Origin of the sequence: Lacimicrobium alkaliphilum (assembly GCF_002591895.1) — a bacterium.
GTDB classification, from domain to species: domain Bacteria; phylum Pseudomonadota; class Gammaproteobacteria; order Enterobacterales; family Alteromonadaceae; genus Lacimicrobium; species Lacimicrobium alkaliphilum.
In genome coordinates this window covers 230,122-287,792 of sequence record NZ_NISX01000001.1, presented here as the reverse complement: position 1 = coordinate 287,792, position 57,671 = coordinate 230,122, and the positions used below count along the sequence as shown (strand labels likewise).

Here is a 57,671-nt window from a genome sequence, read left to right as displayed (position 1 = left end):
TTTTCAGAGGTGCTCAGTCATCAGATCTTTGCACCGGCTCCGCAAACCCGTTTCGATCAACTCTGGAATGAAGATGATATCGCGCCGCTGGCCCAGTTGATGGAGCAGCATCATCATCAGATCGCCGCGTTGATCCTTGAGCCTGTGGTACAGGGAGCGGGTGGCATGCGCATCTATCATCCGGAATATTTGCGTCGCTGCCGTCAGCTGTGTGATGAGTACGATATTCTGCTGATCTGCGATGAGATCGCCACCGGTTTTGGCCGCACCGGTAAGCTGTTCGCCTGTGAGCATGCGGATATCAGCCCGGATATATTATGTCTGGGCAAGGCGCTGACAGGCGGCTATATGACCCTGGCTGCAACCCTTTGTACTGAAGATGTCGCAGTAGGCGTTTGCCAGGGCAGCCCCGGAGTATTTATGCACGGCCCCACTTATATGGGCAATCCACTCGCCTGTGCGGTGGCTAATGCCAGCCTGGATATCATCCGGCAGGGTGACTGGCAGAAACAGGTCACGGCTATTGAAACTCAGCTTAAACAACAGTTGTTGCCTATCATCGAACTGGATGCGGTAGCCGATACCCGGGTGCTCGGTGCTATTGGTGTAGTGGAAACACACCACAGCGTTGATGTTGCCGCCATTCAACAGCATTTTGTCAGTCAGGGGGTATGGATCAGACCTTTTGGTAAACTGGTATATATTATGCCGCCCTATATCATTTCACCTGAACAACTGGAGCGGGTCATCATTGCCATTCAAACTGCGTTGCAGGAGCCTTAGCAGGTTTTAGCTCCTTAAAGCTTTGAGTTGTCAGTGAAGAGCGTTACGCCTTTGCATCACTCATGGTCAGTGGAGGATCAGATAAACTCCCAGATGAGCCAAAGCAGACTGGCCAGCGTGACGATAAAAAGAAAAAACAGGTTCAGCCACAGACCATCGTTGCGCCGTCGCGCCCGTTTAGCCCGTATCATCAGGGCGACAGCGCTGAGGACAAAACAACACCCAAGCAGAATCAGCAACAGCATCGTCATGGGGGCATCCCAGAAGTCCCGGCTGTCCACATTTCTATAATCAAAAAAGCCGGGGGCTATCTCAGGGCGGGCGTAATGAAATACCAGCATGGCAATAACAAATAAACACCAGCCGAGGATCACACCAATACTGAGAATCCTATATAATGTATCCTGTTTTGCTGGTAACTGACGGCGATCTGCGCCGTTCCAATGTTTATCGTCTTTATTCATCATCGATTTTTGCTTGAGTCTGCCAGCCAGCCAAGTAAGATTACAGCCCTTATCCGGCACAGGTACATATATCTATCTTATATACTACGTGTGTCCGTGGTAACTTTAAATATCACCATTTGATATAATTTTTCGAATTTTCAAATAATTATAGAACACAATAGCAGGATCCCTGCGCGGGATCTCACGGAGAGGTTAAATGGCGCATACCCCAGTAGTTGATATTCTCAAGGGCCAGCACGATGAGGGCGCAACCGTTACGGTAAAAGGTTGGGTGCGTACCCGCCGTGATTCCAAAGCCGGGCTGTCTTTTATCGCTCTGCATGACGGCAGTTGTTTCGACCCTATTCAGGTGATAGCCCTTAATAGTCTGGAGAATTATCAGCAGGTGCAGAAACTGACTACCGGATGCTCTATTGCAGTAACCGGAACCGTAAAAGCCTCCGAAGGTAAAGGTCAGGCGCTGGAGATTGACGCCGCTGAGATTGATATTACCGGCTGGGTGGAAAATCCAGACACCTACCCGATGGCCGCTAAGCGCCACAGCGTTGAGTTCCTGCGTGAACATGCGCACCTGCGTGCCCGTACGAATGTGATTGGAGCCGTGACACGTATTCGTAACTGTTTATCACAGGCTATTCATCGTTTTTTCCACGAGCGCGGTTACTTCTGGATCAGCACCCCTATTGTCACTGCCAGTGATTGTGAAGGCGCAGGAGAAATGTTCAGGGTTTCAACCCTGGATATGCTTAATCTGCCCAAAGATGATAAGGGGCAGGTGGATTTCTCACAGGACTTTTTCGGTAAAGAGGCTTTTCTGACGGTTTCCGGGCAGTTGAATGTAGAAACCTTTGCCTGTGCCATGTCTAAAGTCTATACCTTCGGGCCTACATTCAGGGCAGAGAATTCCAACACCAGTCGACATCTGGCAGAGTTCTGGATGATTGAGCCGGAAGTGGCCTTTGCTGATTTAAGTGATATTGCCCAATTGGCTGAAGAAATGCTCAAGTACGTGTTCAAAGCCGTGCTCGAAGAGCGCGCTGATGATATGGCGTTTTTTGCCCAGCGCATCAATAAAGAGGCTATCAGTCGCCTGGAAAAAGTGATTGGGCAGGATTTTGTACGTATGGATTACACCGACGCTATCGATATTCTGCAAAAATCCGGCAAAAAGTTTGAATTCCCGGTGGCCTGGGGCGTGGATCTGTCATCAGAACATGAACGTTATCTGGCAGAAGAGCATGTTGGCGCACCCATCATCATGCAGAACTACCCCAAAGACATTAAAGCCTTCTATATGCGCATCAACGATGACAATAAGACCGTGGCGGCCATGGATGTACTGGCGCCGGGCATTGGCGAAATCATCGGTGGTTCACAGCGTGAAGAACGACTGGATGTGTTTGACCGGCGTTTAGAAGAAATGGGCCTGGATAAGGAAGACTACAGCTGGTATCGCGATCTGCGCCGCTATGGCACCGTGCCACACTCCGGTTTCGGACTGGGCTTTGAGCGCCTGGTAGCCTATGTGACCGGTATGCAGAATGTGCGTGATGTGATCCCCTTCCCACGCGCACCCGGCAGCGCCAGTTACTGATCAGTCATTCAGCCGTTTATTTCTGCTTATCAAAGAGAAAACAAAAACGGGCCGTTAAGGCTCGTTTTTTATTCACCCCAAAGCTCAAAATACTGTCGACTGTCTTTAGGCTGTTTAGGCAAGGCTTTTGTGACCGGGGTACCCAGATATAAAAAACCAAGGATTTCGTCCTGTTCGGCTAACTGCAGAGATTTTTTCACTTCATCGTTTTGCGCATAGTTGCCGGTGCGCCAGATACCGCTGAAATCCTGTGCCACGGCGGCCATCTGCATCGCATGTACCGCACAGGCGGTGGAGGCCACCTGCTCTATCCATGGGACTTTGTTATGTTCCTGATAGCGGCAGATAGCGATGATTACCATTGGCGCTCTTAATGGCAACTGGGATGCTCGCTCCACATCTTTTTCAGACATATCGGTGTTTATGGCGGCCAGTTCGAACACCTCGCCTAGCTTACGCAGCCCTTTGCCCTGACAAACAATAAAACGCCAGGGGGTCAGGCCCATATGGTCAGGGGAGCGAAGAGCGGCCTGCATAATGTTCTCCAGCGCCTGGCCTTTAGGAGAAGGTGCCTGTAATCTGGGTTGGGAGGAACGCGTCAATAACAAATCCAGTGCTTGCATAAAGGGATATCCAGCTAGATGAAATGGTTTAAACTACACTAAAACATGCCATCTTAACCCGCAGGAGTAAACCGCAAAATATCCGTTATGCATTCAGATAAAGCGAAAAAAAGTGGCAACCTTCATCGGCTTTTTGCAAAGTCCGGGGGCAAAACCAATGAAGACACTGCCAGGTTGATCAAAACCTTTGCCGGAGACGATCACAAACGCATTGCCAAGCTGATTCAGGCCTGGCTTGTAGAAGACGAAAAAGATAAGCCTAACTAGCAGGCAGTGACTGGTTTATCTGTGCAAGCGCCAGAGCAGGATCTTCAGCCTGGGTAACGGGTCTGCCGATCACCATGTAATCGACCCCGACTTTAAGCGCTTGCTCTGGCGTCATCACCCGTTGCTGATCACCTAATGCCGCACCTTCAGGCCTTATTCCCGGAGTAACCAGTTTAAACCCTGAACCAAATTGTTGTTTGAGGCTTTGTGCTTCATGTGCGGAGCAGACAACGCCGTCAAGTCCTGCGCTATTTGCCAAACCAGCCAGATGGCTGACCTGCTGCGCCGGCGTCACCCTGATACCGGTTTCGGCCAGGTCCGCTTCTGACATGCTGGTCAGCACCGTGACACCAATCAATAGTGGACGCTGTTCGCCAAATTCATGCAGGGCGTTTCTGCTTGTTTGCATCATTTTCGTACCGCCACTGGCATGCACATTGACCATCCATACTCCCAGTTCAGCCGCGGCATAGCAGGCTTTTGCCACTGTGCTCGGGATGTCGTGGAATTTAAGATCCAAAAATACATCAAATCCTCGTGTTACCAATTGCTTAACCAGTGCCGGGCCAAAATAGGTAAACATTTCCTTGCCCACCTTTAACCGGCAGGAATCAGGATCTACACTGTCGACAAAGCTCAGTGCTTTATGTTCCGAATCAAAATCCAGTGCCACTACGACTTTTGGGTCTTTCATTTATTCTCCATCCAGCCCTTTTATCGGCTTTACCACACCCCACTTCTTACAGGAGGGACATAACCAGTGTATTTTCCGGCCTGAAAAACCACAGGAAACACAGCGGTATTTAGGCCGTTGTTCAATTTGTTCGTGAATCAGTTCCTGCAGCATACTCAGGCTGAGCCCAACCTGCTCACCACCATCCTGCTGTCGATACTGGGAAATCAGCGTCTCGAAGCCTTTCATTGTAGGTTTTTCACGCAGTTGCCTGAGTAAAAATTCGGAAGCCTGCTGCAAGTGCCCTTGCTTGGCCAGCAGCCGTGAACGTGCAAGGTAGGCGGAAGCGCACTGCTGATAGTATTCCTCCAGCAGGGCTTCAAGCTCTGAACTGTCCCCCAGTTTTTCGGCGCACTGTTCTAATAAGGGTACGGCTTCGCTTAGCCAGGTGACATCCCTTAGTGGTACTTCTTTAAGATAGATCTGAGCTTGTTTGTAACTGTGCTGTTCAATGGCCATCTTACCCAATGCCAGCCATGGCCGTACTGCATGCTCATCGGAAAGTATGGCTTTTTGCAGTGACTTTTCTGCTTTTTCAAACTGCTGTTTTTTGAGATATACTTCTGCCTGTTCGCAATAAAAATGTGATACCCGTTCACACAGTTCCAGGCTATCACCATGACAGTCCACCATTTTTTCTGCCAGCTCGATAGCCCGCTCCCACTCCTTCGTACTCTGATAAATATTGAACAGCTGTTGCTGAGCATCGAGAAAATATTTATCACTGTCCAGCAATTGCAGAAACACAGCCTCCGCTCTTTCGAGAAACCCCGCTAACAGGTAGTCGCGCCCCAACTCTTTCAGGGCCTGCTGTTTCTGTGTATCTGAGAGCTGCTCTTTATCGACCAGATTCTGGTGCACTCTGATGGCTCTGTCTAACTCGCCACGATGACGAAAGAAATTTCCCATGGCGATATGAGTTTCCACCGTATCGCTGTCAATATTGATCATCTTCATCAGGGTATCAACAGCTTTATCCGGTTGATCGGATAGCAGGAAATTCAGTCCCCGATAATAGTGACGGGAAAGAATGCTGGATTGTTTACGCTGTGCCTGACGTACGCTGTTGCGACCCATTACCCAGCCATAACCTGCAGCTACAGGCAAAAGCAGAAACAGAAGTTCAAGCATGGAGCTCAGGAGCCCGGACTGGTATTAGCTGTCCTGGTTCTGCGACGAACCTTGAGGCGGTACCCCATAAACCACAGCAGCCATATAGCCACGGTGACGGCGACACCACCGACAAAACAGATAGCCATCAGCGCAGAAAGCGGCAACTGACTTTGTGCTATCAGGTAATTGACCCGTATCAATTGGTCATTTTGTGCACCAAGGGCCAGCGCAAGAAGAAACACCAGCAAAGCAAGCAATAACGCCAATATCAGTTTCAATGGAATCTCCTACAGGCCGCGCAGTAATAGATTTCAGCGCGGCAGGGAATACAGATGGTTGATTATACCAATGAATTGCATAGAAAAAAAAACGGCATTCTTAAAAAGAATGCCGTTTGCTATTCGGTAATGATTAATGGGTCAGACCGACGTTAACTCTCTCCCTGAGCTCTTTACCGGGTTTAAAGTGCGGTACGTATTTGCCATCCAGCTTAACCGTTTCCCCCGTTTTAGGGTTACGACCCACTCTGGGTGCACGATAATGCAGTGAGAAACTGCCAAAGCCGCGGATCTCGATTCGCTCCCCCTTCTGAAGGGTTTGCGCCATCTGTTCCAGCATTTCCTTTATTGCCAGCTCAACGTCCTTAGCAGGAATATGTTGAGACTGTTCGGCCAGTCTTTCGATTAATTCCGATTTGGTCATGGCAACCTCATTGTCCTGGTAAAGCCCTTACCGTTACCGATGAAGTGAGGGAGGCCAGGACGGCCTCCCGTCCTTTTACTCTTCGCCTTTCGCAGCTTTAAAGGCTTCTGCCATTGCACTGCCAAAGCCACCTTCGTCCTGCTGGTTTACTTTCTCAATCGCTTCTTTCTCTTCCGCCTGGTCTTTTGCCTTCACAGACAAGCTGACTACGCGGTTCTTGCGATCAACACCAACGAACTTGGCCTCAATGTCTTCACCGACATTTACTACTTCAGAAGCATCGTCTACACGATCACGCATCAAATCTGCTGCACGAATGTAACCTTCAACTTCTTCAGCCAGTTCAACTGTTACGCCCTTAGCGTCTACAGCGGTAACCTTACCAACAACGATAGCACCTTTCTTGTTATCTGTCAGATACTTATTGAAAGGATCTTCTTCGATTTGCTTGACGCCAAGAGAGATCCGCTCACGCTCTGGATCAACCTGCAATACGATAGCGGAGATTTCATCTCCTTTCTTGAATTCACGTACAGCATCTTCACCTGTTTTATTCCAGGAAATGTCAGAAAGGTGAACCAGACCATCAATACCACCATCAAGGCCGATAAAGATACCGAAATCAGTAATGGATTTGATCTTACCAGATACTTTGTCGCCTTTATTATGCGACTTGGCAAACTCTTCCCATGGGTTAGGTTTGCACTGTTTCAGACCAAGAGAAATACGACGACGTTCTTCGTCGATTTCCAGAACCATAACTTCTACGGTATCACCCAGGTTAACAACCTTAGACGGATGGATATTCTTATTAGTCCAGTCCATTTCAGATACGTGTACCAGACCTTCTACACCGTCTTCGATCTCAACGAAGCAACCATAATCAGTCAGATTAGTGACCTGACCACTCAGACGGGTACCTTCCGGATAACGATCGGCAATTTCTGTCCATGGGTCACTGCCCATCTGCTTCATGCCAAGTGATACGCGGGACTTCTCGCGATCAAACTTAAGGACTTTAACCTGTATTTCATCGCCAACATTGACGATTTCGCTGGGGTGTTTAACACGTTTCCAGGCCATGTCGGTAATATGCAGCAGGCCATCTACGCCACCTAAGTCAACGAAGGCACCGTAGTCAGTCAGGTTCTTAACAATACCTTTAACTTCAAGCCCTTCTTCAAGGTTGGCCAGCAACTGCTCGCGTTCTGCACTGTTCTCAGCTTCGATAACAGCACGGCGGGAAACCACGACGTTGTTACGTTTGGCATCCAGCTTGATAACTTTAAATTCCAGCTCTTTACCTTCCAGGTGAGTAGTATCACGAACAGGGCGCACATCTACCAAAGAGCCTGGCAGGAAGGCGCGTACGGCATTCACTTCGACCGTAAATCCACCTTTCACCTTACCATTGATCACACCAATGATAGTGGCTTTCTCATCATAAGCTTTTTCTAACTCAACCCAGGCTTCATGACGCTTGGCTTTCTCGCGGGACAGGATGGTTTCACCAAAGCCGTCTTCCACCGCATCCAGTGCCACATCAACGGTATCGCCAACCGCGATTTCCAGTTCGCCTTCAGCATTTTTGAACTGTTCGGCAGGAATGGCACTTTCAGACTTGAGACCCGCGTCTACCAGTACGATATCTTTATCGATAGCAACAACAGTGCCTTTAACAATGGCACCGGGACGGGTTTCAAGTTGTTTTAAACTTTCTTCAAAAAGTTGAGCAAAATTTTCAGTCATAGTTTGATTAATTTACATATTGACATCCACTCAGCACTCCCGCTAATGTGGGGTTGTTCGTATTGGCTCGTACCTTCCTGGCCCCGAGCAGTTTTTACATCGTTTTTAACTGTTATGGAGTTTCTTTTCTACAAATTCCACAACAGTATCAAGCACTTGCTCCACTGTCATTGTTGTGGAGTCAAGCACCAGCGCATCTTCAGCCGCTTTCAAAGGAGCAACAGAACGGTTCATATCCCGCTCGTCCCGCGCCTTGATATCGGTCAAAAGGCGGTCAATGCTAACATCGCGCCCCTTATCTTTCAACTGCTTATAGCGCCTGCTGGCACGCTCTTCAGCGCTTGCTGTGAGGAATATTTTTGCCTCTGCTGACGGGAATACCACTGTGCCCATATCACGGCCATCAGCGACCAGGCCAGGCGCTTCTCTGAACGCTCGCTGACGACGTAACAATGCTTCTCTGACTCTGGGTAATGAGGCGACCTGTGAAGCCAGAGCACCGACTTCTTCAGTGCGTATGCTGTCGCTGACATCTTCTCCTTCAAGGATAATCCGGGTCTGCTCATCCTGTATATCAAAATTCACATCCAGTCCCGATGCCAGAGGCACAAGCCCAAGCTCATCCTGAGCATCTATCTGATGATGCACTGAGGCAACCGCCAACACCCGGTAGATGGCCCCGCTGTCGAGAAAATGCCAACCCAGTCTCGCTGCCAGCATGGTACTGACTGTCCCCTTACCCGCGCCACTCGGTCCGTCGATTGTTATGACAGCTGCTGATTGCATCTTTTCTCCCAATTCTGTCGAGGCTGAAATCGCGCGCAATTATACGCCTTAGCCAGTGATAAGCAATTTAAGTAACGGAACAACAGGGAAAATGGGGAAGTATACCTTCCCCGGGGGATCTCAGGCTTTCTGATTACAGCCTCAATTATGGCTGATTCTGGCCAACTGGTGAAAATAGTCGGGAAAGGTTTTCGCGGTGCAGCCAGGGTCATTTATTACCACGGCAGTATCACTCAGCGCCACCAGCGAAAAGCACATGGCGATGCGATGATCATTGTAGGTGTCTATCTGTGCTTCTTTTAACTGCGCCGGAGGCGTGATTTCAATAAAATCATGACCTTCGACCACATGAGCACCCACTTTACGCAGTTCGGTTGCCATCGCATGCAACCTGTCCGTTTCTTTGACCCGCCAGTTATAGATATTGCGGATAGCCGTCGTTCCCTGAGCAAACAATGCCGCAGTGGCAATCGTCATGGCAGCATCGGGGATGGCATTCATATCCATATCTACGGCGTGTAAGTTGCCCCGCTCCACTTCAATATAATCGGCTCCCCAATTAACCACTGCGCCCATGGCTTCGAGCACCGAAGCAAAGTGCTTGTCACCCTGAATACTGTCACGACCTATACCGGTGACTTTTACTCTGCCTCCTTTGATTGCTGCGGCAGCAAGGAAATAGGAAGCTGAAGACGCATCTCCCTCGACCAGAAACGTACCCGGAGAACGATATTGCTGTCCTTCACTGATTACAAATCGCTCATACTGATGGTTTTCAACCTGCACACCAAATCGGTTCATGGTATCCAGAGTGATATCAATATAGGGTTTGGAAACCAACTCACCAGCAATCTCTATTTCTATTTCGCTCTTTAGTAAGGGGGCTGCCATCAGGAGCGCAGTCAGAAACTGACTGGAAACACTGCCATCCACAGTTACTTTGCCACCGGCTAAGGTTTTGCCATGAATCTGTAATGGTGGAAAGCCGTTATTTTTCAGATAACGGATGTCTGCACCGAGCTGCTGAAGGGCTTCAACTAATGCGCCGATTGGTCGCTCTTCCATACGAGGTTCGCCGGTAAGCTCAAATTGCCCCTGCGATAGTGCCAGTGCTGCGGCCAATGGACGCATTGCCGTTCCTGCATTACCCAAAAATAAACACTCAGGCTCCATCGTCCTGAAGGCTCCGCCCAGGCCTTTAACCCTGCATTGAGTTTTGTCCTCATTGAGTTCGTAACTGACGCCCAATTGCGTCAACGCCTTTAGCATATGACGAATATCTTCGCTGTCGAGCAAATTGGTTAACAGGGTCTCTCCTGAAGCCAGCGCAGCCAGCAACAGGGCCCGGTTTGACAGGCTTTTGGAGCCCGGCAGGTTGATTTCCCCATCAATACGGCTAATAGGGTCAAGTCTGAGTTGTTCCATCAGCCCATTTTCCTTTCAAAATCTTGCATAAACTCCACCAGGGCCTGCACGCCGGCAACAGGCATCGCATTATAAATACTTGCGCGCATGCCTCCTACACTCCGATGTCCTGCCAGGGCTGTTAAACCGGCTTCTTCAGCCTGTTGCAGGAACGCTTTGTCTAATTCCGGATTGTGCAACTGAAACGGCACATTCATTTTTGAGCGGTAGTCGCGGTGGATAGCATTGAGGTAAAAATCTGAGCTATCTATGCACCCATACAATAACGACGATTTATCCGCATTTCGTCGCTGCATTTCTTCCACACCGCCTTGCGCTTTGAGCCATTTAAACACCAGCCCGGCTAAATACCACGCAAAGGTAGCAGGGGTATTAAACATTGAGCCCTGACTGGCTTGCAGCTGATAATCAAAGATGGATGGAGTCTGTTTTCTAGCCTGCCCCAACAGTTCATCTTTAACAATCACTACTGACAAGCCAGAAGGACCGATATTTTTTTGTGCACCGGCGTAAATCAAGCCAAATCGGGAGATATCCAGAGGAGAGGACAATATAGTAGAAGACATATCGGCCACCAGTGGCACATCACCAGTATCCGGGATCTGCTCAATGGCAATGCCATCAACGGTTTCATTCGGGCAATAATGGAAATAAGCGGCCTTAGGATCACACTGCCAGTCACCCCTGTCAGGCATCCGTTTAACACCATCCACTATCGTAGCTTCAGCCACCTGATTTACTTGCAGATATTTTCTGGCTTCAGTCAGTGCAGCTGAAGACCAGGAGCCCGAAACCAGATAATCGGCGCTGGCCGATTCCTTGCTCAGGTTCATGGGTACTGCCGAGAATTGACCACGGCCACCACCGTGAGTGAAAAGTACCCGGTATTGCTCTGGGATGCTTAGTAAGTCCCGCAGGTCGGCTTCCGCTTGTTCGGCCACTTCTATAAAGGCTTTACTGCGATGGCTAAGCTCCATGACTGAACAACCATGGCCCTGCCAATCGAGTAATTCTTCTTTGGCCTGCTCCATTACCGGCTCCGGCAACATGGCAGGGCCGGCACAAAAATTATATACCTTGCTCATTGATACTCTCAAAACAACAAACGAGCAGCCCGGATGATTAACCGGACTACCCGTTGTATACCTATTTAAGAGGATGTGACCTTCTTAGCGAGGTTTTATTCCTCCGGCTCAATCTTCTGTCGTTATTGTGCCGTCGTTGTTGTTAGCGTCGGTTTGCTCACTCTGCTGCCCCTCTGCCTCCAGGCCTTCTTCTTCTGCCAGGGCATCAGAGGCATCCACCTCTTCTATTCGTTGTAAGCCGACCACGTGCTCATTTTCACCGGTACGGATCAGGCGCACGCCCTGAGTATTACGGCCTACCGTTGACACTTCGCTGACCCGGGTACGCACCAGTGTGCCCTGATCACTAATCAGCATAATTTCGTCAGTTTCATCAACCTGTACCGCACCGACCACTGCACCGTTACGTTCTGATACTTTGATCGAGACAACGCCCTGAGTGGCACGGCTCTTAGCCGGGTAGTCCTCCAGCGGGGTGCGTTTACCGAAGCCATTCTCGGTCACGGTGAGTACTGCACCCTCACCTTGTGGCACAATCAGAGACACCACTTTCTGGTTATCCTGCAGACGAATACCACGCACACCGGTTGCGGTACGGCCCATTGGTCTTAAAGCTAATATTTCGTCACCGGTTTCCGGGTCGATTTTGACCTGGCCGGTCTCCGAATCCCGCACTTTCTCATTAAAACGCACCACTTTTCCGGCATCGGAAAAGAGCATGATATCACTCTGACCATCAGTCAGAGCCACGCCGATCAGCTCATCGCCATCATTCAGATTAACCGCAATAATGCCACTGGCACGCGGGCGGGAATACTGACTGAGTTCAGTCTTTTTGACCGTACCAAAGGCTGTGGCCATCAGTACATATCTGTCATCGACAAATTCGCTGATGGGCAGCATGGCGGTGATACGTTCGTTTTCTTCCAGCGGCAGAATATTCACTATCGGCCGCCCTCTGGCATTACGTCCGGCCAGCGGTAAGCGATAGGTTTTAATCCAGTACAAACGGCCACGGGTAGAGAAACACAGAATATAATCATGTGTGTTAGCTACCAGCAATTTATTGATGAAATCTTCATCTTTCATTTTGGTGGCAGACTTGCCTTTACCGCCACGCTTCTGGGCTTCATAGTCGGCCAGACGCTGATACTTCACATAACCTTCGTGAGATAAGGTCACTACCACTTCTTCACGCTCAATCAGATCTTCAATATCAATGTCATGACTGGCCGCAGTGATTTCGGTGCGTCGCTCATCACCGTATTCATCACGGATTTTTTCCAGCTCTTCACGAATCACTTCCATTAAGCGTTCCGGGCTGGCCAGAATATGCATCAGCTCCGCGATAAGTTCCAGCAGCTCTTTATACTCTGCCAGGATCTTGTCATGTTCAAGGCCTGTGAGCTTGTGCAGGCGTAGTTCCAGAATCGCCTGGGCCTGGGCTTCTGTCAGGTAATACTGACCATCGCGAATACCAAATTCCGGCTCAAGCCAATCGGGTCGCGCAGCATCAACACCGGCGCGCTCAAGCATGTCCGCTACATCACCCAGCGCCCATCCCTGTGCAACAAGAGATGCCTTAGCGTCAGCCGGACTCTGTGAAGCTTTGATCAAGGCAATAATCGGATCAATATTGGCCAGTGCAACCGCCAGGCCTTCAAGGATATGAGCCCGGTCTCTTGCCTTGCGTAATTCAAAAACTGTACGACGGGTAACCACTTCACGGCGGTGCAATACAAAGCATTCAAGAATTTCTTTAAGATTGAAAATCTTTGGCTGGGTATTATCCAGCGCCACCATGTTAATACCGAAAACTGTCTGCAATTGCGTCTGAGAATAAAGGTGATTCAGCAGTACTTCTGCCGACTCATTGCGCTTTACTTCAACAACAATGCGCATACCGTCTTTATCAGACTCATCACGCAGCGCAGAGATGCCTTCAATTTTCTTTTCTTTAACCAGTTCAGCAATCTTCTCAATCAAGCGAGCTTTGTTCACCTGATAGGGGATCTCATTGACAATAATGGTTTCTTTCCCATTATCTTCAGTTTCAATCTCTGCTTTGGCTCTGAGATAAATACGTCCACGACCGGTACGATAGGCTTCTTCTATGCCCTTGCGACCACTGATCATGGCTGCGGTAGGGAAATCCGGGCCTGGAATATGCTGCATCAGTTCTTCAATACTGATGTCAGGGTTATTGATCAACGCAATGCAACCCGTGATCACTTCTGTGAGGTTATGCGGCGGAATATTGGTGGCCATACCCACGGCGATCCCCGAGGAACCGTTGACCAGCAGATTAGGCACTCGCGTCGGTAATACTTCGGGAATCTGTTCCGTACCATCATAGTTTGGTACAAAGTTAACCGTTTCTTTTTCCAGATCAGCCAACAAATCATGGGAGATTTTGGCCATTCGAACTTCGGTATAACGCATTGCCGCAGCAGAATCACCGTCAACGGAACCGAAGTTGCCCTGACCGTCGACCAACATATAACGCAGCGAGAAAGGCTGCGCCATACGCACGATCGTATCGTAAACCGCCGAGTCACCATGAGGGTGATATTTACCTATCACGTCCCCCACCACACGGGCTGATTTTTTATACGGCTTGTTAAAGTCGTTTTTCAGCTCATTCATGGCAAACAGCACACGTCTGTGCACCGGCTTCAGACCATCACGAACGTCAGGCAGCGCTCTGCCTACTATGACGCTCATGGCATAATCCAGGTAAGAGCTTTTCAGCTCATCTTCTATATTAATGGGGAGAATTTCTTTGGCGCGATCAGTCATATACAGCCCTGTTCCCTTTTTATAATCTACATCTTCCGGTCTCGGCTTCAGCAAATGCCGTTAACAGGTTCCGGTAAATTTATTGGTTTCGTTTAGGGTTTTGGTAGCCCGCAATAGTACCACCTAAATTTGCAAATAAATAGCCATCATATAGTGCACACAATGGTTAAATAGTGAACACCAGAGCCTGTTTCAGAGTCACTCAGCCAGAGGCCGATGCCCGGGATACTTCAAAGGCATGCACACTGGCCTGACAATAAACGGGCCTAATCCGGATGATTGCTCTGAGCGGTAATGACACTTATCACTCTGCGCCAGAGTTTTTGGGGACTGGCGCAGCGCTGCAAACTGAAAAAGCGTGCCAACGGACCTGTTTGTCTCAGCCAGCACTAGGGCCTGTTGATCTTTGCTGTATGAATTTTGTTCTAATTAAACGCTTTTTAATCGAGGCACAGCGTTGAAGGCCTAATGGATTAAGTCGAAATGCTGCAACAAAGAGTAAAAAGCGTTTAAGATGAATCCGAAGGACAGCGTTTGTGCGGCATTTCTACTGCTTCAGCTCTCTTTCATGTAGAGCAACTACACTACAATCGTGCTTCATTGTATAAATACCGCACAACTCGCTGCAAAAACATACAGTAAAGATCAACAGGCCCTAAGGTTCAACAGACTATTCAGGTCTATCTCTGCTCACAGCAGATGTTTATACTAAACAACATATTTTTTAGCGGACAGAGCATGCAATGACGCAACAGAACGTTACTTCAGAGGGTCCACAACAGAATGTGGACCAGCAGGAAATTGATAAGTTTTCAGCCCTTGCGAGCCGCTGGTGGGATCTCGACGGAGAATTTAAACCGCTGCATCAGATTAACCCGCTACGACTCGATTTTATTAGCCTGCACAGTCAGGGACTGTTTGCTAAAAAGGCTCTGGATGTGGGCTGTGGCGGCGGTATTCTGGCAGAGAGTATGGCGGCACAAGGCGCGCAGGTAACGGGTATCGATATGGCCAAAGACGCGATTGACGTGGCCAGACTTCATGGTTTGGAAACGGGTGTAAAAGTCGATTATCAACTGTCCACAGTAGAAGATTTTGCCGACAAATTTGCCGGGCAGTTTGATCTGGTCAGTTGCATGGAAATGCTCGAGCATGTACCGGACCCCCAATCTGTAGTGAACGCCTGTGCCAGGTTGGTTAAGCCCGGGGGACAGATATTTTTTTCCACTTTGAACCGCAATATAAAGTCTTATCTGATGGCGATTGTGGGGGCAGAATACCTGCTTAACCTCGTTCCAAAAGGCACCCATCAGCACAGTAAATTTATCCGTCCCAGTGAATTGATGAGCTGGCTGGATAACACAGATCTGTTATGTCGGCATATTGAAGGCCTGCATCTGAACCCGTTAACCGGTGATTACTATCTGTCTGACAAAAATGTAGATGTAAATTACCTGCTTCATTGTCAAAGGGCTGAGGATGAGTAATTTACATCGGCCACACGCCTTTTTGTTCGATCTTGATGGCACATTGCTCGATACGGCAAGGGATATGGGGGAAGCACTGAATCTGCTGCTAAACCAATATGATTTGCCGCAGCGCGAATACAACGAATACCGTCCTATCGCTTCTCATGGAGCTAAGGGAATGCTTGGCCTGGGGTTTGGTGAGCAACTTCAGAACTTTGACTATGAAACTCTGCGCGCAGACTTTCTGGCCTGTTATGCCAACCAGTTAAACACTCATACCCGTTTGTTTGACGGGGTGGCGCAACTCATAGATGGAATACAGCAAGCCGGTTTACCCTGGGGGATCGTCACAAATAAGCCGGAACACCTGACTACCCCGCTACTACAACATTTTCCGCAGTTACATCATGCGGATATCGTTATTAGTGGCGATACACTGCCTCAGCGCAAACCCCATCCGGCACAATTATTTATGGCGCAAGAGCATCTGGCTATCGAACATGGCAACATTTGGTATATTGGCGACGCAGAGCGGGATATCCTCGCCGCCAGTGCCGCTTCAATGGTCCCGGTTCTGGCAGAATATGGGTACATATGTCCCAGCGAACTGCCTCACCAGTGGAAAGCTTCCCTGCGTATCAGTCAACCCGAACAGCTTCTGCGGTATATTGGTTAACACTACCCTGGTGTGTTTGCCAAACCAGATGGTTAAAAAAGCGCCTTTAGATCTTATTTGTATAGCAATTTAAGTTTTTGGAAGTAAATATTTTATTGGTTAAATATCCCCTTTTCGCCTATTGCATTCCTGAATATGGCTTGCTGTTCGCCACTACTCAGTGAGTCGCTACTAACCTGTTTAATGACTTGTGTCTGAATGATGAATAAAACACCAGATATTGGGTTGCATATCACCTAAAACCTCACTATCTTGTGTCTTGCTGTATGTGAGCTTAAGACTCACATGTAGCAGATTTTCCTCCGCGCAGCTCACTGATGCTGCGCCTAAAGTACGCTAAACAGACAACAATAAGACGGCTACCGGCATGAATAATACGCTTCTCGTTACCAAACGCTCTGGCGAACAAGAGCACCTCGATCTGGATAAAATTCATAAAGTCATTACCTGGGCTGCAGAGGGATTGCAGAATGTGTCCGTCTCTCAGGTTGAGATAAAAGCTCACATTCAGTTTTATGATGGCATTAAGACCTCAGATATTCATGAAACACTGATTAAATCAGCAGCCGACCTGATCTCAAAAGAAAGTCCGGATTACCAGTATCTTGCTGCCCGGCTGGCGATCTTCCATCTGCGTAAAAAGGCATATGGGCAGTTCGAGCCGCCGGGGCTTTATCAGCATGTGGCCAGAATGGTAGACAAAGGCAAATACGATCATCATTTGCTTGAAGATTACACGCAGGACGAATTCGAACAAATGGACGAGTACCTCGACCATTGGCGTGATATGAACTTCAGTTATGCCGCCGTCAAACAGTTAGAGGGAAAGTATCTGGTACAAAACCGGGTCACCGGCGAAATCTATGAAAGTGCGCAGTTCCTGTACATTCTGGTGGCGGCCTGTCTGTTCGCCAACTATCCCAAAGAATCCCGGATGAGCTACATCAGACGCTTCTATGATGCCGTGTCTAAATTTAAGATTTCATTACCAACGCCTATTATGTCGGGCGTACGCACACCTACCCGGCAGTTCAGTTCCTGTGTGTTAATTGAGTGTGGTGACAGTCTGGACTCAATCAATGCCACTGCCAGCGCCATTGTTAAGTATGTCAGCCAGCGTGCAGGAATAGGTATAAACGCCGGGCGCATTCGTGCATTGGGAAGCCCGATTCGCGGTGGTGAAGCCTTTCATACAGGGTGCCTGCCCTTTTACAAGTATTTTCAGACAGCGGTTAAAAGCTGTTCTCAGGGGGGCGTACGTGGTGGCGCAGCGACCCTGTTCTATCCATTGTGGCATCTGGAAGTAGAGTCTCTGCTGGTGCTGAAAAATAACCGTGGCGTAGAAGAAAACCGGGTGCGCCACCTGGATTACGGTGTGCAATTTAACAAGCTCATGTATCAGCGCCTGATCAAAGATGAACATATCACTCTGTTCAGCCCCTCTGATGTACCGGGCTTGTATGATGCTTTTTTTGCCGATCAGACTAAATTCGAGCAGTTATATGTTCAATATGAGCAGGATCCGGCTATTCGTAAAAAACAGATTAAAGCGGTTGAGCTGTTTAGCCTGTTTATGCAGGAACGTGCGAGTACCGGGCGAATCTATTTGCAGAATGTAGATCACTGTAACACCCATAGCCCTTTTGATCCTCAGGTTGCACCGGTACGTCAGAGTAACCTGTGTCTGGAAATAGCCTTACCCACCAAACCACTTGAGCACGTTAATGATGAAAAGGGTGAAATAGCACTCTGTACCCTCTCTGCATTCAATCTTGGTGCCATTGAGAGCCTCGATGAACTGGAGGAGATGGCTGAGCTGGCGGTCAGAGCCCTGGACAGCTTGTTGGACTATCAGGATTATCCCGTACCGGCTGCCTATAATGCGACCATGGGCCGGCGTACGCTGGGAGTGGGCGTTATCAATTTTGCGTATTACCTGGCTAAGAATGGCGTTCGTTATTCTGATGGCAGTGCGAATGGCCTGGTGCATCGTACGTTTGAGGCTATCCAGTATTATCTGTTAAAAGCATCAAACAACCTGGCCAGAGAAAAAGGCGCCTGCCCGAAGTTTAATGAAACGACCTACGCCAAAGGCATTATGCCCATTGACAGTTATAAAAAGGACCTTGATGGGATCTGTAACGAGCCTTTGCACTATGACTGGGATGGGCTGAGAGAGAATATCCGGCAGCATGGCCTGCGTAACAGTACTTTGTCAGCACTGATGCCATCGGAAACGTCTTCACAGATCTCTAACGCAACCAATGGTATTGAACCTCCACGAGGGCATATCAGTATTAAATCCAGTAAAGACGGTGTACTGAAGCAAGTCGTACCCGAGTACGACAAACTGAAGAACCAGTATGAACTGTTGTGGGATATTCCTTCTAATGACGGTTACCTGCAACTGGTGGCGATCATGCAGAAGTTTGTCGATCAGACCATATCAGCAAATACCAGTTACGATCCCGGTAAGTATGACGGTGGTAAAGTTCCTATGAAGCTGTTGCTTAAAGACCTTCTTACGGCCTATAAGCTGGGGGTGAAAACCATGTATTACCACAATACTCGTGACGGTGCGTCGGATACGCAGGGAGAAATGACTGCCAAAAAAGCCGAACGTCCGGCTGTAGAGGCGGTGATCGAAGAGGACGATGATTGTGCAGGTGGCGCCTGCAAGATTTAATGTGTATCAGGTATTGGTAGTGCTCGTTTAGGACACTACCAATGGATTTTCAGAACAACCAAATCGAATAATCAATGAAATACACCACCTTTAACCAGAAAGTTTCTAATCCGCTCACAGAGCCGATGTTCTTCGGCAACCCAGTCAATGTTGCCCGTTATGATCAGCAGAAGCACAATATTTTCGAGAAACTGATCGAGAAGCAAATTTCTTTTTTCTGGCGTCCTGAAGAAGTCGACGTGAGTAAAGACCGGGTTGATTTTCAAAAACTGACAGACTCGGAAAAGCATATTTTTATTTCTAACCTGAAATATCAGACCTTGCTCGACTCGGTACAGGGGCGCAGTCCTAACATTGCGTTTTTGCCGATTGTGTCATTGCCAGAGCTGGAAACCTGGATTGAAACATGGTCATTCTTCGAGACCATTCATTCACGTTCCTATACGCATATCCTGCGTAATCTGTTTTCCGACCCCAGTGACGTATTTGAAGATATTGTCCTCAATGATGAGATCAAGCTGCGGGCCAGTGATATATCACGTTATTATGATGATCTTATCTTTGCCACGCAGTTATGGCAGACCCAGGGGGAAGGCAGGCATCACGTAGATGGCCAGGATTATCTGATCAACCAGCGGGAACTGAAAAAGAAGCTTTACCTGTGCATGAATTCGGTAAACGCCCTGGAAGCCATACGTTTTTACGTTTCTTTTGCCTGTACCTTTGCCTTCGCGGAACGCGAAATGATGGAAGGTAATTCCAAAATTATCCGTCTGATTGCCAGAGATGAAAACCTCCATCTTACCTCAACCCAGCATATTCTTAACATCTGGGCCCGGGGCAAAGATGACCCGGAGATGAAAGAAATTGCCGAAGAATGTCACGATCAGGCCAGAGATATCTTTATCAAAGCTGTAGAGCAGGAAAAACAGTGGGCCAGTTATTTATTCCAGCATGGCTCTATGATTGGTCTGAATAAGGATATTCTGTGTCAGTATGTGGAATTTATCGCTACTCACCGAATGTCAGCCATTGGCATGGAGTCACCTTTTGAGGTCACCACTAATCCCCTGCCCTGGATGAACAATTACCTTAATTCCGATAATGTTCAGGTGGCCCCGCAAGAATCTGAAATCAGTTCTTATCTGGTAGGACAAATCGACAGCGAAGTGAATGCCGATGACTTCGGAGACTTCGATCTCTGAGGACATGGACAAAACCCGGATTATTTATCAGGTCAGACTGGTCAACACCCCAGGCCCCCTCCCCTGTACCAGCAAATGCTCGTTACTGGACAGCCTCGAGTCTCACCAACTCGAAGTCCACTCTCATTGTCGGGAGGGGTTTTGTGGAGCCTGTCGCACCAAGCTGATCCATGGTGAAGTCGAATATATTACCGACCCCCTGGCATATATAGACGATGACGAGATTCTTCCCTGTTGCTGTGTCCCCAAATCTGATTTAGTGATTAAGCTGGGATAAACATCCGGCTTCCACAATCTCTCTACTCGTAAAGGCGGGCCCGTTTAACTTCTATGGTATCTATATACCCATGCCAGGTGGCATATCCAATGAGCGGCATCAGAATAATGAAACCTGCAAACCCGGTCACAAAACCAATTCCAACACTGGTGGCAATAATGGCTGCCCAGATCAACATTGGTATTTTATTACTCCACACTGCATGCATACTGGTCAGCACTGCGGTGGCCAGGTCCACCCTACGCTCCATCAGAACCGGTTGAGTAAATGCACTGATAAAGAACACCAGCAACGTGAAGCCAGCCCCAATAACTGTCCCAAGGGCCAGAAATGGCAACAGGTTTTGCAGATTGTCGTCCAGGTAGGGAGGGTACAGTGCATGGATCAGCGACGCCACTCTCAACCAAAAAATCATCAGAATCGTTAACAGAATACCAAATCCCCATTCATTAACTGCATTACGCTTCACTGCTTTGATGCTATGCCATAAATTGGGTTTATGCTGTTTCGCCAGTTCCCAACTGACATCATAAAGGCCGGCCGCTAAAAAGGGACCAATAAGCATAAAACAAACAATGGATGGCAAAATTACCAGATGCCAACCGGTCAGCGTTACAAGGTAGGTAATCAGCCAGGGAATGGCCGCAAAAATAACCCCATAAATTGCTGTCAGCATCGGAGCCCTGGCTAAGTCTCGCCAGCCCAGAACCAGCCATTTAAGCGGATCACCGGGTTCAAGCTTTTTACAGGGAATCACCCGCCCGATAGCGCTTTCGGATGCAGGGCTGTGAGGTACTTGTTTGAAGGATTCCGACATAGTAACTCCAACATTTTTTATCATTATCTGTGTACTAGCGTACGAAAAGATAAGAAAAACAGGCCAATATATTAGAAATTATTCTTAAAAAAGAAAACGAAACAGTAATCAGCTATATCAAAATGCCATCCCTATAGACAAAGATCTTCTTGCCACACAGTAGAACCCGGTAATACCCTGTATGCCACGTTTTTGCCACCTGATTGTTTCATGAGACAGATTGTAAAGTCCGCTAAACTCAACGATGTTTGTTATGACATCCGGGGCCCGGTACTGACCGAGGCTAAACGCCTTGAAGATGAGGGCCACCGGGTTCTCAAACTCAACATCGGTAACCCTGCCCCCTTTGGCTTTGAAGCCCCAGACGATATTCTTAAGGATGTAATCCGTAACCTGCCTACGGCACAGGGTTACGGCGACGCTCAGGGCATCTATTCCGCCCGTGTGGCTGTAATGCAATACTATCAACAGCAAGGGATTACCAATATCGATATTGATGATGTCTATATCGGCAATGGGGTAAGCGAATTGATTGTTATGGCGATGCAGGCACTGCTGAATAATGGCGATGAAGTTCTGATTCCCAGCCCGGATTACCCATTGTGGACAGCAGCCGTCAGTTTATCTTCCGGTACCCCGGTACATTATCAATGTGATGAAGGCGCAGACTGGTTCCCCGACATTGATGATATCAAAGCAAAAATCACCTCTAGTACTCGTGCCATTGTGTTGATCAACCCCAATAATCCAACGGGAGCGGTGTACAGCCGTGAGTTGTTATTACAGATCATCGAACTTGCACGGAAACATGATCTGGTAATTTTCAGCGACGAGATCTACGACAAAATCCTTTATGACGAGGCCAGACATCAGTGTATAGCTGCACTGGCCGATGACGTCTTCTTCGTGACCTTAAGTGGATTGTCCAAAAACTACCGGGTTGCAGGGTTTCGTGTCGGCTGGATGATGATTAGTGGTAACAAGAAGCTTGGCCGCAGTTATATGCAGGGGCTGACGTTATTAAGCTCAATGCGCATGTGCGCCAATGTTCCCTGTCAGCATGCGTTGCAAACGGCGCTGGGGGGATATCAGAGTATTCATGATCTGGTCGTCTCAGATGGACGTCTGCGCCTGCAGCGGGATGTTGCCTGGCGGATGCTGAACCAGATCCCCGGCATTTCCTGTGTAAAACCCAAAGGCGCTATGTATTGTTTTGCGCGGGTGGATGCTAAAAAATTCAGTATTGAAGACGATGAGTTAATGGTGCTGGATTTATTGCGACAGGAAAAGGTCCTGTTGGTCCATGGTAGTGCATTTAACCTTAAGCAAGGATGCTATTTTCGCGTGGTATTTCTGCCTCATACTGATCAGCTACAAAGCGCGATGGGTAAACTCGAACGCTTTTTTGCCAATTATCAACAGAGGTCTGTATCGTGAAGCCTCAGCAGAGTCATTTTTTCGCCCATTTATCCCGGATGAAGCTGATTAATCGCTGGCCGTTGATGCGTAATGTCAGTACTGAGAATGTACAGGAGCACAGCCTGCAAGTCGCCATGGTTGCTCATGCATTGGCACTGATCCGCAATAAATATTTTCAGGGCGATTTAGACCCTTACCGTATTGCTACGTTGGCCATGTTTCACGATGTCTCTGAGGTCATCACCGGAGACTTGCCGACGCCGGTTAAATATTTTAACCCCGCCATCAGCAAGGAATATAAGAAAATAGAGAGCATTGCCGAGCAAAAGCTGCTGGATATGACTCCTGATGTGTTTCGTGAAGACTACGCCGAGTTGATCGATCATCATCTGCACACTGAGCAGGAGCGTTTTATTATCAAAGCCGCAGATGTCATTTGTGCCTACCTGAAAACGCTGGAGGAACTGGCTGCGGGGAATCATGAATTTGAGCTGGCCAAAAAGAGACTGGATAAAATCCTTAATGCATATCAGGCCGATGAAGTGAATTATTTTATTCAGGCCTATGTTCCCAGTTTTTCGCTCAGTCTTGATGAAATCACTCAGGAGTGAGTATGTCGCAATCACCCTGGCTATCCCGCTTGCACAGTCAACCCGAACGTCACGGCGATCAGCGTTCAGGGTTTCAACGCGATAAAGCCCGCATTCTGCACTCGGCGGCCTTCAGGCGTTTACAGGCAAAGACTCAGGTGCTGGGTGTAGGGATGAATGATTTTCATCGCACCCGATTAACACACTCACTGGAAGCGGCACAAATCGGCACCGGTATCGCCTCACTATTACAACAGAAATTCCCACAACTGGCTGACGAACTGGATCTGAACGACAGCCTGATCGAGGCGCTTTGCCTTGCTCATGATATCGGCCATCCTCCTTTTGGCCATGGCGGCGAAGTCGCATTAAATTACATGATGAGAGAGTATGGCGGCTTTGAAGGCAATGGCCAGACCTTCAGAATACTCACTAAACTGGAACTGTATACCGCTGACGCGGGCATGAATCTGTGCCGCCGGACACTGCTTGGCCTGGTGAAATATCCAGGCTTACTCAGCGAGTTACAGGCACCGTCTCAGCCCGGAAAAGAGCCGACGCCCCCTAAGCTCAAAGATTGGATACCTGCCAAAGGCCTGTTTGACGATGATAAAGAGGTATTTGACTGGCTTTTACAGCCTTTAAGCGAGAACGACAGAACCCTGTTTACCACTGCGGTTCACCAGCCCGATGTACATGCGAAAACCCGTTATAAATCCTTTGATTGCTCGATTATGGAACTGGCCGATGATATAGCCTATAGCATCCATGATCTTGAAGATGCCATTGTTACCGGCATCGTTACCAAAGAGAAATTTATCCGGTTGGTCTATGAACCCATTAAGGCGCTAAATCTGGACGGTCTCAGTCCGGCTATGTACCAACTCACTGAACAGCTATTCAGTGATCGCCATTATCATCGTAAAGACGCTATTGGAGCACTGGTCAACAGGTTTATAACCGCCACTGAAATCGACCGCTCAGACGAGCACTTTGAGGAACCACTGCTGCAGTATAACGCGGTACTCCCACAACCCTTTGCAGACGCTCTGGGACTGTTCAAACAGTTTGTATACGAGCAGGTCATTCAATCATACGAAGTTCAGGTAATGGAGTTTAAAGGCCAACAGCTGGTAATGGCTCTGTTTGCTGCATTTTCTGCTGATCCCATGCGGTTATTGCCGGAAAACACCCAGGCACGATGGATCGATGCAGAAAAGCACCGCCAAGGCATGCGAATAATAGCGGATTATATCGCCGGGATGACCGATGAGTTTGCCTCACGACTGTATAACCAGTTATTTCTTCCAAAAAGTTCCTCAGGCCAGTCACTTAACGGCTTTACATACTAATTGTGACTCACCTGGATAACGTACAATAAAAAAACACTTGCATGTTTATTTATACAGTACTACTGTTTGCACAACCACTGTATAAATAAACAAGGTAATGCTATGGAAGTCATCAAGGCTCTCTCTACAAACCACATGCAAGCGGGATTAGTCGATCTCTCTGTCTATCAGGGTGCGCAATTGTGCAGCATACTCAAACATCGCCAGCAGAGTGAGAAATGGGTCTATTTACTAGCTAATCAGTTACGCTTTAAACGCCAGGGCGGACATAAGATTGCGCTGCCACGCCCTGATGCAGAGACAACTTTTATCTGGCTGGAGAAACTCATTGTGGGTGGACAAGCCGGTACCATATTTGTCGAGAATCTGGTTCTCGATGAGGTTCGCAGAAAACGACTGCTACAGCTGTGTAAGCAGATGGATGTAATACTGGTTAATCTGAACCGCCAAAATGCAGAGAACAACACTCTGGTTTACGGGCCATGGTAGAATGTCGGTAATGAACATTGTAGACGTCTATCAGAAATGAAAGATCTTTGTGATTGTGGCGAACAACGGGATTATCAGGATTGTTGTGGCGCCCTGCATCGTGGTGAGAGCCAGGCTGATACTGCAGAGCAACTTATGCGCTCTCGCTACACGGCGTTTGCCCGGGGCCATGTAGATTACCTGGTTATGACGCAAACCCTGTTGCCGGCAAAAGCCAGTCGCGAGGAGCTGGAACAAGATTTAGCGGCTACCAAATGGCTCAGACTGGATGTGATAAAAAGCCAGAACATTTCATCCAACAGCGCTACAGTAGAGTTTTGTGCCTACGCTGTCGACCTGGCTGGCCGTCAGAAAAAATTGATAAAACACCATGAGTACTCTGAGTTTTGTCAGACAGATGGCCGTTGGTTGTACGAACAGGGCGAGATCATGGCAGATTCCGGACCAGTGAAATGGAAGCGAAATCAACCCTGTTTATGTGGTAGCGGTCGCAAAGCCAAACATTGTTGCGGCGCATGACAGGCCTTGGCAATCAGGCTGCCTGATAGTCCCGGGCTTTTTCAATCACCTCCAGTAGTCCGGTTTCATCTGTCTCGATAAGCTGACTATTAGTCCCTTTTAATTTCTCACGACAATACCAGCTGGTGTTTTCTACAACATCATCATCCAGCCTTTTACTATCGTTAAACACCGATAAAGGACCGGGATGCAGGCAATGCCATAATCTGGCGGAAGTGAGTTGCTTTTGGTGTACATAACCGGCGTGCTGCGCTTCAAATTGCCAATGCTGTGATTCCGCTTTAAGGGGGATCTCAGGCGCTTTATCGGGCAGTACAGGTGTGTGTTGTACTTCCTTCGATGACTCTGACAATCGGGGCCTGTCCAGCAGATCCTGCTGCAACATAGCCAGTACTAAGGCAAACGTCGCCCCTGCGCCCCCGCTTGCCGCTTTATTCAGGCTGCCATTAAGTTCACGATCAAGATAAATGGGCTGCATATACGATTATCACTATCAATGCCAGATACACTGTTGTTATCGTAACAATCGCCAAATTCTTAACCTGAGCGTGGCCAGTACCACTCTGGTTTTTATAACCTTGCTTTCACCGTCATATTCAAAGAAGATGGTGCAAGTGATTGATCTTAAAAAGACGTAGCTGCATTTTTCATGGCGACCCTGTCCTACCACAATAAACGTGTTCTTGTTGTCGACGACCAGCGACCTTTTCTGATCCTGTTACGGGGGATCATGAATAACCTCGGCGCACAGTCTGTGGTGGTAGTGCAAAACGGAGAATCTGCCATTGCAGCCTGTCGGCATGAAAAGTTTGACATCATTATCTCTGATTTGCATTTAGGCAGTGATAAGAAAAATGGATATCAGCTTCTTGAGGAGCTGCGGATCCGCAAGCTAATACGTCCGACGACGGTCTACATCATGGTCAGTGCTGACAGTGACCGTCCTATGGTATTGGGCAGTATAGAAAAGCAGCCCGATGATTATATTATCAAGCCATTCTCACAGGCTCAGTTACACAATCGCATTGCCAAGGCGTATCACAAGCGTATTTCCTTGCGTCATGTTTTCGATAAGGCTATGAATGGTGACAATGACGGTGCGATTTCAGCTTGTCGCTCTCTTATAGGCAGTCATAAAAAGTACAGTCGCGCCTGTGCTGCAGTGCTCACCGACCTGCTCTGGCGTGAGCACCGTTATGAAGAAGCCCTCAACTTACTTGAATCACTGTCACAGTCCAAAGCTCTTCCCTGGGTAACAATAGCGCTGGCCAGAACCCATCTGTTGATGAATAACACCAAAAAGGCCATGTTTTTTGCCCGGAAAATCTGCATGCAGCGCTTGTTTATGGTGGATGGTCTGGATCTGCTCGCTCAGGCTCATATGCAGACTGAGTCACTTGAAGAAGCACTGGATTCGATCAAAAAAGCCCTTGCTATGGCACCCTACTCTTTAACCCGACAGTTTCTGGGCTGTGAGATCGCCAGGTTGGCAGGTGATTATGAAATGGCCAAAAATTGTTGCCAGGCCATACTGGAGCAGAGTAAGAAGTCCGCTCATCGCAGCGTATTGCATCTGTGTAACTATGTACGAAGCATTCTGGACGCTGCAGAAAAAGCCGAAGATAAACGCCAGAAAAATAAGTTCCAGCAAGAAGCCATGTTAGTTTTGCAACGCAACCGAAGTGACGAGTTATTAACCCGTACAAAGGAAACCTTTGACTACGCAGTATATGAAGATCTTGTGGGAGCACGAATCAATTATATTGACGGTAAACTGATCGAAGCCAAACGCCTGCTCAACGAAACCCAGTATCAGTTACGCAGTAAGTTCGAACACTACCCAATGACAATGGCCCCTGATTCTATCGATTTGATGTGTGATCTGGGCGAATTTGAAGAATTAGCGGATTTACTGGCTGAACTCAAACAGAGTGATGTCCGGATTGACGCCAACCTGAAGTATCTGATCAATAAAACAGAAGATCGAACCAATAAGGTAAAACAACAATATAACAAGCATAACCGGGAAGGGCTTAAGAAATATTCTCAGGGCCAGTACCAGGGAGCCTATGATGCTTTTTCCTCTGCTCAGGAATTGGCCCCCATGAATACGGGTGTTGCAATCAACTTATTGCAATGCCTGCTAAAATTGCAGGAAAAGGTGGGCAGGACCGATGCGGAATTAATGGTAAAATGCCGACAGACATTCAGAATGCTTGATGCTATGAGATTATCTGATACTCATCAAGCGAAATTCAATAACATCAGGGATGATGTCATAAACCTCCTGGAGCGCACATGAAACCTCTTCTCGCTGTGACTTTTTTACTGCCATTGCTACATGCATGCAGCAGCACAGACAACCCTTGCGAAAAGATTCTTGAAGTCAAACAGCAGGAACAGCAATGCGCCGAGTGGCGAAAAATTATGATGAATAAAAACCACCCGCAACAAGCACTCACCGCCAGAAAACGTTACGAAGAAGCCTGTCTGGATCTGAGATACTATCGGGATCAGTACGACACGATCTGTAAGGGTAATGAAACCCCTATTGGTGAGAGTAAGGCTACCAAAAAAGAATAGCCGCCCATCAAAAGCGGCCAGACTTCATAACATTAACTGTTACTTCCTTACCAAAGTGCCCTGCTGATAGTCTTGCAGGGCCTGATTAATTTGCTCCTGACTATTCATAACAAAAGGGCCGTACTGAACCACTGGTTCACCGATGGGAAGGGCAGCAACCAGGATCAGACGGGAGTCTGCCTGCAATGACATCGACAGGGTGTTCCCCTCCCCCAATACACCCAGTTCCCCCTGACTCAATGATTGACCGCCTGATTGAACATTTCCCTGGTAGCAATACACAAATGCATTGTGTCCACGTTCAACCGGTATGCAAACATTACCCGGTGTAACGGCCTGAAGGTCCAGAAACAATGGCGAGACAGCCTGCGTTGTCACTGGCCCCTGATGTTGGTTCAGATTTCCTGCCAGTAAACGCACTTTAATGCCATCCTGGAGGCTGAACTCCGGTACCTTACTGGCCGGAATATCCTGATAGGCCGGCGCCGACATTTTCTCACTGGCAGGAAGATTTACCCATAGCTGAAAGCCTCTGAGCAAGCCCTCTGTTTGTTGTGGCATCTCTTCATGAATTATACCGCTGCCGGCATTCATCCATTGCAGTCCGCCAGATTCAATGACGCCCTCGTTACCCACTGAGTCTTTGTGTCCCATCTTACCCTGCAGCATGTAAGTCACCGTCTGAAAACCACGGTGCGGATGTGGCGGAAAACCAGCCAGATAGTCATCAGGGCGTTCTGAACCAAACTCATCCAGCATCAGGAAGGGATCGAGTCGGGGCAACCCCGGCTGTCCGATAATTCGGGTAAGCGCCACTCCGGCACCATCGCTGGTTTGAACCCCACGTACTTTTCGGATAATTTGTCGATCCATGCTACGCTCCTCTGCCATGGGCCCTTTCCAGATTCAGTCTCGGCCCGCTGGGGATGACCTGAGTCGGGTTAATATTCTTATGACTGAAATAGTAGTGTCGTTTGATATGGTTGAGATTGATCGTCTCTTTCACCCCGGGATATTGATAAAGCTCACGAAGGTAACCACTGAGATTGGCATAATCTTCAATGCGCTGATGATTACATTTAAAATGGCCTACATAGACGGCATCAAAGCGAATCAGAGTGGTAAACAGCCGCCAGTCCGCTTCAGTTATCTGCTTTCCGATCAGATAACGGTGATCGGCAAGATGCTGATCCAGTCGATCCAACTCCGCAAACAGTTCAGTTACCGCTTCCTCATAGGCCTGTTGAGTCGTAGCAAAACCCGCCTTATAGACACCATTGTTAATCTTGTCATAGACCCCTTTATTCATCCCATCTATTTGTTTGCTTAGCGCAGCAGGATAGAAATCCAGTGTATTGCCGGTCAGATCATTAAACGCAGTGTTAAATATACGAATAATCTCTGCGGATTCATTATTGACAATACTCTGGCTGTTTTTGTCCCAAAGAACCGGCACCGTCACCCTGCCGCTGTATTCAGGATCGGCTTTGGTGTACAACTGATGCATATAGTCCAGTCCATACAAATGGTCTTCCGTGGCATCTTCATATCCGCCAAATTCCCAGCCATTTTCCAGCATGTCGGGGCTGACTACAGAAACGCTAATATGAGACTCAAGGCCTTTAAGCTTCCTGAATATCAGAGTCCGGTGCGCCCATGGACAGGCCAGAGAAACGTATAAGTGATAACGGCCCGATTCGGGTTGATACTCACTCCCTTTCTGGTTTGAAATAGTATTTCTGAAGCCCGATGACTCCCGCTCAAAACGGCCACCAGATTTTTCAGTGTCATACCATTTATCTTTCCACTCACCTTCTACTAATAACCCCATCTGTTTGCTCCTGCTATCTCAATTTGATGACATCCATTTAATCAGCAATTTATTCGGATAAAAATCATAATAAAATCACAAAACCTTTCTACTTTTAAGAAAGCTTATCCACAATAGCCCGCGCAATCGGCATGGCAGAAGTGGCTGCGGGAGACGGTGCATTGCCAAGGTGTAAGGTAAAATCTGTCTGCACAAATTTAAAGTCATGTACCAGCTCTCCTTTGAGATTTACTGCCTGAGCCCGAACACCACTGCGATAAGGCAGCAAATCTGCTCTGCGAATCTCAGGGCAATACGCCTGAACACGACGTAAATATGCCTGTTTATTTATTGAGCTGTATAGCTCCAGGAGTCCACTTCGCCAGTATCGTTTTAGTAGTAGCCAACACCCCCTGAAAGTTAAAATTTGTTTCAGCTCCTGAATATCTACCTTGCTCCGGCTGTATCCTTCTTTCGCCATTGCCAACACCGCATTTGGCCCAAGCGTGATGCCCCCATCAATCATCCGGGTCAGGTGTACGCCCAAAAATGGTAAAGCAGGATCAGGGACTGGGTAAATAAGATGCCTGATGAGTTGATTATGTTTGTCTGCAAGCCGGAAATATTCACCTCTGAACGGAATAATCTGAAAATCGGTTTTGATACCTTGCAACCGAATCAGTTGATCGGCATACAGTCCGCTACAATTTATGAACTTTTCTGCTTGATACTGCTGATTACCAGCCAATACACTCACACCTGAACCGGTCTCTGTAATAGCCGACACTTCACTATTGAACACTATTTCGGCCCCGGACTCAGCGGCCTGAAACAACATTGTTCTGGTCAACAGCGCATAATCTGTTATTCCCGTTTGTGCCACATGCATGGCTGCCTGACCTGTTATGGCAGGTTCCTTTTTTCGTAGCTCTTTTGCACTGAGCATCTGTGGGTTGAGATCGTTATCCAGACATTGCCTATATAGGGTTTCCAGACGTTGTTTTTGTTCGGCACTGGTCGCCACAATCAATTTTCCACATTGCAAATATGGCAACTGATGACGACGGCAGAAACTCAGTGTCTGCTCTAATCCCTCCCGGCAATATTTTGCTTTGAGACTAGCTGGCTGATAGTAAACGCCGGCATGGATAACACCGGAGTTACGTCCGCTTTGGTGTTTGGCGGGTTGCGACTCTTTTTCAACCACCAGAACGCGGTGAGACGGATATCGCAGAAGATATTCCCTGGCAGTGGCAGCCCCAATGATTCCCGCCCCTGCAATGATCAGGTGAAAGTGTTTTGAGCCATTCATGTATCATCCACCAGGTCATTCAGATCTTCGATCAGCTCTCCGATTTCATTGTGTAAATGGGACTTCTGCTGTGCACTCAGACTGGCATGCAATTCCGCCAGCATCGTGGCATAAATATGGCGATTATGGTCGGATTTCTGTCGGTATTGTGGGTGTCTGAACTGATCCGGGTTCAGTAAAATACTGCTCATGGCCTGTCGCCACTGGTCCGTATTCTTCCTGTTCATAAGCACATTCTTCGCCTCAGATTGCCATTTTCGCCGGTATTGCATCCAGTCCTCAAAATTCTCTTTCAATTGTCCTGAGTATACTTTGAGCATCTGTTCCTGTGGTTCAGACAATGGACCTGTCCACCGCACAACATCCTCTTTAAGGTTATCCAGTCGCCAGTTCTTATCCCGGTTCTGGCGACGTTTTTCTCTTTTCTGATTTTGTTGTTCCAGTTCGTCAAAAATTGATACAAGCTGATCGTCAGTGAGTTTCAGCGAGAGGTCACTGATGTCCTCATCGAGTTCATCTAATAAACGAAACCAATGAACACGCGCCCTTTCAAACTCATTCAGCCATTGTTGTTGTGTTAACGGCGTTTTATCTATCCTCTGTCTGAGCTCAGACAAATGGTCCCGATAGATAACTAATTCCTGACTGCGATGCCAGGTCAGCCAGTTTTTCATGTAGCGATCAAATGCACTTTTTTGTTCTGAATTCAGTTCCACATAGTCATCAATATACCAGTGCACCAACCAGTCGAGGTTGTTATACATAAAACCTGCTGAGCACCCACTTAAACACGCAGCAAAAACGATGCTTACCAGAATCTTTTTCATCATCACTACCCGATATTGGACCTTGCCTGTTATCTTATACCTTCAGAGATAAAGATTTGATCGCTATCTACCCAGCTCCCGTTTGGGCTCAGGTTAAAAATACACATTAAGACCCGCGATTTTGTCTATAAGGAGAGCAGATGAAGCGTCTAGCATTATTAACCTCTGGTGGTGATGCCCCGGGGATGAATGCTGCGATCAGGGCTATCGTCCTCGCAAGCCATTATTTTGATGTTCAGCCACTGGGATACCGCCACGGCTTCAATGGGTTACTGGAGCAGGAGTATCGCCATCTGGATACAGAAGATGTATACAATATCATTCAACGCGGTGGAACCATTCTTAAAAGTGCACGTTGTCAGCCTTTTACGACCCAGGAAGGAGCACAACTTGCAGCACGCAACCTTAACGAAGCAAAAGTGGATGGTCTGATCATTATTGGCGGCGATGGGTCTTTTCGTGGTGCTGAACACTTATCCAGGTATTGGCAAGGCAATATTATTGGTCTGCCGGGCACTATAGATAATGATATTAATGGCACTGACGCCACTATCGGATATTACACTGCAATAGATACTGCACTGGAGAGTATCGACAAAGTTCGTGACACTGCGGATGCTTTTGAACGCATTTTTTTAATTGAAGTGATGGGCAGGCATGCCGGCTTTATCGGGCTCAGTGCGGGAGTCTGCTCAGGCGCAGAACAAGTTTTGTTACCGGAACTTTACCCTGATGGGCTCCCTGACCCTCAGGAGCTCGCTGACCATATCAGGCGTGCACAAAAAATTCGCGGAAAATGTAGCTATATCATGGTGATGTCGGAGAATATCTGGCCAGGTGGTGCGACAGATCTGGCTAACGAACTACAAACACGCACAGGTATCGAATGCCGCCCGGTGATCCTCGGACATGTACAAAGAGGGGGCTCCCCAGTCAGTCTTGATCGTATGCTGGCATCCAAACTTGGCGCCTATGCCGTCGAAGCCATGATAGCGGGAAAGAGCGGTATCATGATTGGCGAGCGCAACCAGCAACTCGTAGAAGTGCCATTACAGCAGAGCTGGAACAAATCAAAGTTGTTGGATCCGTACCTGGTTAAAATTCAGCGACAGGTCTTTGATTTAGTTAAAAACGGGAATAATTATTAGCATTCCCTGCATGCCCGATATGCTTTTTTTGGTCAATCTGTTTTTATCACCAGCCGGAGATCTGAGCTGACGGTCAATGTCTCTCGCCCCAGTCTATCTGTTATCCCTATTGGTATTAGGGGTTAAAATTTGCCTGAGTTCAGTGCTGCCGTTACTCATTATCTATTGATTGTCACCCGACATTATCAGCGACAAAAAAGTTGCAAAACTCAAAACTGCACTATACTTAATCTGAAAATCTCTTAGGAAACAACACTATGCACTGTAAATCATTTGCTTTGCTTGCCACCTTGTCATGTTCTTTCAATGCCATGGCTGAATGGTCTTCTACCGTCACTCTGGCAAGCGATTACCTTTTCAACGGCGTAAGCCAGACGGATGAAAAACCTGCATTGCAAGCCAGCCTGGATTGGTCCGGTGAAAATGGTTGGTATGCCGGTACCTGGGCGTCTAATGTTGACTTTGGCGATGATACTAATCTGGAAGTGGATCTGTATGCGGGATTTTATCAGGACATTAACGACAATATTGGCCTGGATTTAGGGGTTGCTCAATACACTTATCATGGTGCCAGTTACAGTGATGAAGGTAACTATGCGGAAGCTTACATGAAATGGGCCATTGGCAATACAGAACTTAACTTCTGGTATGCCTGGGATTACTTTGGCACAGGAGCAGGGCATTACATTGTCATGTTGAATCACAGCATACCAATCAACGACGACCTGTCCTTGTTACTTGGTGTAGATCGTTCCGCCAGCACAGATAGCGACAAATTCCAGTGGGAGGACGGTGATGATGACTATATTCACTGGCAAGCCATGGCCAATTATAGCCTTTCCGGATTCGATCTTGCTTTAGGCGTACAGGGCACAGATCTGGATACCTATGGCGATACAAGAGTGTTGTTAACGGTTGGCAGAACATTCAGTTTCTGATTAAGAAGAAGCAATTATGAAAAAAATACTAATCATCAGTTTGTTAATAAGTCTGTCGTGCTTTTCCCGTGCTGACACCCTGTATCTGACATCCCTGGAGTGGCCACCCTATTCCGGCAAGAAACTAATCAATCAGGGTGCATCTGTCGCTGTGGCTAAGGCAGCCTTTGCCAGTATGGGGCACGAACTGATCGTCGAGTTTTACCCATGGAGCCGGGCTGTAAAACTTGCCAGTGATGACAAAAAGTATGCAGGTTACTTCCCTGAGTACTCCTATGAGTCGGATGATTTTGTGTTCTCAGAACCTATGGGGAAAGGTCCTCTGGGTTTAGTTCAGCAGACAGGCAATCCCATAAAATGGAATACAATAAGTGACCTCACTCAGTACAAACTGGGTGTGGTACAGGATTATATTAACACAGCCGAATTAGATGGATTAATAGCCAGTGGCAGAATCAGTGCACAGGCAGTGGTGTCGGATGATAAGAATGTACAGAAGGTTGCAGCCGGACGCATTGATGCAGCGGTGATTGACCAGAATGTACTGAAATACCTGCTCAGCAATGAGGCAAATCTCAGAAAGCTTGCCGATAAAGTAGAGATGAATGACAGGCTGTTGGTCAATAAGGATCTGCATATTGCCTTTGAAAATACTCAAGAAGGCAAAAAATGGCGCGATATCTTCAATGAAGGACTAAAAAAAATCGATGTTAAGGCCATTATGGCCAAACATCTTTAATGTTTTTAAAGAAGTGTTCCTCTGGTTTCTCTGCTACAGGTGAGAATACCGGGTAACGAAAGAATAAACCTCCGACATTGAGATGCTCATGAAGTTTACCAAGTCCATATCCTTTAAGCTGGTTATTGCTGCGCTAACACTGGTTCTCGTGGTTGTGCTGGTGCTGGGTATTTATGATTACAACGTACAAAGCAAAAGACTAAAACAGAGACAGCAGACACAGATCAGTCTGATGGAATCGAGGCTGCAACTAAATCTACCAGCTGCCATGTGGAACTTTGAAGAAGGCCAGATGGAGCGCATTCTTAATGCCGAGCAACAATCAGAAGATGTGTCTTTACTGGAGATCTTCAACGACTCTGGTGAAAAAGTTATGCAATCTAGGGGCAGCTCTACCGACGAGACGCGCAGTATTTCTCTTCGTTATGAGGAAGACAACAGCGTCACTGAGCTTGGCAACGTTCGCGTTCACATTGACAATACAGCGATTCAGCAAACACTCAGTAGCCTGGCTGTCAGTGCATTAGTCAAGGGATTGATTTTGGCAGGTTTATTGGTTGCAGCTATTTATCTACTTTTCAATAAACTGGTGATCACCCCCTTGTCTGAGGTGGCCGATGCCCTTGAGAATATCGCGCGGGGTGAAGGCGATCTCACTCAACGGCTCATAGTTAAACGAGACGATGAGATTGGTAAAGTTGCTGAGTCTTTTAATGTATTTGTGGAAAAAATTCAGACGCTGGTGTTATCCATTCAGGAAGTGGTAGAGCAAACTCTGAAAAATGCACAAAGTGTTCATGACGGCACGGAAGCCGGTCGCGGACATCTGCAAAAACAACAATCGGAGACCGATCAGGTTGCCACGGCCATTACCGAAATGTCTTCTTCTGCTAAAGAGATAGCACATAATGTGCAACTCACCGCTGATGCAGCCGACCATGTCAGTGATGATGCCAAAAAAGTATCGGATATTATCCGTACCTCTGTGAGTTCAATTAATAATCTGTCAGAGCAACTCGAGAATGCAGCCACCGTCGTAGGCTCACTGGAAAGTGATGTGGAAGGCATAGTAACGGTGCTGGAAGTAATCCGAAGTATCGCCGAGCAAACAAATTTACTGGCGCTGAATGCAGCGATTGAGGCTGCCCGTGCCGGAGATCAGGGGCGCGGGTTCGCAGTAGTAGCCGATGAAGTCAGGGCCCTTGCATCCAGGACACAAGACAGCACCTCACAGATCCAACAGACCATAGAAAAACTGCAGGGCAGCGCTAAATCAGCAGTCACTGTGATGGAGCAAAGCCAGACTCAGAGCAAAGAATCGGTAGAGAACGCCCGCAGCTCTGGCGAATCCATCAGTGGTATTCTCGACTCCACCAGTGAAATTACCTCAATGGCCACCCAGATTGCGACAGCTGTAGAACAACAAAGCACGGTGGCCGAAGAGCTGAGCCACAATGTAAACCGTATCGTCAGTGCTGGTCATGACAGTCTGCATCAACTTGAAGAGATGACTGAAAGTTCACAAAGTATGCACGAGACGGCTGAACGCCTGAGTCAGCTTGCCCGGCAGTTTAAAGCCTGACTTTCAGGGAAGATCCCCACCGCACGGATGCTCAACAAAGGGAGCTATGAAAAATTGCTCCCGTCTTTTTGAGGAGCATATCGATGCGACTTATTGCCCTGAGCGTTTTGCTGGCGATGCTGGCATCTTATTCGGCCTGGTCCAAAACACAGCTAAATGTGCTGGAGTGGGAAGGATATATTAGCCCTTTTGCAGAGGACTTTGAAGAATATGCAAGGGATAAAGGCATGGATGTCAAACTCAATATTCTGTCACCCTATATCACCAACCCGGAACAAATTTTTAAAGCGTTAAGGGCGAAAACGGCTGACGTCGTTACCCCTACTCACAATTACTATAAGATGAATCAGGACAAGCTGTTTCAGGTTTTGCAGCCCGTTGATTTCAGTCGATTACCACATTATCCCAAAGTTTTATCCTCATTGCGCAGCGCAGCCTACGATAACTTCCATGGTGAAAAGTATTCGGTGCCGTTGCTCGGAGGCTCATACGGCTTAGCCTACAACCAGGATATCGTCAGTGCTCCTGATTCCTGGGCTGTGCTGTGGGATCCGGCTAATAAGGGTAAGTACAGCGTCACCGATGAACAATTCGAAGCCAATCTTTATATCACTATGCTGGTGCTGGGTTACCCCCCACAAACGTTTTATGATGTGGACAGTGGCAGTTTCAACGAACAGCAAGTCCAGACAAAACTGAATCAACTTGTCGCGAATGCACATTCATTCTGGGGCGGAATGCCGCAGGCCGACAACATGAAACAACTCAGTTATGTAACCGACTACTGGTTTGGCGTGGCGGCCGCCAATGATGCAGGTCAGAAATGGGCGTTGGCGAACCCTATAGAAGGGCAAACGGTTTGGCTGGATACGCTGGCTATTGGTAAACACGTTGAGAAGGACAAATTAAAGGCCAGTTATTTACTCCTGGATTTCCTAATCAGTGAGCCTATTCAAAAACGAATTCTGGAAATGTATGGCTCCATTATCGTCAATGGTGCAACTTCTCAACTGCTGGAACCAGAAGCAGCAGAAAAAGGTCGGGTGGGTGATGAAACGTTTTTTGTCGAAGAAATGTTCTGGAAACCAATGAGTTCCAGAACCCGTAATATTTATAAAGATATGTGGAAAAAGGCCCGGCAACAGTAAGTTTAAAAGGCAATATTGTCAACCATCAGGCAGCGTATGAACATTAAAACCCGTATTTTGGTATTTGTTATTCTGTTTGAGGTGTTGGCTTATTCTACACTGCAGCTCTTCAATACGCTGATATACAAACAAGCTCTGGATGAGTTTAAACAGGGTGAGATCCGTGCGGTATTTAACACCACCATCAGTAAAATAGATAGCCTCACGCAGTCGATGGAAAACAGCGTCATCAATCTGGCCATTATGGGTGAATCTCTTCATCATTTACGTCATATCAATGATGTTGCTCCAGCTGAAATTAGTGTACTGGCTAAAAGTATGCTGATAAAGAAGTTTACCAGCTTCAGACAGGCGATGGGCGGTGGTCTTTGGTATCAACCTTATGCTATTGACAATCAGGCCCGTTATTTTGGACCTTATGTGTTCAGGAATGAACAGAATGAAATCATTTTCACCTGGGATCTTAATACTTCAGAATACGATTATCTCAACCAGGACTGGTATCGATTGGCAGCTAACAATGATTGGGGCAGAAAACAGTCGGGGTTCAGAGCAACATTTTGGACCAAGCCATACCGCGATGGTGCCGGTTCATTTTCGCTAATGATGACCGTAGATGCCGTAATGATTGATGCACGTCAAGAGCCCATAGGACTCGCCACCGCTGACTTATCACTGGCGCAAGTAACCCGCTTTCTTGACAGTATCAGAGTAACAAAAAATGCGGCACCTTTTTTGTTTCATCAGACTTCCGGGCTTATCTTAAGCTATCCGGCTGATACCAGCCTGGTGATGCAGCCCATTACCAGACTCCCCTGGGCCGCCCCCCTGTTAAAACCCACCCACCAGGCAGGAATCAACCAAATTTCTGCATTACAACAAACAGACAGTCTGGTGTTTTACCAAACTACAGAGCAAGGCTTTGTTTTTGGTTCGGTGGTTCCCAAAGCAGATCTTCGCCAGGCAGTGGATAAGGTCTCCCGTCTTACATTGCTGACCGGAAGTGCTATTGGTCTGGGGTTTATTTTACTAATGATCTTTATTCTACGGGCTTTGTTCAGTCCTTTTGATCAGGTACTGAGTACCATCAGGAATTCCATCAGTTATGGAAGCAATAAACAAGTGGTTCTCAACCAGGTGGAATATGGCAAAAAAAATGAATTTACGCCCATCATTACTGCGCTAAACGATGTCTATCACCAGGTTAAAACCTATGTCAGTGAGATTGAGCAGGCCAATGCGCAATTGATGGCATCACAACAGGAGGTGCGACAACTCAATGCCATGCTTGAAAAGAAAGTTGCACTGCGCACTGCTGAACTTGAAACAAAAACCAAACAGGTTACAGAGTCACTAGAGCGATTAAGGCGCACACAGAGGCAATTAGTGGAAAACGAAAAACACGCATCGCTGGGCAGATTGGTGGCGGGCGTCGCCCATCAAATCAATACTCCTTTGGGTATCTGTGTTACCGCATCGTCTATGCTGGAAAACATCGCCAAATCCGTACATGACAAGGCCGTGGCTGGAAAAATGACCAAAGGTGAGTTCAACCAGGCCTACGATAAAATTATGCAAAGCGCAGAACTGCTCAGTGAGAATCTGCAACGTGCCACCAACCTGATTTCCAGCTTCAAGCAGGTCGCCGTGGACAACGACAAGCAGCAGGACCGCTGGTTCAACCTGTGTGAGTACATTGACAGTATCCTGCTCTCATTTCGTTCGCGTATAGAGCAAACACCGCACCGCATTCAATGGCAATATGAACAGGAAATCAGAATGTTCTCCTCACCGGGAGCCCTGACCCAGATTCTCGGACAGCTGGTAGAAAACGCTTTAACCTATGCCTTTGAAGATACCAAGCCCGGTACCATAACAATCCGTGTCAACCAGCACCATGACACATTACAGATTATAGTCAGCGACAATGGCCGCGGCATGTCCGAAGAGGTTTGCAAGCAAGTTTTCGACCCTTTCTTTTCTACCAGTAAGGAACAACTCGGTAACGGACTAGGCTTACATATTGTCTACAATCTGGTGATTCAGAGACTGGGAGGTGATATCCATTGTGACAGTGAGGTAGGCTCAGGCACCACCTTTACCATTAATATACCACTGAACAACGAGGAAAATCCCGGGACCGAATCTGAACATCAATGATTAATCATTGATTTGACCCTGTCCCGGTGACTTCGGCTCACTTTGAGTTCGGTGCCGTTTTCCAGTACTAAATGGTATTCGCCGCTGACGTGACTGACCAATTTACTGACAAACTGGATATTGGCGATAGCAGAGCGGTGCACTCTGACAAACCGCCTGGGATCAAGCTCCTGTTCCAGTTCTTTCATGGTGCGGCGCATAATGTGCGTCCCCGTCCTGGAGTGAACACACATATAGTCGCCAGCGGCATCAATCCACTGGATCTCATTAACCGGTACCCGGGTAACTTCATTGCCATCTTTAATTGCCAGAATGTCGGGATACTGGCTGATCGGCTCTCCCTCTGACAGTCGTCGCAGAATCTCTTCACAATCATCACCGGTAAACTCGGCTACCAATCTTGCCAGCCGGTCTTTCTGCTCGCCCTGCTGTCTCAGCGCCATATTCTGATGAACCTTCTCAAGGGTCCCTGTGAGACGTTTTTCATCTACTGGCTTGAGTACGTAATCCAGAGCATGAACTTCAAAGGCCTTGATGGCGTAAGTGTCATACGCTGTCACGAAAATAATTAACGGCAGACTATCCATTCGTTGTTCCAGCTCACGAATCACCTGAAACCCATTCAGGCCGGGCATCTGAATATCCAGAAACACCAGATCCGGCTGCATTCGCTGAATAACATCCACAGCTTCGTTTCCATTTTTGCATTCCTGCAACAGTTCCACTTCTTCGAAGGCAGTCAAGCGCACTGCTAATCCTTTCCTGGCGAGTGGTTCGTCATCAACAATGACAGTTCTGATTTTAGTTTGCATCCTGAGCTACCTCGTAGGGAATTCTGATACTGACCTTAACCCCGCTGGGTTGGTTATTGGAGATTACAAAAGAAAAGTTATTCTGATACAAAGACTGTAACCGCTGACGTATATTCGGCAACCCCACTCCCCCATTACGGCGCAACTGCCCTTTGACGATATCCGCCCCTGGACCGTTGTCTGTCAGTTCAATGAGCAGGTCCTGCCCAAAAGACTTAGCATGGATACTGATGCACCCTCCCGATTCCGTTCTGGCGATCGCATACTTTATCGCATTTTCTATCAGTGGCTGAAGTATCAGGCTTGGTACCAGTGCCTTACGCGATTCAGGCGCCACATCCCAGGTTACCGTCAGCCGGTCTTCGAAACGAACTTTTTCGATCTCCAGATACAGATCAATGGCCTGAATTTCCTGTTCAAAAGGAACCTTTTTAATCGGGTCTTTATCCAGTGAATAACGTAAAAAATCACTTAACCTCGAAACCATCGCATTGGCGGTCTGATTATCTTTGATCAATATCAGGGTAGAAATAGCGTTTAAGGTATTGAAGAGAAAGTGTGGATTTAACTGATAGCGCAACATTTTGAGGTGCGCCTGGTGCGCCATGGTAGAGGCGGTCAACGCATTTTGTTTTTCCTGCTGCATTAACTGGTAGTACTTAATGCCAAAATACAAGCCACTCCAGCAAACGATGATTGAGAATGAATTTACACTGTTACTAAAGTAGTAAATCCACTCATCCGGCCGATAGCCATGCTTGTAGATTTCCCAATAATTGATATTTTTGATTACTGCCCACACAACGCCCACAACGTAGGATAATCCTAAGGCAAATAAGACCATTTTCCAGGGTTTGAGAAACCACAGACGACGGAAGGTGTAGCGCAAAGGAATGGTAATCAGCCAGCCTGCATAAGCGTTGAGCAGAATCACAAACAACCAGATGCTGCGCATGTCGTGGAGAAATGAGCCTAGATAATAAACCAGTGCAAAACCAGTCCATCCTCCGGTATGCAGTAACCAGAACTGGCGCTCTTTATCTTCAAATAGCTTTTGCCAATGAAACAATGGAGACTCTCTGCGGAAAACAACACTTTAGATTATACGGCATGGGCGCAATCCTCTGAAGCAGCTTATCGTGCTGCGGGTCTTATCTGCCGCAATTGCGCCGATGGCACCAAAAAGTTGCTATCAGATGCTATTGTTTATTCAATGGACCTAGTAAGGAATATTAAGACGCTTTAACCAGTGCACCCACCACCAGGCCGGGCCGACTAACAAAAACTGTACATCTTTAAAAAAAGATGGTTTCTTACCTTCGATATGGTGGCCTACAAACTGCAGGATCCACATCACCACAAACAGGCCGAGACAAAACTGCCACACTGAAATCTGCATGGCATCAAGCATATAGATCAGCTGAAACGACAATAAAGACAGTAAGGTCATCGCCGCACCAATAGGGCCTGATAAACGAAAATAGTAGTACAATACGGGAACCATAATCAGGTGTGCCCAGGTAACGCCAAAATGTGCGATAAACTCAGGCACGGGTATAGACCATACCAGTCCGATAGTGACAAAATAAATGGCCGGAACCGCTACCCCATGGATGATAACATTTGTTTTGTTCTGATGACTTTGGCCATATTCATCGAGCAGCCTTTCAATTTTTCTCATAATTGCTACCTGTCAAAATTCAATAGATATTTCTGCTAACAACTGATTCAGTTGCTCCGGGTCGTTATCCCCTTCAATAAACTGAATACCATAAAAATTACTGACGTCATCTGTCTTATGGTTGACGACTTTACCCATAATACTGTGCTCTGCTTCCGCATTACCGGCCACCTTGAGGATCAGTTGTTTACCCACCAACTTAAGATTGCCTGTATGCCCTTTTTTTACACCAATCCGGCATCCCTTAGAAGAAATATCCAGAATAACGGCTTTGAGAAACACTCTGCCTGAATCGCTGGCGGCAAGCTGCACCGGGGTGCGTGTCGTGGTGCGTTTTTCTGACCTTAAGCCCTGATTCTGTATAACTGTTGGAAAGCTGATAAACACCAGATGTGTCGGTCGTGTTGCTACCAGTATTATTTTACTTTTGAAGGCGATGACTTCACCGGTTTCATCTTCGAGAATAAAGCGCACGATAATACTATTATCCGCATAAAGCGCGTCTTTCAGTGATCCCCACTTTGATTCGTCCGGATAACGTAAAATCAGGCAGCGTGTCCCGTCCATACCCACAAACTCAGTGCGTACCCGTTTAGCCGCAGTGGGTGACTTCACCTGAACATCAAGAGACGTCCCCGGCCTTAACGAACGTAATTTACGCAAGTCTTCTTTTGAAAGGCCGGTTTTCTCTGAGAGTATTGCCATCTTTTAACTCTGAGCGCTGCATTAAATTATTATGTTGTTATTATTGTGCTTTTTCGAGCCCGATACCAGCAAAGTCGCACCGGGAATCTCGCCACAGACATATTTAGTAAATTTTTCATTAGAAGGTACCCAATGAGCATGATTCACTATCAACTCAGCATTGATCAGCGTCATCAGCATCTGTTTGATGTCAGACTCGCCATTCCCGCTCATAGCAGTAACACACTTCATTTTAGTTTACCCGCCTGGATCCCTGGCTCTTACATGATCAGAGATTTTGCGAAAAACATCGTCAGCATCACAGCCGTTGATGAGCAAGGGCATTCTTTGCCCTTACAAAAAAACGACAAACAAAGCTGGGAACTGCATACTAATGGCAACCCTGTCATCCTCAACTATCAGGTTTATGCTTTTGATACATCGATTCGAAGTGCCTATGTTGACGATCATCGGGTGTTTTTTAATGGTACTTCTGTGTTTCTCAAAATTGAAGAATTAGACAATACCCCACATCAGCTTTGCCTCATTGCTCCAGCCGACAAGCCGCAGTGGAAAGTCGCCACAGGGCTTACGCGAAGTGATAAAACCGAAAAGTATCATTTTGGTGACTACCATGCTGAATGCTACGCGCAACTCATTGACTGTCCGGTGGAAATAGGTTCGTTCGATGTAGCAGAATTCGATGTATACGGCGTGCGGCACCATTTGGTTCTCAGTGGCAAGCACTATGCTGATATGCCAAGAATTTGCGCGGATGTTGAGAAGATTTGTCAACACCATATCGAACTCTTCGAGCCACAATCACAACAAGCCCCTTTCACTGAATACTGGTTTCTCACAAATGTTCTACCCAACGGTTTTGGCGGACTTGAGCACAAGAACTCTACCGCCCTGCTCTGTTCTACCTTCGATTTGGCTACAAAGAGTGAGAAAGGTAACAAGACCGAAGCTTACATGACGTTTCTGAGCCTGATCTCCCATGAGTATTTTCATGCATGGAATGTCTGTCGAATTAAGCCTGAAGAGTTTATCAAACCAGATCTGGGCCAGGAAACCTATACCCGTCAGCTATGGGCTTACGAGGGCATCACATCTTATTATGATGACTTCAGTCTGTTCCGGTGTGGCCTGATAAACTTTGAACAGTATCTTAAACTCCTGCAAAAGACCCTGACACGAGTCCATCGGGGCAAAGGGCAGACCAAACAGTCAATATCAGATTCCAGCTTCGATGCCTGGACGCGTTTCTACCAACAAGGCGAAGATGCGATTAATAACATTGTTAGTTATTACACTAAAGGGTCACTGATTGCTCTGTGGCTGGATTTAACGCTGCGCCTGCACAGCCAGGGGAAAAAGAGTCTGGACGATGTAATGCGCCGACTTTGGCAGGATCATGGCAAAACCGGCTTGGGCACACGCGATAAGGATCTCAGCAATGTGGTGGCAGAGTTGTCTGATCATCAGGTTGCCAAAGACCTCGATACACTGTTAAACCAATCAGAGCGGTTAAATCTGAGCAGCCTGCTGGAAAAATTTGGTATCCAGCAGACACAACAACCAGCGGCCCAGGACTTACTGAGTATTGCAGGTGAACAGCAAGGGGCCTATTTCGGCGTACTTTATCGATCCCATGCTATGGGGCTAGAGGTCACCGCTGTACTGGAGGATTCCCCTGCGGAATCGGCAGGCATTTATGCAAAAGACATCTTGCTGGCGCTGGACGAGCTGAAGCTTGACAGCACCAGTCTGGAATCGCTGTGCAACACCTTGCCACCCCATCAGCCGGTTTCCATGCACCTGTTTCGCAATCAGCGCCTGGTAACCACAGAGATCATATTGTTGCCGGCGCCAAAGCTGATCATTTCACTGAGCGAATCTGATCCATCACAATCTTCCTTGTGGAAGCGTAAAACAAACGCGACACAATGACGGGGTTTCTATGCAAGTTCAGCTAACCTACAATTTTACTTCGTCACAACAGGCCAATCGCTTTGTCAATGCTCTGCGAAACTGGCCAACGGCAGATGTCGATGCACGACTACACCGCACCAGCCAGAGTGTGAGAGTGAGTTATTCTTATGTTTCCGGAGGTTTTGATCCTACCTGTGCCGCCCTTGACGATTTGGCCGCCGAATATGGGGGCGCAGAGTCGAACAGTTTTAACTAACAGCGCGTTTTCCGGGAAAGTGGCTATCACCCATGCTCAGAGTTGAATAAAGGGGTCTGAACCTGCTCCCGTTTCAGAACACAAATCGACATCTTTTGGCATTGCTACACCCGACAGGATACAAAAAACCGGCTATTACAGCCGGTTTTTTGAGTTTCATTTACCTGTTACCAGATCCGCACCCGCTCTTCCGGTGGCAGATACAATTCATCGCCCGGTTGAACATCGAACGCGTCGTACCAGGCATCATGGTTACGCGGAGCTAATGCACGGTAGCGCCCGGGTGAATGCGTGCCTGCCCGCAGCTGATTAAGCATACTTTGCTCCGTGCGCTTTTCGCGCCAGACCTGGGCCCAGGCCAGGAAGAATCGCTGATCACCGGTAAGGCCGTCAATCACCGGAGCTTCTTCCCCTTCGAGACTTAGCTGATAGGCATGATACGCCATAGCCAAACCACCTACATCACCGATATTTTCGCCAAGACTATTACGGCCATTCACAAAGTTATCTTTGATCGGTTCATATTGACTGTACTGTTCAGCCAGCTTATCGGTTTTTGCCTCAAATGCAGCGCGGTCAGCGTCAGTCCACCAATTGCTCTGGATCCCTTTGGCATCTGACTTGGAGCCCTGATCATCAAAACCATGGCCCATTTCATGGCCGATAACGGCGCCAATCGCGCCATAGTTAACCGCTGGGTCTGCATTTGGATCAAAGAAGGGTGCCTGCAGGATAGCAGCCGGAAAGACAATCTCATTAAATGAGCTGTTATAATAGGCATTCACCTGCTGTGGAGGCATTCCCCAACGCTCTCTGTCAGTAGGTTTCAGCTCTCTCTCCACATCCTGCTCCTGAAAGAATTTACGCAGATTGTGAACATTACTCATCAGACTTTGAGCTGAAATCTCCAGCCCATCAAAAGACTGCCATTGGTCCGGATAACCGATTTTAGGACGAAATGCCTGCAATTTTTCCAATGCATTTTTCTTGGTATCCTCACCCATCCAGTCAAGATTGCGAATCCGCTCACCCAACGCGGTGCGAAGGTTTTCAACCAATTCCGCCATCTGTTTCTTGGACGTTTCCGGGAAATAGCGATCTACATAGACTTTGCCGATGGCGAAACCCAGAGACTCAACTCCGGACATTTGACTAATGGCTCTTTTCCAGCGGGCTCTTGGCTCCTGCTGTCCGCTCAGGGTTCTGCCATAAAAATCAAAATTAGCCAGATAGATATCCTCAGAAAGCAGTGATGCATTACCACTGATGCTGTGGTACGTCAGATAATCCTTCCAGGTCTCTACCGGGGTATCATTGATAATTGCAATAACCTCTCTGACGGGTTCCGGTTGGCTCACATTGAGTTGTAGCACTTTCAAACCACCGGGCTCAAAGTACTGATCCCAATCGAAGCCGGGATAGCCTTCTGACATGTCAGCGCGGGCAATCTGATTAAGGGTTAAATCCCGGTCCCGACGTTTTTCTCTTGGCCACTGTGCCTGCGCAATGCGGGTTTCCAGTTCTAGTATTCCTTTGGCTTTTTCTGCCGGATTGTCTACACCCGCAAATTGAAGCATCTGGCTAATGTGGTCAACATATTGACTGCGAATGGTGGTAAACCTTTCCGACTCTTCCAGATAGTAATCCCGATCCGGTAAGCCTAACCCCCCAACCCCTAAGGTGACCTGATATTCATCAGGATTGAGGCGGTTGTACCACATTCCGCTCCAGATTGGCGTGTTGGTACCTGTAAGCCAGGCATTACCAAAAATCGCCGGTAACTGTTCAACCGAGTCAATTGAGTCAATTTCATCCAGGAACGGCTCTATGGGGCTGATTCCTTTCTCATTAATGGTTTCCAGATCCATGTAAGCATTGTAGAAATCGGCAATCAGCTTTTCCTCTCCGGAGAGGTTTTGTGCAACTGACAGTTCTTCAACAATGGCTTTGACTTGCTCTTCACTACGATCAGCTAAGGCTGTAAAGGCACCATAGCGGGTTTTATCCGCCGGCATCTGAAAATTTTCATACCAGGTACCACTGGCATACATGAAGAAGTCATCACCCGGTTTTACAGACTCATCACGGGCTGACAATTCAACACCAAAGGTCCCCATTTCGGGTGCAGCAGACTGAGTGCTGGCTTTTGTTACCGTCGCCTCAGCTTTGTCGGTTTGTTGTTCTGCAGTATTTTCTTTGCAGGCCCCCAGCGTTAATGCTGATGCTACCATGGTAGCGACTAGGGTTTTTCGCATCATTATTCCTCGCACTGTCGTTTTATGATTTTTATATTTTTACCGGCGCCTTTATATCAGATTTATTCACCGGATTGGGGGCTTTAAGCAGCAAACTGACTGTATTTTGAGACACAAACGCAGACTTTTTTGTAAAAAGATATTGCCATCATGCGCGTTTAAAAAAACTACGCGTCCATAAACTCCCTGTTATGCACTGGCAATCGCACCTTTACCAACACCTTCATAGGCCTGAACCATAAAGGATTTCTCTGGTTGTACAGATTTAAGCTCATCGGCCATAAACTGTGCAAGACATTCAACGGTAGAATCAGTATCTACCAGGTCTGATTCTGTCTCGGCGATGATGAGTTCAAACACCCCCTGGGAGGATTCGTAACGAAACAGACAATGTGAACTCAGATCCTTTTCTTTCGCCATTTCAGACAGGTGTAATGCCGATTCACTGGCAAGATCTTCACGGGTACCAATATAAATGTCTCGCCACCGTCTGGACCAATATTGCTGTGCATCTGCGTCCAGAGTTCCATCCACAAACACTTTTACCCTGGAGCGATGGCCATGAGCAATACGTTGGCAATTTCCTTCATGCTTTTTCAATCCGTGGGTATAGTGATAATAGGGTTCATTGATCTCTTCACAACGCAAAGTCAGAGTCAGCCCTTCAACATTTTGTGGCAGATGGGTGGCAATAATTTCTTTTAAGTAACAACTTACAGAATCCATGCTGATCTGTTCGGCATAAATAAAGGCATAAGCTTCTGCAGGACAATACAAATGAATAGAGCGACCATGGGGCCTGTTGAAATCAACCCAAACCTGATCGGTCAGAGAATCGTGGGTAATCTGGCTGTAAGGATGCTCTGCCGGGATAAGAAGTTTGTGATCCACATGCTCATCGATCAGGCGTTTGAGTTGCTTCTTTACCTTAGAAAAGTCCAGCACCATACTTTCTTCATTAAGGCCTCCATCAAGAATCACATCGACGATCCAGCTCTCACCAACCATACCCCTTTCGGGACACAGGTAAGAAAAATCCATAACGGTTAAATCATTTACGAATAATTGCATGGCAATATAGATTTAAAAAATGCTGCGCCCATTGTATACCCAAGTCACCTTAAGTCACCAATAAGTGTTGTTGTAACGCCAGTCCTATGGATGGTTATTTTCCGGATTTGAGCAACTGGTCTTTAAGATTAGGCGGTACACCTTTAATGATCAGAGTATCGCTGGCCTGATCATACTGGATGCGCTCACCATACAACTGGCGATCAAAATTGATACTGATACCGCCCCCCTGGCCAGAGAATTTACTCAGGCCCTTGATAACAGCCCGATCAGCGGGAAAGTCTTGCTCTAAGGGCTGTTCTTGCTGATGTTGTTGAATAAAACTGTAAAAATCCTGCCCTTCTGTGGATGCAGGCATGCGTTCAGAGAGCTCTGGTAAGCTGATATTCTCTCCCTGCTCCAACTTTTCTTTATAGTAATCCGATACTACCTGACGGCTTTGCTGTTTTTCACTGGTGTCCATTTGTTCGCCGGACAAATACTGGTCTACCTGTGAAACAAGTTGTTTATTCTGTTCCTTGCTATCAACTAACTCTTCACAGCCCAGGAAACTCAGAAAAAAGTCAGAAACTTTGCGCCCGGCTCTGCCCTTGATAAAACTGATATAACGCTGCTTGTCTTTGTTCACCTGCATTTCGGTAATATCAATTCTGGCGGCCAACTGCATTTTGGCTAAATCCAGATGATCACTATAATTCAGTTCCAGTTCCTGATTAATTTCCACATGCTGGCGTGTGTTAATCAAGGCAATCAGCAAGTAGTCTGTGGCCAGAAACTGGTAGCGACTAAACACCACAAACCCGGTTTCCAGCGTGGCAAATTCCATTAGTTTTTGTCTCAGCAGCTCTGCCGTTTTTACGCTAAAACCATGAAATGAGAGTTCCCCGCCATACAACGCTGACAAGTGAGTACTAAAGCTGTCTTCTGTGTCTTCGCTCAGGCCACCGAGGCCCTTACCGGGTTTGCCGTTGTAGGTATGATGTAACTGCTGTGCCAGCTCTTCAATTTGCGAAGAGATCTCGAAACATGCGTTTCTTGGCATCAGTACAAGCTCCTGATCAGCGTTTATTCTAAGCTGGTGAACAACAAAATCTTGGATTACGGCACTCATAGGGGGCTCTCGTAAGTAAACAGAAAATAACGTATTTGATCAACGAAGAAGACAGACTCAACATCTGTGACAAAAAAGCAAATCTCTCCCTTGCACAAAGGGCGGACAAGGATATGATATCAAAAGGAATAATCAACCACCCAAGGCAAATTCCTTATGTTACAATTTAACCGATTCGCCTTTTTGATTATTTTTTAACGTAGTTTGTAGCATATCGGCACAGGCTCTACACATAAAAATATACTATGCCTCAGGCGCCACTTGCTCAGGAACACAAAGACATGCCGCAGCAATCCAAATATTCAGATACTCAATTCGACAGCCTTAGCCAGGATCTTATCGGTGTGTTGCAAAAACACCAGGCAGACAGGGAGTTGTCACTGATGGCTCTGGGTAATCTGATTACCGGAATATTCAACCATCAGGTAGCGGATAATCAAAGAGATTCTCTGGCCCATGAGTTTACCCGTATCCTGCTAAAAAGCATTGATGCGCCAGAATCCAGTGGACAGAACAAAAACCAATGATTTTAGGTGACACACCCAGACGTCAGAGAGTTTCCAAATTGGTAGCATGGGGCCATTGGTTTGCCCTGAGTAATATTATCGTTGCCATTTGTATCGCCTCTATTTATGTATTCAATTCTGGCATGCCAGACACCGCACTAGGCATGCTATACCTGTTCAGCAACTGGTTCAGCCATATCGCCTTTTTAACCTTTTTAGGGTTCATACTGTTAGTGTTACCCCAGTGCTATCTGGTTCCTAATATTAAGGTTGTGAAGGTTGTCAGTTCCGTCTTCGCTGCTATTGGCCTGGCTCTGCTCGCTTTTGATGCCTTGTTATATACCAAACATGGTCTGCATCTGAGCCTCGGGTCGGTGGAAATTATACGTAGTGAAACGCGCAGTGCGATGGCCAGTTTCACCTGGCAGCAATGGAGCTATCTGAGTCTTTTATTTATTGTCTGGCTGTCATTACAGCTTATCATTGCCAATGCATTATGGCAGCGCGTGGAACGGCTTCAAAAGCAACGCGTGGGCTTGCCAATATTGACCTTCTTCGTGCTCTGTTTTGTCAGCAGTCATGGGGCCCATATCTGGGCCGACGCTAATCTATATCAGCCTATTGTCAAACAGGATGACATGTTTCCCCTGTCCTATCCGGCGACAGCGAAAACTCTGATGTCGAAATACGATTTATTGGACATTCAGAACTACCAGAGACGCAAGGAATTGCAGTTAAGTAATCCGTTCCAGTCTGCCACCTACCCCGCAGAACCGGTTTATTGCGGTATTAATGAACAAGCAAGTGTGGTGGTGTTGATCAGTACCGTACAGGGAGAACTCGGCCATTTAGGTTCTGCGTTGGGACTGAATAGCCACGATCAGCACTATGACATCTCTGCTGACCAGGCCAGCGCGCGATTTTCTGTGTTGTATGGCCTGCCATCGCTATACCAGACAGCACTGGAACAGCAGCGCCCTGTTCCGCTTGACCTGACACAGAATCTTGGTCTGGATACGTTTATCTACTCGTCTTCAGCCTTACCCGTGGGCGTTACCAGCCTGCAGGTTGGCTGGCAGGACTTTCTGAAAAAGGTGACCCGCGAAACCCCTAAACTGGCGATTGGATTTGTTGATGAGCAGGAGCTCAATATTTTGCTGGCCGGCAAGCTGCATCAGCATAATACGCTGCTACTGACGCAGATGCAGCCCAATCAGCAGGTTAATCTGTTGACCAATATTTCCCTGCCCACCAACAATAATCCTTCCAGCCACGAGGATCTGATGCCAACGGTTCTCGACCTTCTCCAGTGCAATGCACCTGTGGTCAATTACACAACCGGCCAGTCGTTACTGAACAGACAACGAGACTGGTTGATTAGTAATAGCAATAATAAACTGGTGTTGCTTGAAGGACAGCAGAAAATTGAAGTGGACGGACAGGGAAACTATAAGATTACTGATCTGACTTCAGGGCAGCGTATACCGGATAAACTGAATATGAGCCGCCTGAGTCAGAGCGTTAAACACCTGAGCCGGTTTAGCACGCAGAAATAGTAAGATTGTGATCAGTCAGCAACCGGCAAACTCCTTTTTGCCGGTTTTAATCACACCCGGGTGCCGCCATCAAGCTCCAGCACGCGGCCGGTAAAGTACTCATTTTCGAAAATGAAACGCGCTGCCGAAGCTACTTCATCAGGCTCCGCAAGACGTCGCAGAGGAACAGTACTTAAGAAGCGTTCACGCATATCCGGCCGCATTTGCGCTGCCATCGCCGTTTCGACCAGACCTGGCGCAATACACCCTGTACGTATGCCAAAACGGGCCAGCTCTTTTGCCCAGGTGACTGTCATCGCCGCCACTGCAGCCTTGGAGGCAGAATAATTGCTCTGTCCCGCATTACCGGCACGGGATACGGACGAGATATTAACAATCACCCCTTTGCTCTGGGTTTCAACCATCGCTTGCGCGGCTTCCCTGGCACACAAAAAGGTACCGGTTATATTCACATCTATTACAGACTGAAACTGCTGGTGAGACATCTTATCCACCACCTGTCCATCTTTAACTTTCAGCAATAAACCATCACGCATAATTCCGGCACTGTTAATCAGACCATGCAAAGCCCCGAATTGGGTTTTAATATCTGCAAATGTCTGTTCAACATCCTTTTCATCGGTCACATTGACCACAAAGCCAATTGCCTCACCGCCCTGCTCTTTGACTAGTGCCACGGCCTCATCCAGTGGGCCTTGTTGCATATCCAGCATCGCCACTCTGGCACCGCTATGACTCAGGTGTTTTGCCATTGCTAAACCCAGCCCCTGGGCAGCGCCGGTAATGGCAATAATTTTATCGGTTAATTGCATTTAACTGTCCTTTTCAACGTGTTCAAACAGAGTGAAGATACTGGAAAAATCGAGACTGCCATGGCCTTTGAGGCTATGCAGGCTATAAAGACTCTGGGCTAATGAGCCCATAGGGGTCGACGAATTACTCTGAATGGCCGTATCCAGTGCCAGGCCCAGATCCTTCTTCATCAAATCCACTAAAAAACCACCCTGATAACCCTTGCTGGAAGGCACATTCTCCATTACTCCGGGGCAGGGATTGTATTTATCAAGAGTCCAGTTGGCACCGGAGCTCTGTTGCATAATCTCAGATAATACTTTCGCATCCAGGCCATTGTTAATGCCCATGCGCAAGGCTTCACTGGTGCCCGCCATCAGCACGGCCAGCAGCATGTTGTTGCAGATTTTTGCCACTTGCCCGGCGCCATGCTTGCCCGCATGAAAAATGTTTTTGCCCATCGCACTGAGCACTGGCTGCGCCTTTTCAAACTGTGTGGCTTCACCGCCAACAATAAAGGTCAGCGTTGCGGCCTGTGCACCGGCTACACCGCCTGATACCGGTGCATCAATAAAGTCGATGTTTCTGGCTGTCAACTCTTTGGCAACAACCCTGGCCGTTTGTGCATCAATAGTACTGGAGTCAATCACCAGCGTTCCGGGTTTGAGTGCACCTTGCATCGACTCATCGTCCAGGTACAGAGACCTGACATGACGACCCGCAGGCAGCATTGAAACAACTACCTGCGCATTCTCGACGGCATCAGCAGCTGTTTCTGCAGATGTCGCACCTTGTTCAGTAAGACGTTTGACATTCTCGCTGAGCAGGTCGAACACCTGCACTTCAAAGCCCGCTTTAATTAAGTTGGCAGCCATGGGGCCACCCATGTTACCCAATCCAATAAACGCGATTTTCATTATGACTCCTTATCCTTTCAGATCTTTGAGCGGATGATCGTCCTGCGACCAGGGCGAAGTGAAGAAATGTTCAATTAATGAGTCCGGCACCCTGTCCACACTTGGGTATTTCCACTCAGGCTTATTATCTTTATCAATCAGCAGTGCCCGCACACCTTCCTGAAACTCCCCCACTTCGCCACAGCGACAGGATAGCCCCAGCTCCATCCGGAAACATTCTTCCAGGCTTTTGCCCTGCCCTTGCTGAAGTTGACGAAACAGAATGCAGGCAGTGATTGGTGAACCAGCCTTAAGCGTAGCAATCGCTTTGCTGAGCCATTTGTCATCGCCCGGCTCGAGCGACACAATTTCATTGATCACCTCATCCAGCGATTTACCCTGTGTCACTTTCTCAATCAGTGGCTGGTGCGCTTTGATATTCGAGTCCGGCGTCAGTGAACGAGATTCCTCAGCAAATTGCAGACACACTTCACTGACTTTTTCATGGTTCCAGGTTATTGCGTCGGTCCATTCACATTGTTGCAGATGTTCTATAAACCCATCTTTACTGCCCTGACTGATAAGATAATCTGCCAGCCCCACATACTGAGCATCGGCAGCATTAATGCTCGCCCCTGTCAGGCCCAGAAACAGTCCACAACCCTTTGGCATGCGATTCAGGAACCAGCTTCCGCCCACATCCGGATACAAACCAATGGAGATTTCGGGCATCGCAATACGTGCGGTTTCTGTGACAATCCTGTGACTGGCACCGGCCATTAACCCTAAACCACCGCCCATGGTAATGCCGTTACCCCATATAATCAGTGGTTTGTCATAGGTGTGGATCAGATGATCCAGCATGTATTCACGAGTAAAAAATTCTTCCACTAAGGCCGGCGTTTCGCCCTGGGAGGCTTTCATTGCTTTGTACATAGCAACCACGTCACCACCGGCACAAAAAGCTTTGTCTCCGGCACCTTCTATCAATACCAGCGCGATGCTGTCGTCCTGACGCCAGCTATTAAGCTGTGGCAGCAGCAACTCAATCATCGGTAAACTCAGTGCATTGAGCGCTTTAGGATTGTTCAGCCGTGCATGGCCGATGAATTTTCCACCTGCGGTTTTGATCCTGTCAAACACCACCCAATCCTGCTGTGTATCCTGATCAGACATTATAACCTCCTGGTATTAACGTATATCTTGGGCGCCCTCGGCCAGAATGCTTCTGGCAATAATCAGGCGCATAATTTCATTGGTCCCTTCAAGGATTTGATGTACGCGGACATCCCGCACATGTCGCTCCAGAGGGTACTCCTGAATGTAGCCATAGCCACCGTGTATTTGCAGCGCCTGGTCACAAACAGTAAAGCCCACATCGGTGGCAAAACGTTTGGCCATTGCACAGTACGCGGTTTTATCAGGGTCTTGTTGATCCAGTTTAAACGCCGCCAGCCGAACCATCTGCCGGGCTGCTACTAACTCGGTATTCATGTCTGCCAGTTTAAACTGCAATGCCTGAAAAGCGGCCAGCGGTTTACCAAATTGCTGACGCTCATGCATATAATCACGCGCCGTATTCAGTGCTTGCTGGGCAGTGCCTATCGAACAGGTGGCAATGTTTACGCGACCACCGTCGAGGCCTTGCATGGCGAATTTAAAACCTTCGCCCTCACTACCCAGAAGGTGATAAACCGGCACCTTTACATTCTCAAAACTTACCAGACGCGTGGGTTGGGCGTTCCAGCCCATTTTCTCTTCTGCTTTTCCATACACAATACCCTCTGCATCTGCCGGTATGACCAATGCAGAAATACCTTTGGGGCCCTGTTCACCGGTGCGCACCATCACGACCAGCACTTCGGTTTCACCCGCACCGGAGATAAACATCTTTGAACCATTTACCAGATAGTGATCACCCTGTTTTCTTGCGCTGGTTCGCAGCGCTGCAGCATCAGATCCTGAGCCAGGTTCAGTCAAACAATAGGACGCCAGTTTCTGACCGGAGACTAACGCCTCACACCACTGTTGCTTTATGTTCTGTGTACCCCAGGTGGCAATCATCCAGGTGGCCATATTATGAATAGTCATCATCGCAGTAGTGGCAGTACACCCCATGGCCAGCTCTTCAAATATGATTGACGAGTCGAGCCGGGACAAGCCCAAGCCGCCCGCTTCTTCAGGGGTATACAAGCCACAAAAACCCAGCTCGCCGGCTTTTTGGATCACCTCTTTGGGAAAATAGTGTTCTTTATCCCATTTAGCGGCATGGGGAGCCAGATCCTGCTGCGCAAATTGTCTGGCGGTATCGGCAAACGCCTGTTGATCGTCGGTAAGATTAAAATTCACCTTATATTACCTCTGAGTATTTTGGCTTATTAGGTCGGCATACACCGACCAATGCTAAGTTCTGTTAAAGGCTGCTTACCACAGAGGCACAGAGGGCACGGAGGATGATAAGTTAAAGCTGTTGATTGATGAGAGAGACCAAATTCTTTGACCGTTATAAAACCATCAAAACAGCTACAACCAATTCTTCTCTGTGTTCTCTGTGTCTCCGTGGTGAATATCACTAACGCAGGCTAATGGTCATATTCGGCCCCTGAGGAATGTCGTCTTCAAACCAACGACTGGTGATCGTCTTGGTTTCAGTGTAAAAACGCACCCCTTGTTTTCCATAAGCATGCAAATCACCGTAGAAAGAGTTTTTCCAGCCGGTGAAAGAGAAAAATGGCAGGGGCACAGGAATCGGTACATTGATACCTACCTGTCCCACTTCAATTTCATGCTGGTATTTACGTGCGGCAGCACCATTGGCGGTAAAAATACTGGTGCCATTTCCGTAAGGGTTACGATTCACCAAGGCGATGGCCTCTTCCAGACTATCCACCACGACACAGCAAAGTACCGGCCCGAAGATTTCTTCTTTGTAGATGGTCATATCTTCAGTCACGTTGCTAAATACTGTCGGCCCCACCCAATTACCCTGCTCATAACCGGGCAAATTAAAGTCAGAGCCATCCACCAGACAGGTGGCACCTTCCTGCTTACCCTGCTCAATCAGAGACAATACCCGCTGTTTGGCTTTGTCACTGATCAAGGGTCCAAAGCCCGCTTCCTTATCATTCCAAAGGCCTGGCTTCACTTTAGCAATCATCTCTGCCAATTCCGGGATCCAGTCTTTTGAATCTCCCACAAAAACGGCCACAGAAATGGCCATACAACGTTGTCCGGCAGCCCCAACTGATGCACCCACCAGATTATTCAGGACCTGAGCTTTATTCGCATCAGGCATAATCACTGAATGGTTTTTCGCACCGGCAAAACACTGTGCGCGTTTCATATTATCTGTAGCCGTTTTGTAAATATGCTGGCCTACGGGCACTGAACCTACAAATGACACGGCCCTGGTCTCTTCATGGTGAAGCAGATGATTAACCTGATCGGCGCCACCATGCACAATGTTCAATAACCCCTTCGGCGCTCCGGCTTCAAGGAACAACTCTGCAAGACGGGTCGGTGTCATTGGATCCTGCTCTGAGGGTTTCAGAATAAAGGTGTTGCCTGCAGCAATAGCTAATGGAAACATCCACAGCGGGATCATTGCCGGGAAATTAAACGGCGTTATGCCAACGCACACACCCAGAGGCTGGGTATAGCTGTACGTATCTATGCCTCTGGCAACATTCTCCACTGTCTCACCCATCATCAGTGCAGGAATATTCATGGCTTGTTCTACCACCTCAATACCGCGCCACACATCGCCCTTGGCATCATCAAAGGTTTTTCCGGTTTCCTGACTGAGAATCTCAGCTATCTCATCATGGTGGGCTTTTAACAATGCCTGATAGCGCATCATCAACCGGGCACGCTCCGACACTGCCACATTACGCCAGGTCTTAAACGCTTCTTTTGCACTGGCAATGGCACTTTCCATTTCTTCATGGGTAGCGCAGGGAGCCTGAGCGATCACCTGATTGTCGGCAGGATTCGTGACATCAATATGCTGTTGAGACGTTGAAGCAATAAACTCGCCGTTAATCAGCAAAGGAATTTGTTTCATTGGGCACCTGTTATGTCATCTGCCGAAACGCCGGCAGCTTGTTAAGAAAGTGTGAGGTACATTAGCAGATTTTTTACCTTAACGTTAACGTCAAGTGATAAAAACAGCTAACTCGTTATCTCACTCTGTAAACTAGCTTAGACAGCTTATGGTCGTGGTCCCTGTAATGGCAGATAATACC

The 57,671-nt window shown here is 47.7% G+C and carries 54 protein-coding genes (1 of these 54 running past the window's edge); 25 read left to right on the top strand and 29 right to left on the bottom strand.

Going from position 1 to position 57,671, the window contains the following annotated elements; translation table 11 throughout:
• Nucleotides 1-783 carry the 3' portion of an adenosylmethionine--8-amino-7-oxononanoate transaminase gene (gene bioA, locus CDA54_RS01330; RefSeq protein WP_099033192.1) on the top strand. The gene continues 486 nt to the left of window position 1, outside the view, so only the last 783 of its 1,269 coding nucleotides appear in the window; the start codon falls outside the window, past its left edge; it ends in the stop codon at nt 781-783.
• A 77-nt stretch (nt 784-860) separates the two neighbouring features.
• Here the strand turns inward: bioA and CDA54_RS01325 are convergent, their stop codons facing one another.
• Nucleotides 861-1,250, bottom strand: coding sequence for a hypothetical protein (locus tag CDA54_RS01325; RefSeq protein ID WP_099033191.1), 390 nt, complete (start codon nt 1,248-1,250; stop codon nt 861-863).
• A 196-nt stretch (nt 1,251-1,446) separates the two neighbouring features.
• Between CDA54_RS01325 and asnS the strand changes: the two genes are divergently transcribed.
• Entirely contained in the window at nt 1,447-2,844 is a 1,398-nt protein-coding gene (gene asnS / locus CDA54_RS01320) for an asparagine--tRNA ligase (protein WP_099033190.1), read from the top strand.
• A 68-nt stretch (nt 2,845-2,912) separates the two neighbouring features.
• On the opposite strand, the gene CDA54_RS01315 is transcribed toward asnS, so the two are convergent.
• Nucleotides 2,913-3,467, bottom strand: a complete 555-nt coding sequence (locus tag CDA54_RS01315; RefSeq protein ID WP_099033189.1) for an NAD(P)H nitroreductase — start codon at nt 3,465-3,467, stop codon at nt 2,913-2,915.
• Nucleotides 3,468-3,554: 87 nt separating this feature from the next.
• Between CDA54_RS01315 and CDA54_RS01310 the strand changes: the two genes are divergently transcribed.
• Nucleotides 3,555-3,734, top strand: coding sequence for a hypothetical protein (locus tag CDA54_RS01310; RefSeq protein WP_099033188.1), 180 nt, complete (start codon nt 3,555-3,557; stop codon nt 3,732-3,734).
• Here CDA54_RS01310 and pyrF read toward each other — a convergent pair.
• The 9 genes from pyrF to gyrA all read right to left on the bottom strand — a co-directional run bounded on the left by pyrF (nt 3,727) and on the right by gyrA (nt 14,126).
• The gene (gene pyrF / locus CDA54_RS01305) at nt 3,727-4,428 is read right to left on the bottom strand and encodes an orotidine-5'-phosphate decarboxylase (protein ID WP_099033187.1); all 702 of its coding nucleotides are present in this window, start codon (nt 4,426-4,428) and stop codon (nt 3,727-3,729) included. The genes CDA54_RS01310 and pyrF overlap by 8 nt on opposite strands.
• On the bottom strand, nt 4,429-5,598 hold the full coding sequence (lapB, locus tag CDA54_RS01300; RefSeq protein ID WP_099033186.1) for a lipopolysaccharide assembly protein LapB: 1,170 nt from the start codon (nt 5,596-5,598) through the stop codon (nt 4,429-4,431).
• Nucleotides 5,599-5,603: 5 nt separating this feature from the next.
• Nucleotides 5,604-5,858: a lipopolysaccharide assembly protein LapA domain-containing protein gene (locus CDA54_RS01295; RefSeq protein ID WP_180237078.1), complete on the bottom strand. Its 255-nt coding sequence runs from the start codon at nt 5,856-5,858 to the stop codon at nt 5,604-5,606.
• Between the two features lie 133 nt (nt 5,859-5,991).
• Complete coding sequence (ihfB, locus tag CDA54_RS01290) at nt 5,992-6,282, bottom strand: integration host factor subunit beta (protein WP_099033184.1); 291 nt, start codon at nt 6,280-6,282, stop codon at nt 5,992-5,994.
• A 75-nt stretch (nt 6,283-6,357) separates the two neighbouring features.
• On the bottom strand, nt 6,358-8,031 hold the full coding sequence (gene rpsA / locus CDA54_RS01285) for a 30S ribosomal protein S1 (RefSeq protein WP_099033183.1): 1,674 nt from the start codon (nt 8,029-8,031) through the stop codon (nt 6,358-6,360).
• Nucleotides 8,032-8,136: 105 nt separating this feature from the next.
• Complete coding sequence (cmk, locus tag CDA54_RS01280; RefSeq protein ID WP_099033182.1) at nt 8,137-8,817, bottom strand: (d)CMP kinase; 681 nt, start codon at nt 8,815-8,817, stop codon at nt 8,137-8,139.
• A gap of 141 nt (nt 8,818-8,958) precedes the next feature.
• Complete coding sequence (gene aroA, locus CDA54_RS01275; protein WP_099033181.1) at nt 8,959-10,242, bottom strand: 3-phosphoshikimate 1-carboxyvinyltransferase; 1,284 nt, start codon at nt 10,240-10,242, stop codon at nt 8,959-8,961.
• Nucleotides 10,242-11,327, bottom strand: coding sequence for a 3-phosphoserine/phosphohydroxythreonine transaminase (gene serC, locus CDA54_RS01270; RefSeq protein ID WP_099033180.1), 1,086 nt, complete (start codon nt 11,325-11,327; stop codon nt 10,242-10,244). The genes aroA and serC overlap by 1 nt, the downstream gene beginning before the upstream one ends.
• A gap of 108 nt (nt 11,328-11,435) precedes the next feature.
• Nucleotides 11,436-14,126: a DNA topoisomerase (ATP-hydrolyzing) subunit A gene (gyrA, locus tag CDA54_RS01265; RefSeq protein ID WP_099033179.1), complete on the bottom strand. Its 2,691-nt coding sequence runs from the start codon at nt 14,124-14,126 to the stop codon at nt 11,436-11,438.
• A 743-nt stretch (nt 14,127-14,869) separates the two neighbouring features.
• Here gyrA and ubiG point away from each other — a divergent pair.
• The 5 genes from ubiG to yfaE all read left to right on the top strand — a co-directional run bounded on the left by ubiG (nt 14,870) and on the right by yfaE (nt 20,439).
• Nucleotides 14,870-15,613: a bifunctional 2-polyprenyl-6-hydroxyphenol methylase/3-demethylubiquinol 3-O-methyltransferase UbiG gene (gene ubiG, locus CDA54_RS01260; protein WP_099033178.1), complete on the top strand. Its 744-nt coding sequence runs from the start codon at nt 14,870-14,872 to the stop codon at nt 15,611-15,613.
• The gene (locus CDA54_RS01255) at nt 15,606-16,271 is read left to right on the top strand and encodes an HAD family hydrolase (protein ID WP_099033177.1); all 666 of its coding nucleotides are present in this window, start codon (nt 15,606-15,608) and stop codon (nt 16,269-16,271) included. The genes ubiG and CDA54_RS01255 overlap by 8 nt, the downstream gene beginning before the upstream one ends.
• A 367-nt stretch (nt 16,272-16,638) precedes the next feature.
• Nucleotides 16,639-18,957, top strand: a complete 2,319-nt coding sequence (nrdA, locus tag CDA54_RS01250) for a class 1a ribonucleoside-diphosphate reductase subunit alpha (RefSeq protein WP_099033176.1) — start codon at nt 16,639-16,641, stop codon at nt 18,955-18,957.
• 74 nt (nt 18,958-19,031) lie between these two features.
• Complete coding sequence (gene nrdB, locus CDA54_RS01245) at nt 19,032-20,162, top strand: class Ia ribonucleoside-diphosphate reductase subunit beta (RefSeq protein WP_099033175.1); 1,131 nt, start codon at nt 19,032-19,034, stop codon at nt 20,160-20,162.
• Nucleotides 20,155-20,439, top strand: coding sequence for a class I ribonucleotide reductase maintenance protein YfaE (yfaE, locus tag CDA54_RS01240; RefSeq protein ID WP_373286068.1), 285 nt, complete (start codon nt 20,155-20,157; stop codon nt 20,437-20,439). The genes nrdB and yfaE overlap by 8 nt, the downstream gene beginning before the upstream one ends.
• 22 nt (nt 20,440-20,461) lie before the next feature.
• Here the strand turns inward: yfaE and CDA54_RS01235 are convergent, their stop codons facing one another.
• The gene (locus CDA54_RS01235; protein WP_099033173.1) at nt 20,462-21,256 is read right to left on the bottom strand and encodes a DUF2189 domain-containing protein; all 795 of its coding nucleotides are present in this window, start codon (nt 21,254-21,256) and stop codon (nt 20,462-20,464) included.
• A gap of 210 nt (nt 21,257-21,466) precedes the next feature.
• Between CDA54_RS01235 and CDA54_RS01230 the strand changes: the two genes are divergently transcribed.
• The 5 genes from CDA54_RS01230 (at nt 21,467) to CDA54_RS01210 (ending at nt 25,625) form a co-directional block, all read left to right on the top strand.
• Nucleotides 21,467-22,693 carry a pyridoxal phosphate-dependent aminotransferase gene (locus CDA54_RS01230; RefSeq protein WP_099033172.1) on the top strand — a complete coding sequence of 409 codons (1,227 nt, stop codon included), beginning with the start codon at nt 21,467-21,469 and terminating at the stop codon, nt 22,691-22,693.
• Nucleotides 22,687-23,286, top strand: a complete 600-nt coding sequence (yfbR, locus tag CDA54_RS01225) for a 5'-deoxynucleotidase (RefSeq protein WP_099033171.1) — start codon at nt 22,687-22,689, stop codon at nt 23,284-23,286. Before CDA54_RS01230 ends, yfbR begins: the two co-directional genes overlap by 7 nt.
• A 2-nt stretch (nt 23,287-23,288) precedes the next feature.
• Nucleotides 23,289-24,617, top strand: a complete 1,329-nt coding sequence (locus CDA54_RS01220) for an anti-phage deoxyguanosine triphosphatase (protein ID WP_099033170.1) — start codon at nt 23,289-23,291, stop codon at nt 24,615-24,617.
• Between the two features lie 102 nt (nt 24,618-24,719).
• Nucleotides 24,720-25,106: a hypothetical protein gene (locus CDA54_RS01215; RefSeq protein ID WP_099033169.1), complete on the top strand. Its 387-nt coding sequence runs from the start codon at nt 24,720-24,722 to the stop codon at nt 25,104-25,106.
• 36 nt (nt 25,107-25,142) lie between these two features.
• Entirely contained in the window at nt 25,143-25,625 is a 483-nt protein-coding gene (locus tag CDA54_RS01210; RefSeq protein WP_099033168.1) for a YchJ family protein, read from the top strand.
• 13 nt (nt 25,626-25,638) lie between these two features.
• Here CDA54_RS01210 and CDA54_RS01205 read toward each other — a convergent pair whose 3' ends face one another.
• Entirely contained in the window at nt 25,639-26,103 is a 465-nt protein-coding gene (locus tag CDA54_RS01205) for a VC2046/SO_2500 family protein (RefSeq protein ID WP_099033167.1), read from the bottom strand.
• Nucleotides 26,104-26,274: 171 nt separating this feature from the next.
• On the opposite strand from CDA54_RS01205, the gene CDA54_RS01200 reads away from it, so the two are divergent.
• A complete protein-coding gene (locus CDA54_RS01200) occupies nt 26,275-27,927 on the top strand; it encodes a response regulator (RefSeq protein ID WP_099033166.1) in 1,653 nt (550 codons plus the stop codon).
• The gene (locus CDA54_RS01195; RefSeq protein WP_099033165.1) at nt 27,924-28,208 is read left to right on the top strand and encodes a hypothetical protein; all 285 of its coding nucleotides are present in this window, start codon (nt 27,924-27,926) and stop codon (nt 28,206-28,208) included. Before CDA54_RS01200 ends, CDA54_RS01195 begins: the two co-directional genes overlap by 4 nt.
• A gap of 39 nt (nt 28,209-28,247) precedes the next feature.
• Here the strand turns inward: CDA54_RS01195 and CDA54_RS01190 are convergent, their stop codons facing one another.
• The 4 genes from CDA54_RS01190 to CDA54_RS01175 form a co-directional block, all read right to left on the bottom strand.
• Nucleotides 28,248-29,081: a pirin family protein gene (locus CDA54_RS01190; protein ID WP_229748049.1), complete on the bottom strand. Its 834-nt coding sequence runs from the start codon at nt 29,079-29,081 to the stop codon at nt 28,248-28,250.
• A gap of 1 nt (nt 29,082) precedes the next feature.
• Complete coding sequence (locus CDA54_RS01185; protein ID WP_099033163.1) at nt 29,083-30,039, bottom strand: glutathione S-transferase family protein; 957 nt, start codon at nt 30,037-30,039, stop codon at nt 29,083-29,085.
• 94 nt (nt 30,040-30,133) lie between these two features.
• A complete protein-coding gene (gene lhgO, locus CDA54_RS01180) occupies nt 30,134-31,330 on the bottom strand; it encodes an L-2-hydroxyglutarate oxidase (RefSeq protein WP_099033162.1) in 1,197 nt (398 codons plus the stop codon).
• Nucleotides 31,327-32,157, bottom strand: coding sequence for a DUF6279 family lipoprotein (locus tag CDA54_RS01175; protein WP_143452241.1), 831 nt, complete (start codon nt 32,155-32,157; stop codon nt 31,327-31,329). Before CDA54_RS01175 ends, lhgO begins: the two co-directional genes overlap by 4 nt.
• A gap of 140 nt (nt 32,158-32,297) precedes the next feature.
• Here CDA54_RS01175 and CDA54_RS01170 point away from each other — a divergent pair, with 140 nt between their 5' ends.
• From CDA54_RS01170 to CDA54_RS01145, 6 genes are all read left to right on the top strand, one after another.
• Nucleotides 32,298-33,305 carry a 6-phosphofructokinase gene (locus CDA54_RS01170; RefSeq protein WP_099033160.1) on the top strand — a complete coding sequence of 336 codons (1,008 nt, stop codon included), beginning with the start codon at nt 32,298-32,300 and terminating at the stop codon, nt 33,303-33,305.
• A gap of 257 nt (nt 33,306-33,562) precedes the next feature.
• On the top strand, nt 33,563-34,243 hold the full coding sequence (locus CDA54_RS01165) for a TorF family putative porin (RefSeq protein WP_099033159.1): 681 nt from the start codon (nt 33,563-33,565) through the stop codon (nt 34,241-34,243).
• A 16-nt stretch (nt 34,244-34,259) separates the two neighbouring features.
• Nucleotides 34,260-34,982, top strand: a complete 723-nt coding sequence (locus tag CDA54_RS01160; RefSeq protein WP_099033158.1) for a substrate-binding periplasmic protein — start codon at nt 34,260-34,262, stop codon at nt 34,980-34,982.
• Between the two features lie 88 nt (nt 34,983-35,070).
• Entirely contained in the window at nt 35,071-36,564 is a 1,494-nt protein-coding gene (locus CDA54_RS01155; protein WP_180237077.1) for a methyl-accepting chemotaxis protein, read from the top strand.
• Nucleotides 36,565-36,647: 83 nt separating this feature from the next.
• A complete protein-coding gene (locus CDA54_RS01150) occupies nt 36,648-37,712 on the top strand; it encodes an ABC transporter substrate-binding protein (protein ID WP_099033156.1) in 1,065 nt (354 codons plus the stop codon).
• Nucleotides 37,713-37,748: 36 nt separating this feature from the next.
• Nucleotides 37,749-39,872 carry an ATP-binding response regulator gene (locus tag CDA54_RS01145; RefSeq protein ID WP_099033155.1) on the top strand — a complete coding sequence of 708 codons (2,124 nt, stop codon included), beginning with the start codon at nt 37,749-37,751 and terminating at the stop codon, nt 39,870-39,872.
• On the opposite strand, the gene CDA54_RS01140 is transcribed toward CDA54_RS01145, so the two are convergent.
• From CDA54_RS01140 to CDA54_RS01125, 4 genes are all read right to left on the bottom strand, one after another.
• Nucleotides 39,866-40,684, bottom strand: coding sequence for a LytR/AlgR family response regulator transcription factor (locus CDA54_RS01140; protein WP_099033154.1), 819 nt, complete (start codon nt 40,682-40,684; stop codon nt 39,866-39,868). The two genes, CDA54_RS01145 and CDA54_RS01140, sit on opposite strands and share 7 nt — an antisense overlap.
• Nucleotides 40,674-41,753, bottom strand: a complete 1,080-nt coding sequence (locus CDA54_RS01135) for a sensor histidine kinase (protein WP_099033153.1) — start codon at nt 41,751-41,753, stop codon at nt 40,674-40,676. Before CDA54_RS01135 ends, CDA54_RS01140 begins: the two co-directional genes overlap by 11 nt.
• 150 nt (nt 41,754-41,903) lie before the next feature.
• Complete coding sequence (locus CDA54_RS01130) at nt 41,904-42,365, bottom strand: Mpo1 family 2-hydroxy fatty acid dioxygenase (protein ID WP_099033152.1); 462 nt, start codon at nt 42,363-42,365, stop codon at nt 41,904-41,906.
• Between the two features lie 12 nt (nt 42,366-42,377).
• On the bottom strand, nt 42,378-43,070 hold the full coding sequence (locus CDA54_RS01125; RefSeq protein ID WP_099033151.1) for a flagellar brake domain-containing protein: 693 nt from the start codon (nt 43,068-43,070) through the stop codon (nt 42,378-42,380).
• 132 nt (nt 43,071-43,202) lie between these two features.
• Between CDA54_RS01125 and CDA54_RS01120 the strand changes: the two genes are divergently transcribed.
• Entirely contained in the window at nt 43,203-45,002 is a 1,800-nt protein-coding gene (locus CDA54_RS01120; RefSeq protein ID WP_099033150.1) for a M61 family metallopeptidase, read from the top strand.
• 10 nt (nt 45,003-45,012) lie between these two features.
• Complete coding sequence (locus CDA54_RS01115) at nt 45,013-45,240, top strand: hypothetical protein (RefSeq protein ID WP_099033149.1); 228 nt, start codon at nt 45,013-45,015, stop codon at nt 45,238-45,240.
• A gap of 167 nt (nt 45,241-45,407) precedes the next feature.
• Here CDA54_RS01115 and CDA54_RS01110 read toward each other — a convergent pair whose 3' ends face one another.
• The 3 genes from CDA54_RS01110 to yejK form a co-directional block, all read right to left on the bottom strand.
• Nucleotides 45,408-47,495 carry a M13 family metallopeptidase gene (locus CDA54_RS01110; protein WP_099033148.1) on the bottom strand — a complete coding sequence of 696 codons (2,088 nt, stop codon included), beginning with the start codon at nt 47,493-47,495 and terminating at the stop codon, nt 45,408-45,410.
• Between the two features lie 189 nt (nt 47,496-47,684).
• Entirely contained in the window at nt 47,685-48,566 is an 882-nt protein-coding gene (locus CDA54_RS01105; RefSeq protein WP_099033147.1) for a 6-carboxytetrahydropterin synthase, read from the bottom strand.
• Nucleotides 48,567-48,660: 94 nt separating this feature from the next.
• Nucleotides 48,661-49,677 (bottom strand): nucleoid-associated protein YejK, encoded by a 1,017-nt coding sequence (gene yejK / locus CDA54_RS01100; protein ID WP_099033146.1) that lies wholly within the window; start codon nt 49,675-49,677, stop codon nt 48,661-48,663.
• A gap of 281 nt (nt 49,678-49,958) precedes the next feature.
• On the opposite strand from yejK, the gene CDA54_RS01095 reads away from it, so the two are divergent.
• Nucleotides 49,959-50,204 carry a YejL family protein gene (locus CDA54_RS01095; RefSeq protein WP_099033145.1) on the top strand — a complete coding sequence of 82 codons (246 nt, stop codon included), beginning with the start codon at nt 49,959-49,961 and terminating at the stop codon, nt 50,202-50,204.
• The gene (locus CDA54_RS01090; protein WP_099033144.1) at nt 50,201-51,739 is read left to right on the top strand and encodes a DUF3413 domain-containing protein; all 1,539 of its coding nucleotides are present in this window, start codon (nt 50,201-50,203) and stop codon (nt 51,737-51,739) included. Before CDA54_RS01095 ends, CDA54_RS01090 begins: the two co-directional genes overlap by 4 nt.
• A gap of 50 nt (nt 51,740-51,789) precedes the next feature.
• Here the strand turns inward: CDA54_RS01090 and CDA54_RS01085 are convergent, their stop codons facing one another.
• The 5 genes from CDA54_RS01085 to CDA54_RS01065 all read right to left on the bottom strand — a co-directional run bounded on the left by CDA54_RS01085 (nt 51,790) and on the right by CDA54_RS01065 (nt 57,490).
• Nucleotides 51,790-52,551 (bottom strand): SDR family oxidoreductase, encoded by a 762-nt coding sequence (locus CDA54_RS01085; protein ID WP_099033143.1) that lies wholly within the window; start codon nt 52,549-52,551, stop codon nt 51,790-51,792.
• Nucleotides 52,552-53,451, bottom strand: coding sequence for a 3-hydroxyisobutyrate dehydrogenase (gene mmsB / locus CDA54_RS01080; RefSeq protein WP_180237084.1), 900 nt, complete (start codon nt 53,449-53,451; stop codon nt 52,552-52,554). It abuts the gene before it with no gap.
• 6 nt (nt 53,452-53,457) lie between these two features.
• Entirely contained in the window at nt 53,458-54,603 is a 1,146-nt protein-coding gene (locus tag CDA54_RS01075; RefSeq protein WP_099033141.1) for an enoyl-CoA hydratase/isomerase family protein, read from the bottom strand.
• 15 nt (nt 54,604-54,618) lie between these two features.
• Entirely contained in the window at nt 54,619-55,776 is a 1,158-nt protein-coding gene (locus tag CDA54_RS01070) for an acyl-CoA dehydrogenase family protein (RefSeq protein WP_099033140.1), read from the bottom strand.
• A 223-nt stretch (nt 55,777-55,999) separates the two neighbouring features.
• Nucleotides 56,000-57,490, bottom strand: a complete 1,491-nt coding sequence (locus CDA54_RS01065) for a CoA-acylating methylmalonate-semialdehyde dehydrogenase (protein ID WP_099033139.1) — start codon at nt 57,488-57,490, stop codon at nt 56,000-56,002.
• Nucleotides 57,491-57,671 lie beyond the last annotated feature (181 nt).

Bases quoted from the DNA above. Each gene is read 5' to 3' on its own strand.
- gyrA (WP_099033179.1), bottom strand. From the start codon at position 14,126: ATGACTGATCGCGCCAAAGAAATTCTCCCCATTAATATAGAAGATGAG.
- CDA54_RS01075 (WP_099033141.1), bottom strand. From the start codon at position 54,603: ATGTCTGATCAGGATACACAGCAGGATTGGGTGGTGTTTGACAGGATC.
- lapB (WP_099033186.1), bottom strand. From the start codon at position 5,598: ATGCTTGAACTTCTGTTTCTGCTTTTGCCTGTAGCTGCAGGTTATGGC.
- CDA54_RS01310 (WP_099033188.1), top strand. From the start codon at position 3,555: ATGCATTCAGATAAAGCGAAAAAAAGTGGCAACCTTCATCGGCTTTTT.
- cmk (WP_099033182.1), bottom strand. From the start codon at position 8,817: ATGCAATCAGCAGCTGTCATAACAATCGACGGACCGAGTGGCGCGGGT.
- yejK (WP_099033146.1), bottom strand. From the start codon at position 49,677: ATGAGTGCCGTAATCCAAGATTTTGTTGTTCACCAGCTTAGAATAAAC.
- CDA54_RS01120 (WP_099033150.1), top strand. From the start codon at position 43,203: ATGAGCATGATTCACTATCAACTCAGCATTGATCAGCGTCATCAGCAT.
- nrdA (WP_099033176.1), top strand. From the start codon at position 16,639: ATGAATAATACGCTTCTCGTTACCAAACGCTCTGGCGAACAAGAGCAC.
- asnS (WP_099033190.1), top strand. From the start codon at position 1,447: ATGGCGCATACCCCAGTAGTTGATATTCTCAAGGGCCAGCACGATGAG.
- CDA54_RS01170 (WP_099033160.1), top strand. From the start codon at position 32,298: ATGAAGCGTCTAGCATTATTAACCTCTGGTGGTGATGCCCCGGGGATG.
- serC (WP_099033180.1), bottom strand. From the start codon at position 11,327: ATGAGCAAGGTATATAATTTTTGTGCCGGCCCTGCCATGTTGCCGGAG.
- CDA54_RS01200 (WP_099033166.1), top strand. From the start codon at position 26,275: ATGGCGACCCTGTCCTACCACAATAAACGTGTTCTTGTTGTCGACGAC.
- CDA54_RS01130 (WP_099033152.1), bottom strand. From the start codon at position 42,365: ATGAGAAAAATTGAAAGGCTGCTCGATGAATATGGCCAAAGTCATCAG.
- CDA54_RS01140 (WP_099033154.1), bottom strand. From the start codon at position 40,684: ATGCAAACTAAAATCAGAACTGTCATTGTTGATGACGAACCACTCGCC.
- ubiG (WP_099033178.1), top strand. From the start codon at position 14,870: ATGACGCAACAGAACGTTACTTCAGAGGGTCCACAACAGAATGTGGAC.
- CDA54_RS01105 (WP_099033147.1), bottom strand. From the start codon at position 48,566: ATGCAATTATTCGTAAATGATTTAACCGTTATGGATTTTTCTTACCTG.
- CDA54_RS01210 (WP_099033168.1), top strand. From the start codon at position 25,143: ATGAAAGATCTTTGTGATTGTGGCGAACAACGGGATTATCAGGATTGT.
- CDA54_RS01195 (WP_099033165.1), top strand. From the start codon at position 27,924: ATGAAACCTCTTCTCGCTGTGACTTTTTTACTGCCATTGCTACATGCA.
- CDA54_RS01325 (WP_099033191.1), bottom strand. From the start codon at position 1,250: ATGATGAATAAAGACGATAAACATTGGAACGGCGCAGATCGCCGTCAG.
- CDA54_RS01205 (WP_099033167.1), bottom strand. From the start codon at position 26,103: ATGCAGCCCATTTATCTTGATCGTGAACTTAATGGCAGCCTGAATAAA.
- CDA54_RS01125 (WP_099033151.1), bottom strand. From the start codon at position 43,070: ATGGCAATACTCTCAGAGAAAACCGGCCTTTCAAAAGAAGACTTGCGT.
- CDA54_RS01115 (WP_099033149.1), top strand. From the start codon at position 45,013: ATGCAAGTTCAGCTAACCTACAATTTTACTTCGTCACAACAGGCCAAT.
- CDA54_RS01065 (WP_099033139.1), bottom strand. From the start codon at position 57,490: ATGAAACAAATTCCTTTGCTGATTAACGGCGAGTTTATTGCTTCAACG.
- CDA54_RS01150 (WP_099033156.1), top strand. From the start codon at position 36,648: ATGCGACTTATTGCCCTGAGCGTTTTGCTGGCGATGCTGGCATCTTAT.
- CDA54_RS01185 (WP_099033163.1), bottom strand. From the start codon at position 30,039: ATGGGGTTATTAGTAGAAGGTGAGTGGAAAGATAAATGGTATGACACT.
- CDA54_RS01085 (WP_099033143.1), bottom strand. From the start codon at position 52,551: ATGCAATTAACCGATAAAATTATTGCCATTACCGGCGCTGCCCAGGGG.
- ihfB (WP_099033184.1), bottom strand. From the start codon at position 6,282: ATGACCAAATCGGAATTAATCGAAAGACTGGCCGAACAGTCTCAACAT.
- pyrF (WP_099033187.1), bottom strand. From the start codon at position 4,428: ATGAAAGACCCAAAAGTCGTAGTGGCACTGGATTTTGATTCGGAACAT.
- CDA54_RS01145 (WP_099033155.1), top strand. From the start codon at position 37,749: ATGAACATTAAAACCCGTATTTTGGTATTTGTTATTCTGTTTGAGGTG.
- CDA54_RS01175 (WP_143452241.1), bottom strand. From the start codon at position 32,157: ATGAAAAAGATTCTGGTAAGCATCGTTTTTGCTGCGTGTTTAAGTGGG.
- nrdB (WP_099033175.1), top strand. From the start codon at position 19,032: ATGAAATACACCACCTTTAACCAGAAAGTTTCTAATCCGCTCACAGAG.
- CDA54_RS01190 (WP_229748049.1), bottom strand. From the start codon at position 29,081: ATGGATCGACAAATTATCCGAAAAGTACGTGGGGTTCAAACCAGCGAT.
- CDA54_RS01230 (WP_099033172.1), top strand. From the start codon at position 21,467: ATGAGACAGATTGTAAAGTCCGCTAAACTCAACGATGTTTGTTATGAC.
- CDA54_RS01255 (WP_099033177.1), top strand. From the start codon at position 15,606: ATGAGTAATTTACATCGGCCACACGCCTTTTTGTTCGATCTTGATGGC.
- CDA54_RS01165 (WP_099033159.1), top strand. From the start codon at position 33,563: ATGCACTGTAAATCATTTGCTTTGCTTGCCACCTTGTCATGTTCTTTC.
- CDA54_RS01160 (WP_099033158.1), top strand. From the start codon at position 34,260: ATGAAAAAAATACTAATCATCAGTTTGTTAATAAGTCTGTCGTGCTTT.
- CDA54_RS01090 (WP_099033144.1), top strand. From the start codon at position 50,201: ATGATTTTAGGTGACACACCCAGACGTCAGAGAGTTTCCAAATTGGTA.
- rpsA (WP_099033183.1), bottom strand. From the start codon at position 8,031: ATGACTGAAAATTTTGCTCAACTTTTTGAAGAAAGTTTAAAACAACTT.
- CDA54_RS01235 (WP_099033173.1), bottom strand. From the start codon at position 21,256: ATGTCGGAATCCTTCAAACAAGTACCTCACAGCCCTGCATCCGAAAGC.
- CDA54_RS01110 (WP_099033148.1), bottom strand. From the start codon at position 47,495: ATGCGAAAAACCCTAGTCGCTACCATGGTAGCATCAGCATTAACGCTG.
- CDA54_RS01215 (WP_099033169.1), top strand. From the start codon at position 24,720: ATGGAAGTCATCAAGGCTCTCTCTACAAACCACATGCAAGCGGGATTA.
- CDA54_RS01095 (WP_099033145.1), top strand. From the start codon at position 49,959: ATGCCGCAGCAATCCAAATATTCAGATACTCAATTCGACAGCCTTAGC.
- CDA54_RS01220 (WP_099033170.1), top strand. From the start codon at position 23,289: ATGTCGCAATCACCCTGGCTATCCCGCTTGCACAGTCAACCCGAACGT.
- CDA54_RS01155 (WP_180237077.1), top strand. From the start codon at position 35,071: ATGAAGTTTACCAAGTCCATATCCTTTAAGCTGGTTATTGCTGCGCTA.
- CDA54_RS01315 (WP_099033189.1), bottom strand. From the start codon at position 3,467: ATGCAAGCACTGGATTTGTTATTGACGCGTTCCTCCCAACCCAGATTA.
- aroA (WP_099033181.1), bottom strand. From the start codon at position 10,242: ATGGAACAACTCAGACTTGACCCTATTAGCCGTATTGATGGGGAAATC.
- lhgO (WP_099033162.1), bottom strand. From the start codon at position 31,330: ATGAATGGCTCAAAACACTTTCACCTGATCATTGCAGGGGCGGGAATC.